Source organism: Candidatus Palauibacter scopulicola (assembly GCF_947581915.1).
Taxonomy (GTDB): Bacteria; Gemmatimonadota; Gemmatimonadetes; order Palauibacterales; family Palauibacteraceae; genus Palauibacter; species Palauibacter scopulicola.
Genome location: NZ_CANPWG010000030.1, coordinates 1 through 57,671 on the forward strand (window position 1 = coordinate 1; position 57,671 = coordinate 57,671).

Annotated in this window: 47 protein-coding genes and 3 tRNA genes (1 of these 50 running past the window's edge); 5 read left to right on the top strand and 45 right to left on the bottom strand. The window is 69.7% G+C overall.

The window, feature by feature from the left end; translation table 11 throughout:
- Positions 1 to 30: 30 nt before the first annotated feature.
- From RN743_RS05770 to RN743_RS05795, 6 genes are all read right to left on the bottom strand, one after another.
- Positions 31 to 1,329 (bottom strand): hypothetical protein, encoded by a 1,299-nt coding sequence (locus tag RN743_RS05770; protein WP_310777421.1) that lies wholly within the window; start codon positions 1,327 to 1,329, stop codon positions 31 to 33.
- A 107-nt stretch (positions 1,330 to 1,436) separates the two neighbouring features.
- The gene (locus tag RN743_RS05775) at positions 1,437 to 4,775 is read right to left on the bottom strand and encodes a hypothetical protein (protein ID WP_310777423.1); all 3,339 of its coding nucleotides are present in this window, start codon (positions 4,773 to 4,775) and stop codon (positions 1,437 to 1,439) included.
- A 157-nt stretch (positions 4,776 to 4,932) separates the two neighbouring features.
- Positions 4,933 to 5,964 carry a 3-hydroxyacyl-CoA dehydrogenase NAD-binding domain-containing protein gene (locus RN743_RS05780; protein ID WP_310777426.1) on the bottom strand — a complete coding sequence of 344 codons (1,032 nt, stop codon included), beginning with the start codon at positions 5,962 to 5,964 and terminating at the stop codon, positions 4,933 to 4,935.
- Positions 5,964 to 6,047: transfer RNA gene (locus tag RN743_RS05785), tRNA-Leu, on the bottom strand. Before RN743_RS05785 ends, RN743_RS05780 begins: the two co-directional genes overlap by 1 nt.
- A 44-nt stretch (positions 6,048 to 6,091) precedes the next feature.
- Entirely contained in the window at positions 6,092 to 7,366 is a 1,275-nt protein-coding gene (locus tag RN743_RS05790) for a serine hydrolase domain-containing protein (RefSeq protein WP_310777429.1), read from the bottom strand.
- Between the two features lie 36 nt (positions 7,367 to 7,402).
- The gene (locus tag RN743_RS05795) at positions 7,403 to 9,079 is read right to left on the bottom strand and encodes an amidase (RefSeq protein WP_310777431.1); all 1,677 of its coding nucleotides are present in this window, start codon (positions 9,077 to 9,079) and stop codon (positions 7,403 to 7,405) included.
- Between the two features lie 141 nt (positions 9,080 to 9,220).
- On the opposite strand from RN743_RS05795, the gene RN743_RS05800 reads away from it, so the two are divergent.
- Positions 9,221 to 9,409 carry a hypothetical protein gene (locus RN743_RS05800; RefSeq protein ID WP_310777434.1) on the top strand — a complete coding sequence of 63 codons (189 nt, stop codon included), beginning with the start codon at positions 9,221 to 9,223 and terminating at the stop codon, positions 9,407 to 9,409.
- 257 nt (positions 9,410 to 9,666) lie between these two features.
- On the opposite strand, the gene cax is transcribed toward RN743_RS05800, so the two are convergent.
- The gene (cax, locus tag RN743_RS05805) at positions 9,667 to 10,794 is read right to left on the bottom strand and encodes a calcium/proton exchanger (RefSeq protein ID WP_310777437.1); all 1,128 of its coding nucleotides are present in this window, start codon (positions 10,792 to 10,794) and stop codon (positions 9,667 to 9,669) included.
- A 51-nt stretch (positions 10,795 to 10,845) separates the two neighbouring features.
- Positions 10,846 to 10,916, bottom strand: a tRNA-Cys gene (locus RN743_RS05810).
- 86 nt (positions 10,917 to 11,002) lie between these two features.
- Here RN743_RS05810 and RN743_RS05815 point away from each other — a divergent pair.
- Complete coding sequence (locus RN743_RS05815) at positions 11,003 to 12,664, top strand: hypothetical protein (protein ID WP_310777439.1); 1,662 nt, start codon at positions 11,003 to 11,005, stop codon at positions 12,662 to 12,664.
- Positions 12,665 to 12,666: 2 nt separating this feature from the next.
- Here the strand turns inward: RN743_RS05815 and recN are convergent, their stop codons facing one another.
- The 19 genes from recN to groES form a co-directional block, all read right to left on the bottom strand.
- A complete protein-coding gene (gene recN / locus RN743_RS05820; RefSeq protein ID WP_310777441.1) occupies positions 12,667 to 14,331 on the bottom strand; it encodes a DNA repair protein RecN in 1,665 nt (554 codons plus the stop codon).
- A complete protein-coding gene (locus RN743_RS05825; RefSeq protein ID WP_310777444.1) occupies positions 14,325 to 15,233 on the bottom strand; it encodes an NAD(+)/NADH kinase in 909 nt (302 codons plus the stop codon). The genes recN and RN743_RS05825 overlap by 7 nt, the downstream gene beginning before the upstream one ends.
- A 7-nt stretch (positions 15,234 to 15,240) precedes the next feature.
- On the bottom strand, positions 15,241 to 16,146 hold the full coding sequence (locus RN743_RS05830; protein WP_310777447.1) for a polyprenyl synthetase family protein: 906 nt from the start codon (positions 16,144 to 16,146) through the stop codon (positions 15,241 to 15,243).
- Positions 16,143 to 16,424 (bottom strand): exodeoxyribonuclease VII small subunit, encoded by a 282-nt coding sequence (xseB, locus tag RN743_RS05835; protein WP_310777450.1) that lies wholly within the window; start codon positions 16,422 to 16,424, stop codon positions 16,143 to 16,145. The genes RN743_RS05830 and xseB overlap by 4 nt, the downstream gene beginning before the upstream one ends.
- Positions 16,421 to 17,725, bottom strand: coding sequence for an exodeoxyribonuclease VII large subunit (gene xseA / locus RN743_RS05840; RefSeq protein WP_310777593.1), 1,305 nt, complete (start codon positions 17,723 to 17,725; stop codon positions 16,421 to 16,423). The genes xseB and xseA overlap by 4 nt, the downstream gene beginning before the upstream one ends.
- Before the next feature lie 2 nt (positions 17,726 to 17,727).
- Positions 17,728 to 18,645 carry a tetrahydrofolate dehydrogenase/cyclohydrolase catalytic domain-containing protein gene (locus RN743_RS05845; protein WP_310777453.1) on the bottom strand — a complete coding sequence of 306 codons (918 nt, stop codon included), beginning with the start codon at positions 18,643 to 18,645 and terminating at the stop codon, positions 17,728 to 17,730.
- A 27-nt stretch (positions 18,646 to 18,672) separates the two neighbouring features.
- Positions 18,673 to 20,244 (bottom strand): ribonuclease Y, encoded by a 1,572-nt coding sequence (gene rny / locus RN743_RS05850; protein WP_310777456.1) that lies wholly within the window; start codon positions 20,242 to 20,244, stop codon positions 18,673 to 18,675.
- A gap of 274 nt (positions 20,245 to 20,518) precedes the next feature.
- Positions 20,519 to 20,824: a cell division protein ZapA gene (locus RN743_RS05855; protein WP_310777458.1), complete on the bottom strand. Its 306-nt coding sequence runs from the start codon at positions 20,822 to 20,824 to the stop codon at positions 20,519 to 20,521.
- Positions 20,821 to 21,081 (bottom strand): hypothetical protein, encoded by a 261-nt coding sequence (locus tag RN743_RS05860; protein WP_310777461.1) that lies wholly within the window; start codon positions 21,079 to 21,081, stop codon positions 20,821 to 20,823. Before RN743_RS05860 ends, RN743_RS05855 begins: the two co-directional genes overlap by 4 nt.
- The gene (gene pheT / locus RN743_RS05865; protein WP_310777463.1) at positions 21,059 to 23,536 is read right to left on the bottom strand and encodes a phenylalanine--tRNA ligase subunit beta; all 2,478 of its coding nucleotides are present in this window, start codon (positions 23,534 to 23,536) and stop codon (positions 21,059 to 21,061) included. Before pheT ends, RN743_RS05860 begins: the two co-directional genes overlap by 23 nt.
- Positions 23,533 to 24,567: a phenylalanine--tRNA ligase subunit alpha gene (gene pheS, locus RN743_RS05870; RefSeq protein ID WP_310777466.1), complete on the bottom strand. Its 1,035-nt coding sequence runs from the start codon at positions 24,565 to 24,567 to the stop codon at positions 23,533 to 23,535. Before pheS ends, pheT begins: the two co-directional genes overlap by 4 nt.
- Positions 24,564 to 24,920, bottom strand: coding sequence for a 50S ribosomal protein L20 (gene rplT / locus RN743_RS05875; RefSeq protein WP_310777469.1), 357 nt, complete (start codon positions 24,918 to 24,920; stop codon positions 24,564 to 24,566). Before rplT ends, pheS begins: the two co-directional genes overlap by 4 nt.
- Positions 24,921 to 24,992: 72 nt before the next feature.
- Positions 24,993 to 25,187: a 50S ribosomal protein L35 gene (rpmI, locus tag RN743_RS05880; protein ID WP_310777472.1), complete on the bottom strand. Its 195-nt coding sequence runs from the start codon at positions 25,185 to 25,187 to the stop codon at positions 24,993 to 24,995.
- Positions 25,188 to 25,268: 81 nt separating this feature from the next.
- Positions 25,269 to 25,781 (bottom strand): translation initiation factor IF-3, encoded by a 513-nt coding sequence (gene infC / locus RN743_RS05885; RefSeq protein ID WP_310777473.1) that lies wholly within the window; start codon positions 25,779 to 25,781, stop codon positions 25,269 to 25,271.
- Positions 25,782 to 25,994: 213 nt separating this feature from the next.
- Positions 25,995 to 27,938 carry a threonine--tRNA ligase gene (gene thrS, locus RN743_RS05890; RefSeq protein ID WP_310777476.1) on the bottom strand — a complete coding sequence of 648 codons (1,944 nt, stop codon included), beginning with the start codon at positions 27,936 to 27,938 and terminating at the stop codon, positions 25,995 to 25,997.
- A gap of 105 nt (positions 27,939 to 28,043) precedes the next feature.
- Positions 28,044 to 30,014 carry a hypothetical protein gene (locus RN743_RS05895; protein WP_310777479.1) on the bottom strand — a complete coding sequence of 657 codons (1,971 nt, stop codon included), beginning with the start codon at positions 30,012 to 30,014 and terminating at the stop codon, positions 28,044 to 28,046.
- Positions 30,015 to 30,160: 146 nt separating this feature from the next.
- Complete coding sequence (locus RN743_RS05900; RefSeq protein WP_310777482.1) at positions 30,161 to 32,065, bottom strand: hypothetical protein; 1,905 nt, start codon at positions 32,063 to 32,065, stop codon at positions 30,161 to 30,163.
- A 120-nt stretch (positions 32,066 to 32,185) separates the two neighbouring features.
- On the bottom strand, positions 32,186 to 33,826 hold the full coding sequence (gene groL / locus RN743_RS05905; protein WP_310777485.1) for a chaperonin GroEL: 1,641 nt from the start codon (positions 33,824 to 33,826) through the stop codon (positions 32,186 to 32,188).
- Positions 33,827 to 33,896: 70 nt separating this feature from the next.
- Positions 33,897 to 34,205, bottom strand: coding sequence for a co-chaperone GroES (groES, locus tag RN743_RS05910; protein WP_310777488.1), 309 nt, complete (start codon positions 34,203 to 34,205; stop codon positions 33,897 to 33,899).
- Positions 34,206 to 34,410: 205 nt separating this feature from the next.
- Between groES and RN743_RS05915 the strand changes: the two genes are divergently transcribed.
- The gene (locus RN743_RS05915; protein ID WP_310777491.1) at positions 34,411 to 34,629 is read left to right on the top strand and encodes a hypothetical protein; all 219 of its coding nucleotides are present in this window, start codon (positions 34,411 to 34,413) and stop codon (positions 34,627 to 34,629) included.
- 15 nt (positions 34,630 to 34,644) lie between these two features.
- Here RN743_RS05915 and RN743_RS05920 read toward each other — a convergent pair whose 3' ends face one another.
- From RN743_RS05920 to secD, 9 genes are read right to left on the bottom strand one after another with little or no spacing between them, the layout of a single operon-like run.
- A complete protein-coding gene (locus RN743_RS05920; RefSeq protein WP_310777494.1) occupies positions 34,645 to 35,424 on the bottom strand; it encodes a type III pantothenate kinase in 780 nt (259 codons plus the stop codon).
- A 4-nt stretch (positions 35,425 to 35,428) separates the two neighbouring features.
- Entirely contained in the window at positions 35,429 to 36,247 is an 819-nt protein-coding gene (locus RN743_RS05925; RefSeq protein WP_310777497.1) for a biotin--[acetyl-CoA-carboxylase] ligase, read from the bottom strand.
- Positions 36,248 to 36,254: 7 nt separating this feature from the next.
- Positions 36,255 to 37,055: an undecaprenyl-diphosphate phosphatase gene (locus RN743_RS05930; RefSeq protein WP_310777500.1), complete on the bottom strand. Its 801-nt coding sequence runs from the start codon at positions 37,053 to 37,055 to the stop codon at positions 36,255 to 36,257.
- Positions 37,052 to 38,209 (bottom strand): N-acetyl-alpha-D-glucosaminyl L-malate synthase BshA, encoded by a 1,158-nt coding sequence (bshA, locus tag RN743_RS05935; RefSeq protein ID WP_310777503.1) that lies wholly within the window; start codon positions 38,207 to 38,209, stop codon positions 37,052 to 37,054. The genes RN743_RS05930 and bshA overlap by 4 nt, the downstream gene beginning before the upstream one ends.
- A 7-nt stretch (positions 38,210 to 38,216) precedes the next feature.
- The gene (gene miaA / locus RN743_RS05940; RefSeq protein ID WP_310777506.1) at positions 38,217 to 39,146 is read right to left on the bottom strand and encodes a tRNA (adenosine(37)-N6)-dimethylallyltransferase MiaA; all 930 of its coding nucleotides are present in this window, start codon (positions 39,144 to 39,146) and stop codon (positions 38,217 to 38,219) included.
- A gap of 26 nt (positions 39,147 to 39,172) precedes the next feature.
- Positions 39,173 to 40,966: a DNA mismatch repair endonuclease MutL gene (gene mutL / locus RN743_RS05945; RefSeq protein ID WP_310777509.1), complete on the bottom strand. Its 1,794-nt coding sequence runs from the start codon at positions 40,964 to 40,966 to the stop codon at positions 39,173 to 39,175.
- Entirely contained in the window at positions 40,963 to 41,754 is a 792-nt protein-coding gene (locus tag RN743_RS05950) for a TatD family hydrolase (RefSeq protein ID WP_310777511.1), read from the bottom strand. Before RN743_RS05950 ends, mutL begins: the two co-directional genes overlap by 4 nt.
- A 24-nt stretch (positions 41,755 to 41,778) precedes the next feature.
- Positions 41,779 to 42,711: a protein translocase subunit SecF gene (secF, locus tag RN743_RS05955; RefSeq protein WP_310777513.1), complete on the bottom strand. Its 933-nt coding sequence runs from the start codon at positions 42,709 to 42,711 to the stop codon at positions 41,779 to 41,781.
- A 13-nt stretch (positions 42,712 to 42,724) separates the two neighbouring features.
- On the bottom strand, positions 42,725 to 44,386 hold the full coding sequence (gene secD, locus RN743_RS05960; protein ID WP_310777515.1) for a protein translocase subunit SecD: 1,662 nt from the start codon (positions 44,384 to 44,386) through the stop codon (positions 42,725 to 42,727).
- A 327-nt stretch (positions 44,387 to 44,713) separates the two neighbouring features.
- On the opposite strand from secD, the gene RN743_RS05965 reads away from it, so the two are divergent.
- Positions 44,714 to 46,264 carry an SLC13 family permease gene (locus RN743_RS05965; RefSeq protein WP_310777518.1) on the top strand — a complete coding sequence of 517 codons (1,551 nt, stop codon included), beginning with the start codon at positions 44,714 to 44,716 and terminating at the stop codon, positions 46,262 to 46,264.
- Positions 46,265 to 46,351: 87 nt separating this feature from the next.
- On the opposite strand, the gene RN743_RS05970 is transcribed toward RN743_RS05965, so the two are convergent.
- Entirely contained in the window at positions 46,352 to 47,269 is a 918-nt protein-coding gene (locus RN743_RS05970) for a nuclear transport factor 2 family protein (protein ID WP_310777521.1), read from the bottom strand.
- A gap of 274 nt (positions 47,270 to 47,543) precedes the next feature.
- On the opposite strand from RN743_RS05970, the gene RN743_RS05975 reads away from it, so the two are divergent.
- On the top strand, positions 47,544 to 50,069 hold the full coding sequence (locus tag RN743_RS05975) for a zinc-dependent metalloprotease (RefSeq protein ID WP_310777524.1): 2,526 nt from the start codon (positions 47,544 to 47,546) through the stop codon (positions 50,067 to 50,069).
- Positions 50,070 to 50,460: 391 nt separating this feature from the next.
- Here RN743_RS05975 and RN743_RS05980 read toward each other — a convergent pair whose 3' ends face one another.
- The 8 genes from RN743_RS05980 to RN743_RS06015 all read right to left on the bottom strand — a co-directional run.
- Positions 50,461 to 50,862 carry a putative toxin-antitoxin system toxin component, PIN family gene (locus tag RN743_RS05980; protein ID WP_310777525.1) on the bottom strand — a complete coding sequence of 134 codons (402 nt, stop codon included), beginning with the start codon at positions 50,860 to 50,862 and terminating at the stop codon, positions 50,461 to 50,463.
- Positions 50,859 to 51,119, bottom strand: a complete 261-nt coding sequence (locus tag RN743_RS05985; protein WP_310777527.1) for an AbrB/MazE/SpoVT family DNA-binding domain-containing protein — start codon at positions 51,117 to 51,119, stop codon at positions 50,859 to 50,861. Before RN743_RS05985 ends, RN743_RS05980 begins: the two co-directional genes overlap by 4 nt.
- A gap of 57 nt (positions 51,120 to 51,176) precedes the next feature.
- A complete protein-coding gene (locus RN743_RS05990; protein ID WP_310777530.1) occupies positions 51,177 to 54,257 on the bottom strand; it encodes a TonB-dependent receptor in 3,081 nt (1,026 codons plus the stop codon).
- 58 nt (positions 54,258 to 54,315) lie between these two features.
- Positions 54,316 to 54,389 (bottom strand) — tRNA-Ile (locus RN743_RS05995).
- Between the two features lie 86 nt (positions 54,390 to 54,475).
- A complete protein-coding gene (selD, locus tag RN743_RS06000; RefSeq protein WP_310777533.1) occupies positions 54,476 to 55,537 on the bottom strand; it encodes a selenide, water dikinase SelD in 1,062 nt (353 codons plus the stop codon).
- The gene (locus tag RN743_RS06005) at positions 55,534 to 56,214 is read right to left on the bottom strand and encodes a hypothetical protein (RefSeq protein WP_310777536.1); all 681 of its coding nucleotides are present in this window, start codon (positions 56,212 to 56,214) and stop codon (positions 55,534 to 55,536) included. The genes selD and RN743_RS06005 overlap by 4 nt, the downstream gene beginning before the upstream one ends.
- Positions 56,215 to 56,236: 22 nt before the next feature.
- Positions 56,237 to 57,226 carry a VWA domain-containing protein gene (locus RN743_RS06010; RefSeq protein WP_310777539.1) on the bottom strand — a complete coding sequence of 330 codons (990 nt, stop codon included), beginning with the start codon at positions 57,224 to 57,226 and terminating at the stop codon, positions 56,237 to 56,239.
- A gap of 2 nt (positions 57,227 to 57,228) precedes the next feature.
- Positions 57,229 to 57,671 carry the end of a VWA domain-containing protein gene (locus tag RN743_RS06015; protein ID WP_310777542.1) on the bottom strand. 550 nt of this gene lie beyond the right edge of the window, so 443 of the gene's 993 nt are visible here — the last part of the coding sequence; its start codon lies off the right edge, out of view — the gene reads right to left on this strand; the stop codon is at positions 57,229 to 57,231.

Consider the following 57,671-nt stretch of genomic DNA (forward strand, 5'->3'; position numbering starts at 1 on the left):
TAACGTCCAGCGCGCCGGCCCATCCCGCGTTCAGCGCGGAGGCGGGGGATCCCGGCGCGAGGGCGGCTCGTCCGGCGGCTCGCCGCGGGCGTCTCTTCGTTCCGTGACGAGGAGGCGAACGCCGGAAATCGCGCCCTCCATCAGCGAGTCGATCGCCGCCCCCAACTCCTCCCCGCCGAGGTTCGCCAACTGCTCCCGCACATCCTCGGGGAGCCGCCGGATGAGCTGTGCGCGGCCGCGCTCGCGCCATTCGCGGCGGCGGGGATCGGCCTCGGTGCGCTGGGCATCCGGCGACATCGCCTCTCCCTCGCCGAACGCGCCGACCGCCGTGAGGAAGGGGAGCGCGAACGCGCTGTCGAGGGTCGCGGCGCGTTCGTAGTGGGCCTCCGCCTCGTCGGCACGGCCTTCGCGGTGCAGCGCGTTGCCCCGGTGGAAGGCGGCGAGGGCCTCGAGATTCCGCGTGCCGAGGTGGCTGATTCGGACCGGCTCGCCCGGCGGCGTGCCGGAGAGGTTGGCGGCGAGCCGTACGGTCAGCGTGTCCACGAGTTCGAAGACGTCGGCCCCCCGGGCGAAGTCCGCCGACGCGATGGTACCGTTCTCGAGTTCGATCAACTGGGCGTCGATGCGCATGTCTTCCGGCGACCCCGTCACGCTGCCCCAGAGCAGCAGGCGGGCGCCGCTCCCGCGCGCCACCGTCAGCGCCAGAGCCTCCGGGATCTCCTCCTCCTCAGAGACGCCTCCCTCCATGAGGAGGTCGTAGAGGCTCTGCCGGCCGACGACGCGCAGACCCGGGAGTTGGGCCAGGTTCGTCGTGAGCAGGTCGGCGAGACCCGAACCGAGCCACTCGAGTTCCGGCTCGGGCACGTTGTTCCGGAAGGGCAGGACCGCGAGCGAGTTGGGCCCCAGGTCGGGCGTCGAACCCGCGAAACTCGCCGCCCCTTCGCCGCCGGCCGCGGCCGCGGCGGTGGCGGGCGCTGCGGCGTCGACACCGCCGGCCTGCGACGGGACCGCGGTCGCGATCCGGTAGGTGCCGATCGCGCCCAGGGAGGCCAGGGTGAGCAGAAGCCAAGCCTCGGCCCGGCGAATGCGCTGCGGGCCGCGTTCGCCGTGATACCAGCCGATGACGAGAAAGGCGGGGAACCCGAGGATGGCGAGGAAGACGACCGTGTCGAGGATCTTTCTCGAGAACGCGTAGGTCCCGACGATGAAGTCGGTGATCTCCACGCCGAGCCAAGCCGCGCCCACGTACACGAGCGCGATCTGCACCATGCGCCGCTTCCGGATCTTCTCCAGGATCGACGCGCCGTTCCCCTCGCTGTTCATCATCATCCGCCCGTCCCGGTCTCCGGAGCCGCGATGGTCCGCCGCTGAAGGCTATCGAGCCCTGCGACACCGCCGGAGCGGCGAACGGTTGCCGCTCCGGCGGGCCACCAAAGCTACGGGTCCTCGCGGTCGTCCTCTCCGTCGGGCTCGTCCCAGAACCCGAAGCCTTCCTTCCGTACGACCTCGAGCGGGACCGTGTGGGTCTCGTCGCCGATCGTGATTGCCACGGTGTAGCTCCCGGGATCGGCCAGACCGCCTCCGCCCCCGCCGCCGGCGAAGAAGCGGCGGAAGGTCGACATGCCGCCCCGGTCGCGGACGGCCTCGCCCACCTGCTGGAACACCTCGCGCATGGCGGCCGGGTCGGCGCCGCTCTCGGCGGCCGCGGCGGCAGCCATGGCCGCGGTGCGACCCCCTCCCCGGCCTCCACCCTGCCCCGCCCTGCCGGGTGGCGGATAGCGCTCGGCCGGCCGCTCCTGCCAGCCGCCGGTGCCGCCTCCTCCACCGCCCCCGCCGCCGGTGAACATGCGGATGATCGCGCCCTGGTTGCCGCCCTGCATCATTTCGAGCACCTGGTCCATCGTTTCCCGCGCGACGCCCTCATGCTCGACCAGCGAATCGCCCACCGCCTCGTAGAGCCGGGCGGTGCGCAGGCTGTCCAGCCGATCCGCCGGGGACGGCTCACGCGGCGCGCTCTGCCGGTTGAACGTCCACCGCACGCGCTGCACGCCGGCCGCGGCCGAACCGTTCAGCGTCTGCACGGTGTCGCCCGAAGCGTTCAGGATCGCGATCGAGGCCTGGGGACGGTTGCCGCCCCGCGCGGCCATCATGCCCGCCATGCCGCCGGGCATCGCAACGGCTGGGGCCTCCTCGGCCTCCTCCTCCTCGGCCTCTTCCTCGGCCTCCTCGGCTTCCTCGGCCGCCTCGGCGAGCGCCTCCGCCACATCCTCCGGGACGTAGTAGGAGATCTGCGCCCCGTAGTCGCCCGCGTCCGCCTGGAAGTTGCTCTGCGCGACGAACTCGCCGCCCACCGGCGGGTCCCCGAACTGGATCGCCGTCTTCGGCTGGAACACCGTCACGGTCTCCGGCAGGCGCCCGCCGTCGAGCTGCTGCAGGAGCGAGATGTCGGCGACGAAGATGGAGCGGCCGTGCGTGCCCGCGATGATCTCGCTCTCGCGCGGATGGATCTTCAGGTCGTGGACCGGCACCGTGGGCAGGCCGTTCATGAAGCGCGACCACGACCCGCCGCGGTCCGTGGACACGTAGGCGCCCACGTCCGTCCCCACGAAGAGGAGGTCCGGGTTCACCGGGTCTTCCCGCACCACGTGCACGAAGTCCGGCTTGCCGGTCGGGAGGTTGGACGAGATCGAGCGGAAGGTCTCCCCGGCGTCATCGGTCACGTAGACGTACGGCGCGTAGTCGTCGCGCCGGTGGTTGTCGAACGTCACGTAGAACCGGTTCGGATCGTGGCTCGAGGACTCGATCCGGCTCACGTACGTCCCCTCCGGCACGCCGTCAAAGCGGTCCGTGAGTTCGATCCACTCCGCCCCCTCGGGCGTCCGCCACACGCGGCCGTCGTCGGTCCCCGCGTAGAGTTCGCCCTCGTTGAGCTTCGATTCGGCGAGCGAGACGATCGTCGCGAAGTTCTCCGCCCCCGTGACGTCCGGCGTGATGCCGCCCGTCGTGTTGTAGGCGATCTCGATCTTCTCCGGGTCCGCGTAGGTGAGGTCGTCGGAGATCGGCGTCATCTCATCCGTGTCGTACGTCCACTTCAGGACGCGGTTCGCGCCGATGTACAGCGTCTGCGGGTCGTGGGGCGACAGCTCGAGCGGCGTGTTCCAGTTGAACCGCATGTCGTAGAGCGCGGAGTCCTGCGCGACGAGGGCCTGCAGTTCCTCGATCTGCGCCACGTTGCCGGCCGGCGGATTGTCGGGGTCGTCCCCCGTCAGGATCGCGATCGAGTCACGCAGCGTCTGCGTGCGGTCGCGCCAGTCGGGCTGCTGCAACTGGTGGCGCTCGCCGGTGCGCGTGTTGCGCCAGTAGATCCGCCCCTGCTGCGATTCCCCGAACACGATGTCCGGGTTCGTCGGGTCCTGCGGCGCGTAGAAGCCGTCGCCGCCCCCGATCGAATACCACATGTGATTGTCGATGGAGCCGCCGGCGCGGGCGCTCGGCCCGCACCACGTATAGTTGTCCTGCAGTCCGCCGCACACACGGTAGGGTGTGTCCATGTTGTAGCTGACCGCATAGAACTGTCCCATGGGAATACGGTTGGGGAACTCGAAGTTGCCGCCCCGGTCCCACGTGATCGCGATCCCGCCGTCATTCCCCAGTATGAAGTGGTCCGGATTGGTGGGGTCCCACCACAGTGCGTGATAGTCGACGTGTACGCCCTGGGCCGGGTTCCCGACCGTGCGGCCTCCGTCACGGGAGAAGAAGAGGGAGGACCAGTAGATGAAGTCCGGGTCGTCCGGCGACACCCAGACTCCGGAATAGTAGAAGGGCCGCGAGTTGTTCGAGTTCATGAACTCCCACGTCTCCCCGCCGTCGGCGGAGCGGTACAGGCCCGAGGCGTGTCGGTCGCCGTTCTCATCCGCCTCCTCCGGAGCTTCGGCCTCGACCATCGCGTACATGACCTGCGGGTAGCTCGGCGCGATCGCGATCTCGAGCCGTCCCAGCATGGTCTCGGGGAGGCCGTTGCCCTCCACCTTCTCCCAGGTGTCGCCGGCGTCGGTGGACTTCCAGATTGCGCTCCCGGGGCCGCCGCTGTTGAAGAAGTACGGGCCGCGCACGCGCTCCCAACTCGTCGCCCACAGGATGTCCGGATTCTGCGGATGCATGTCGACATCGACGAAGCCGGCTTTTTCGGACACGAAGTTGATGCGCTCCCACGTGTCGCCGCCGTCCTTCGTGCGGTAGAGCCCGCGCTCCTCGTTGTCCCCCCAGGGGTGGCCGAGCGCGGCGACGTACACCCAGTCCGCCTTCGTCGGGTGGACGATGACGCGGCCGATCGCCTGCGTGTCCTCGAGCCCCTTCAGCTCCCACGTGAGCCCGCCGTCAACGGACTTGTAGATGCCGCCTCCGGGCGAGATCGAGTTGCGCGAGTCCTCCTCGCCGGTCCCGGCCCACACGATGTCCGGGTTGCTCGGCGCGATCGCCATGTCGCCCATCGAGACGACCCGCTCGTTGTCGAAGACGGGGCGGTAGGTCGTCCCGTTGTTCGTCGTCTTCCAGATCCCGCTCGACGCGCCCGCGATGAAGAAGGTCCCGGTGCCCGGTATGCCCTCGATGTCCGTGACCCGCCCGGCCATGTTCGCCGGACCGATCGAACGCCATTCCATCTCGGCCATGAAGTCTTCGTCGGCCACGGCCTCCTGGGCGGCCGCCGGGGCCGGGAGGGCGGTGGTCGCGAAGAGGGTCGCGAAGAGGACGGGGAGAAACGCACGCTTCAGCATGATTCGCGGCTCCTGACTGTGGTGGTGCTCGTGGGCGTAACGGCGCCTTGTCGGCGCAAGTGAGTAGACACCCGCGCGCGCTCCGGCGTTTGAGGCCTCGGGGCATTGTCGCGGATGGTCCGCCTCCGTGGATTCGTCGTGAGGCGATGCCGCCGCTTCAACTCCGACTCCCCGGCGTCGAACTCCCGGGAGGGGGGTCTTCGTCCTTCAGGGCGCGGATGCGCCGGACCAGCCGGTCGCGCCAGGCGCAGAGGGCGGCTGTGGCGCCAGCGCCGTACATCGCCTCGGTCTCCTCGTGGATCCCCTCGATCGTGCGGCCCGAGAACTCGGGGTCCGCTTCCAGCTCCCGCCACAGCTCGCGGTACGCGTCGCCGTAGCGCCGGAAGTACTCGCCCGCGCCGCCGTCCGCGTTCGTGTGGCCGGTGCCGAACGGCCCGAGCAGCGCCCAGCGCAACCCCAGGCCTTCTCGCACCACGGTGTCGATCGCCTCGGCGGAGGCCGCGCCGGACTCGTACAGGAAGACAGCCTCCCGGATCAGAGCGGCCTGTAGGCGGTTGAGGAGGAAACCGGACACGTAGCGGTTCATCTGCACGGGAGATTGGCCCACGCTCTCGAGAAAGGCGAGCGACGCGGTGAGTACTTCGGGGCGCGTGCCCTCCCCGGGGAGGACCTCCACCATGGGGATGACGTGCGGTGGATTCACGGGGTGCGCGACGACGCAACGGCCGGCGCCCGCGAGACCGTCCGCGATCCGCGACATGTCGTGCGCGGACGTCGAACTGGCCAGAATCGTGCCGGGATCCGCCGCGCCGTCCAGTTGGGCGAAGATCCGCTGCTTGACGGCGAGCGTCTCGGGCCCGCTCTCCTGCACCCAGCCCGCGCCCGAAAGCGCCTCCTCCAGCGTGTCGCAGCGTCGAACCGCCTGCGCTTCTCGGAAGGCGGTCACGGCATCTACGAACCGGAGGGCCTCGTCCTCCTCCGCGGACGCCCGCGCCCACTCGAGCGCGCGCGCCAGTTGCTCCGGGTCGGGGTCGAACACGCGCGTCTCGCACCCGGCCCGGGCGAACACGTGGATCCAGCTTCGGCCGATGACGCCGGCCCCGACGACGGCGACGGTTCGAATCGTGGGCTGGGTCACGGGTCTGAGATCGTCGGGGGAATGCCGGAAGAAACGGGTGCGATGGGTCATGCCGGAGGAGGGACTCGAACCCTCAAGGGATTGCTCCCACCGGATTTTGAGTCCGGCGCGTCTGCCAGTTCCGCCACTCCGGCTCGCGAGCGCGGCCCTCAGATCTACAACGGCGGGCCGCGCGCGGCTATTGCATCTCGTCGAGCGCCTGGTAGACCAGCGTGCGCAGCTTCGCGTGATCGTCCACGCCGCCCGTCGGGATGAGCTGCGTGAAGTAGACGACGACGAGATCCTCGGCGGGGTCCACCCAGTACGTCGAGTGGTACGCGCCGCCCCACCCGTATTCGCCCACCGAGCCGGGGGTTCCGCGCGCGCCGAGATCGGCCAGCACGCTGAACCCGAGCCCGAAGCCGACCCCGCCGCCCCAGTTGAACCGGTCTCCCACGTGGTTGACGGTCATGAGGTCGACGCTCTTGCTCGACAGGATGCGGGCGCCGTCGAGTTCGCCGCCGTTCAGCATCATCTGCAGGAAGCGGGCGTAGTCGTGCGCCGTGGAGAGGAGCCCCGCGCCGCCGGAGAAGCTCGCCCGCGGGCCATCGACGTACGCGCCCTGACCGACCATGCCGCCCGGATCGGGCGCCGGCGCGAGTCCGTCCTCCGAGGCCGAGTACACGACGGTGAGCCGGTCGCGCTTCTCCTCCGGCAGGTAGAAGTGCGTGTCCACCATGCCCAGCGGCTCGAAGATCCGTGCCCGGAGGAAGGCGTCGAGCGGCTCGCCCGACACTTCCTCGACGAGGGCGCCGAGGATGTCCGTCGCGTAGCCGTACACGTAGCGCTCGCCCGGCTGCGCGTCCATGGGGAGGGCGGCCATGCGCCGCACGGTCTCCCGGACCGGCTCGTCGCGGTGCGCGAAGTACCAGCCCTGAATGCCCGCCTCCTCCCAGAGCTCCGCCGCCGGACCGCCCCCGTAGCCGATGCCGGCCGTGTGCGTGAGCAGATCCCGGATCGTGATCGGCCGGTTCGCGGGCACGATGTCGTACCCGCCCGCCCCGTCGGGGACGGCGACCGTCGTCTCCATGTACTCCGGCAGATAGCGACCCAGCGGATCGGAGATCAGGAGTCCGCCCTCCTCCTGCAGGATCATCACGCCGACGCTCACGATCGCCTTCGTCTGCGAGGCGATGCGGAAGATGTCGTCCGTCTCCATGGGGTCGCCCGCCGCGACGTCCCGGTGGCCGACCGCCTCGAGGTAGGAGACCTCGCCCCCGCGCGCGACGAGGGCGACGGCGCCCGCCAGCCCCCCCTCCTCCACGTAGGACTCCAGCGCGCCGCTGAGCCGCTCGAGGCGACCCGCGTCCGACTCGGCCGCCGTCGACCCCGGGACGCCTGACACAGCGAGCGCCGCACCGACCACGAGCAACGGGAGCACGCCCCACAGGAGGCGTCTGGGCATTCTGTTCATCCTTCGTCCTCCGTCTTCCGCCTGTCGCGGTCCCGCTCAGTCGAGCGCGGGATGCCGCGTATGCCAGTCCGTCGCCGCCTGGAAGGCGTGCGCCACACTGAGAATCTTGTCGTCCGCGAACAGGTCGCCGATAAGCGTCGTCGTCAGAGGCTGCTCCGCCTCCTCGCCCTCCGGCCCGAGCGGGCCGAAGCCGTACTGGACGACGGCCGCGGGGTGCCCCGTCTCGTTCGTGAGCCCTACCTCTCCCGAGCCGGTGGCGAACATGTCGAAGCCCTCCATCGCCTCGGCCATGCGCTTCATCACGATGAGGCGCCGCCGCTGCGCGTGCACGTAGTCCATCGCCAAGCCCTCGCGCCCGCGGCGGAACCGCGTGAAGTCGCGCTCCTGCACCTCGCTGAGCCCCTCCGGCACCGGTGGCAGTTCCCCGCCCGGGGCCACGTGGAAATCGAAGGCCGACGACGACTCGGCGCCCAGCGAACTCGCCGACTGGGCGGGCAGCTCGCGCATGAGCCGCGGCCGCGCACCCAGTTCCTCCAGCTTCTCGACGAAGGAGTGCGGTGCGTCCTCCGTGTATCCGATCGAGAGCGCGCCCAGGTCCGGATTCCGCTCGAAACGGAACGGGGTCGTCACGGAGGCGGGGTCCTTCTCGTCCGCGCCGTGGATCTCGTTGAACACGAGCGCGCAGTCCTCGATCGTGCGGCACATGGGACCCGTCTTGTCCATGCTCCACGAGAGCACCATGCCCCCGTAGCGGCTCACGCGGCCGAAGGTGGGCCGGAGGGCGCTCAGCCCGTTGCGGCGGCTCGGAGAGACGATCGACCCGCGCGTCTCGGTCCCGATCGAGAACGCGACGCAGCCCGCCGCCGTCGCCGACCCCGGCCCGGCGGAAGACCCGCTCGATCCCCAGGCCAGGTTCCACGGGTTCAGCGTCCGGCCGCGGTACCAGCGGTCGCCGCGCGCGAACTCTCCCGTCGCGAGCTTCGCGATGAGCACGGCGCCCGCCGCGTTCAGCCGGCGCACGACCTCCGCGTCCTCCTCGATCATCTGGGTCTGGAAGGCCGCCGAGCCCCAGGTCGTCCGCGCCCCGACGGTCGAAAAGAGGTCCTTCAGGCCGTAGGGGATCCCGTGCAGCGGGCCCCGCCACTCGCCCGCGCGGATCTCGGCTTCCGCCTGCTCCGCCTCCTCCCTGCCCCGGTCCTCGAGGATCGTCACCGCGCACAGCAGCACGGGGTCGTACCGCTTCATGCGCTCCATGTAGATGTCGAACAGTTCCGTCGGCGAGACGTGGCGCTCCCTCACGAGGGCCGACAGCCGGTGCACGGGGAGGAACGCGATCTCCTCCTCGCTGGACGGCACGGGCCCCTCCCAGGGTTCGACGTCGATCGGGGTCTTCTCGAACGGGTTCATCCCCGCGCGCCAGTACTTCTCCAGGAGCGCCCCCGTCCCGCCCGGATACGCCTGGAACTGCAGGGCCGGCGGCTCCCCGTTCCCGAGCGGGATGACCTCCTCCTGCGCGGCTTCACGCAGCCCGTCGAAGTCCGGAGCGCCGGGAGCGAGAGGAGTCGCCTCCGGAACGGCCACGAGCGAGCGCGGATCCAGCGCCCCCGCCGCCGTTGCGGCGGCGGCCGCCTTCAGAAACCCGCGCCGACGGATTCCTCCGTGTGACATCTCCATCCCCCCTTCGCCGATCTCTGCTTCCTGCTGTGCGGACACACGCAACTCCTGTGAACTGAGACGGGCCGACCCTGGTTCGGGCCGGGCTGCTCTACGAACTCAGACTGCCGAGAAACGCTCTGCCCGACAAGCCACTAGATTGAGTGACCGAACGATCGGACCAGGAGCGATGACACGGAAATGCGCGAGACCGAGAAACCCCTTCCTCGGGAGGAGCCGGAAGACGGCGACGGGATCGATATGGAGACGGACGCGGAACCCAGCCGACGGTTCACCGTCGACGACATCTTCACGCCGCACGACTTTGGGCCCTGGCCGGAGGGATTCCGATGCAGCCGCGAGGAGTTGTACAGCGACGATGGGCGATAGGTGAGGCCGGGGCGGGCGCGACCACTTCGGTACATCCGACTTCATCCCAACGTCGTCCCTGCCACAGGAGGGTGATCCGCCGCCCCGGCTTCAGTTCTCCCGTAAGACCCGACCCCGCGGAGCAAGCAAAGGTTCCGCGCGTCCGGGACACTGAGACGCACCGAGCCCGGGAAGCGTTGCTTCGCCCCCGGCCCGGCGTACGAGAGCCCGGCGCGCGATGAGCCGCTTCAGCCGGGCCGGGACGCCGTGCGGGGCCCCTACCCCGGCAGGTTGAAGAAGGCGAGGGCGAGGAGGACGTACACGGCGAGGAGGAGGACGCCCTCCATCCAGTGCGTCTTGCCGTCATCTGCGATCTGTCCCACGACGAGGACGGAGACCGCGACCGCCACGACTTCGAGCGGCGTGAAGACGAGGTCGATCGGCTGCGGCCCGATCGCGTAGGAGAGGAAGACGAGGAGCGGAGCGATGAAGAGTGCGATCTGCAGGGACGATCCCACCGCGATCTGAACCGACAGGTCCATCTTGTTCCGCAGGGCGACGAGCACGGCGGTCGAGTGTTCGGCCGCGTTGCCGACGAGGGCGACGACGATCACCCCCACGAAGACCTCGGTCATCCCCAGGGCGTGCGCCGCCTCCTCCGCCCCGCCGACGAGGATCTCGCTCATCCAGCCCACGAGCGCGGCCGCCCCGACGAGGACGGCGAACGACTTGCCCTTCGACCACGCGGGCGCCGCGTGCGCCTCGGCGCCTGCGTGCCCCGTCCCCTGGTAGAGCTCCGGGTGCGTCCGCAGCGCGAACACGAGCGAGAGGACGTAGCAGACAATGAGGACGACGGAGATCTCGAGACTCAACCACCCGGACCCGGACCCCGCCGCCGCAGCCGCCCCCGTCGCCGCGGCCGTCCCGGTCTCCGCCCCGTCCCGGAGATAGTACAGCAGCGACGGGATGACGAGCCCGACCGCACTCAGGAGGAGGAGCGTGGAGCCCAGCTTGGCGGCGGTGCGGTTGAAGGTCTGCGTCCGGAACTTCAGGCCCCCGAGCAGCGCGCTGAGTCCGAAGATGAGGAGGATGTTCCCGATGATCGAGCCGGTGAGCGATGCCTTGACCAGGTCGTGCAGGCCCGCTCGGAGGGCGAAGATCGCGATGATGAGTTCCGCAGCGTTCCCGAACGTCGCGTTCAGCAGCCCACCGAGGCCGGCGCCCACGTGCTCGGCCAGCATCTCGGTGGATTTCCCCATGATCCCGGCGAGGGGAACGATCGCGACCGCGGAGGTAAGAAAGAGCGTGGTCGCCGACGCGTGGACGATGTACTCGAGGACGAGGGTGATGGGAACGAAGACGAGAAGGAGCAGGAGAACCTGGTCCGCTTGCAGCCTGAGAGCCAACCCGTTCTCCTCCTGTGTTCGCGGGAAGTGCGAAGGAAGATCCGAAGCAAAAGGCGCCGTCCGGATTCGAACCGGAGTAGGGGGCTTTGCAGGCCCCTGCCTAACCACTCGGCCACGGCGCCGGAGTTCGCACAGCCTAATGGAGCGACCACACGGATGCCACCGCCGGAAGGTTCTCCATCGCGCCCCGGGCTGCTATACTCGCGCGATGCTCCCGTCGACCCGACGCGCCCTCCCGATCCTTCTCGCCCTCGTCTCCGCGGCCACGGCTCCCAGCCAGCTGGCCGGGCAGTTCAGCGACGCGCGACTGCCGAGGCAGGGGAAGCTGTGGCTCACGATCGCCCCGACGCTGCTGAACTGGTCCGAACAGTTCGCCTTCGACTCGAGCGCGGCGATCGTCGACGGGGAGCGCGAGCCGCTCGCCGCCCACTTCGACGGTCCGCTCGCCCGCCGCATGTTCCCTCCCCCCTTCGCGCTCATCCAGGAACTCAACGACGATGCCGAGGCGCTCGGCTTCGAACCCGTGACGGAGGACGACTTCTCGTTCGGCGGCCTCGACTTCTCGGCGATGCGGGCTCAGGTACGCCGGCTCGCGCTCGGTGTCGAGGTGGGGGTCCTCGACTGGGTCAGCGTGGGAGCCCGGGCCCCGTTCACGCTCACGGACATGACGGTCGGCTTCGCCTTCGATTCCACCGCTACCGTGACCGGAAACGTTGCGGCCTTCGAGTCGGGAGCGCCCTTTGTCCTGGATGCGCGGTCGGCGCTCGACGATCTCGGCGAGCTGATCGATGGCGGCTCCCTGACCGGAACGGCGCTCGATGAAGCGGTCGCGCTCCGGAGCGCGACGCTCGACTTCGTCAACGCACTCCGGCGGCGAGCCTCCGCCGGAGCCCTGATTCCCACCGCCTCTAGCGTGGCGGGGACCCAGATGGCGCAGCGTTTCGCGGATTTCGCGGCGGCGTTCGACGCGCTCGGCCTGACGCTGCCCGAGCTCTCCCTGCCCGAGTTCGCGACGGAGGAAGACTACGACACACTGTTCCTGAGTCAGGGCTTCGCCGACCGGCTGCCGCGGGACACCAGGAACGAGCTCGATCTGGGAGAGGTCGAGGTCTTCCTGCGCGTGAACCTCATCGACGGCATCACCCGCCGAAGGCCGATCCCGGGGCCGGCCGCGGATGCGGCGGCGGGGTCCGATCCCGGAACGGACCCGGAACGCGGCATTCGGCTGCGTACGAGCGTGGGCGCGCTCGCCCGCCTCCCGATCCGAAACCGCAACCTCACGATCTTCGGAGACCCGTCGAATTCGGCGGACATACCGATCGGGGACGGCCAGACCGACATCGAACTGGCGTTGTACCAGGACATCGCCTTCGGGAGCCTCTTCATGATCCGCGCGTCCGCCCGCTACGGGATGCAGCGCCCCGACGAAGCGGTGATCCGCTTCACCCCTCCGGATCGCCCCTACAACCAGGCGGACCTGGTCGCGCTGATGAGACGGGATCTGGGGGACTACCTCGCGGTGCTGGTCCGCCCTTCCCTGCGCTTCAACGCCGCCCTCAGCGTAGGGCTCGAGTACGACTACTTCCGGCTGCCTGCCCCCACCTACCAGTTCGTGGGGATGATCGAGGGGCTGGACCCGAACACGGTGGCGGCCGAGGGAGCGCAGACCCGCCACCGGCTGGGCGTCGGATTCCTCATCGATATCTCCGAGGCCGGGGGCGTCGAGGAACTGCATGAGGGGGCCAGGCCGGTGCGTGGCGCCTACCAATTTGGCATCTCGCTGCGGCGGGCCATCTCCGGCTCGGGGGGACGAACGCCGGCCTCCTTCCGCTACGCGGCCGAACTCCGCTTCCCGATCACGATCTTCTAGCGTTACAGCCGGCCGGCGAGCAGCTCCTCGGCGTGGGCGCGCGAGGCGTGGCTGGCGGGGTCGCCGCCGAGCATGCGAGCGACTTCGTGGACGCGTTCTCCGCCGGTGAGCACGCGGACCGATGTCCGCGCGCCTTCGGCTTCCGTGACCTTACCGACGGAGTAGTGGGCGTCGGCGCGCGCCGCGATCTGCGCGAGATGCGTGACGACGAGCACCTGGTGCGCGGCCGAGAGCCGCACGAGCCGGGCCGCCACGCGGTGCGCCACCTCTCCCCCGATCCCCGCATCGATCTCGTCGAACACGAGCACCGGCAGGTCGTCCACCTCGATGAGGGCGGTCTCGAGCGCGAGCATGAGGCGGCTCATCTCTCCTCCCGAGGCCACGCGCCGCAGCGGCGCCGGAGGGAAACCCGGATTCAGGGAGACGAGAAACTCCACCCGTTCGGCGCCGGTCGCCCGGATGTCGCCGTATGCGTCGAGCGCGATCTCGAGACGGCCTCCCCGGAGACCGAGTTCGGGGAGCGCGGCCGTCACCGCTTCGGCGAGCGCGCGGGCCGCCAGTCGGCGCCGGTCGGAGAGTTCGGACGCCAGCGCGGCCAGTTCGGCGGACGCCGCCTCCCGCGCCGCTTCGAGGCGCTCGATCTCTTCATCGGCCCCTCGCACGGTTTCCAACTCGCGCCGCGCCTCCACGCCCGCGCGGATCACATCCTCCAGCGTGCCGCCGTACTTGCGCTTGAGCCGGTAGAGGAGGTCCTGCCGGACGCGGATTTCGTCGAGCCGTCGAGGGTCGTGCTCGATCGCGTCGCGGTAGGGAGCCAGGCTCCGGCCAAGCTCCTCCACGTTGCGGAGCGCCGCCTCGAGCAGGTCGCGGAAGGGGCCGGCCTCGCGGTCGATCGCGACGAGGGCCTCGAGGCGCGCCGCGAACTCGCCCAACCGGTCGACGATCGACCCCTCGGCCTCGTATAGCCCGTGGTGCAGCGAGCCCGAGAGTTCGATCAGCTCTTCGGAGTGCGAGAGGCGGCGGGCCTCCGACTCGAGCGCCTCATCTTCGTCCGGTTCGAGCCCGGCTGCGGCGATCTCGTCCCGCTTGAAGCGCAGGTAGTCCGCCCGTTCACGCCCCTCGCGCGCCGCGCGCCGCGTGTCCTCCAGGCGCCCCTCGATGCCGTGCACCCGTCCGTAAGCGGCCGCCGTCCGGGCCGCCAGCGTCTCGTGCCGGCCGTGGGCGTCCAGGATCCGCCGCTGCCACGCGCGATCCAGGAGCCGCTGGTGATCGTGCTGACCGTGGAGGTCGAGGAGCCGGCCACCGAACTCGCGCAGCCTCCCGGCCGTGGACGGTGAGCCGTTGACCCATGACCGGTGCCGGCCCTCGCGGCGCAACTCGCGGCACAGGATGAGCCAGCCGTCCTCGTGATCGACGCCCGCGTCCTCGCACAGCGTCCGCAGTCCCTCGATGTCCTCGATCTCGAACCGGCCCTCGATGCGGGCGGACCCGGCGCCCGCCCGGATCATGTCCTGCGACGGCCGCCCTCCGACGAGGAGCGCGAGCGCTTCGACGAGGAGCGACTTCCCCGCTCCCGTCTCGCCGCTGAGCACGCTGAGGCCCGGTCCGAATTCAAGGGTGGCTTCCTCGACCACGGCGAAGTTCCGGACGCGAAGCTCCCTCAGCACTCTGGTTCTTCTCCGTCCCCCCCGGACAGGGGCGCGGGGTGCTCGCGGACGTCGCCCCACCGCAGCTTCCGCCTCAGGACGCTGAAGAACGAGTGGCGGGGCAGCCGGACCAGCCCCACGGCGTGTCTCGAGCGGGCGACCTCCACGCGATCCCCCACCGACAGGCGACAGCCCGGCTGTCCGTCGACGGTCAGTTGCAGGTCGTGGTCCCCCGAGAGGAGTTCGACGGAGATCCGCGTGTCCCCCGAAAACACGACCGGGCGCACGGCAAGGGTGTGCGGCGAAATGGGCGTCGCGACGATGCCCTCCATCGTCGGCGAAACGATGGGGCCGCCCGCGGAGAGGCTGTAGGCCGTCGAGCCCGTGGCCGTGGCGAGGATGATGCCGTCGGCGCTGTAGTGTCCCACTTCGTCGTCGTCGGCCCGCACGCGCAGCCCGATCAGGCGGGCGAAGCCGCTCTTGTGAATGACGGCGTCGTTGATCGCGTAGAAGCTCTGTCCGTCGGGCCCGCTGGACCCGTTCGGCACCACGCGGACGCGGAGGGCGAGCCGCTTCTCGAGCGCGTACTCCCCGCCCGCCACCATCGACATCGCCGCCTCGAGTTCAGCCTCCGACACCATCGTGAGAAACCCGAGCCGCCCCAGGTTGCAGCCCAGCACGGGGATCCCGCGGGGCGCCGCCAGACGAGCCGCCCGCAGCAGCGTTCCATCCCCTCCGAGTGCCAGGACGAGGGCGACATCCCCCTCGATCTCCTCCGGTGCGGCGGAGTCGCGGCTCGCCGTCCGCGCGAGCGACGGTTCGAAGATGAGCGAGACCCCGAGTTCGCCCGCCTTCCGCTCGACGCGCTGAAGGAGCGGCTCGAGTTCCGGGTGATCGGCGATGCCGATGATGAAGAACTTCACGGGCGGCTCAACGGTCGCGGTCGAGGACGAGGCGTCCGATTTCGCGCAGCCGGTTCGCGGCCGCGAGCGGCGAAATCTCGCCCAGCGCCTCGCGGCCGAACTCTTCCGCGCGCGCTCTCGCTCCCTCCAGACCGAGGACCGATGGTGTCGTCGCCTTTCCCAGAGCTTCGTCCCGTCCGCCGACCTTCCCCATGCGGGCCGAGGATCCTGTCACGTCGAGGATATCGTCGACCGTCTGGAATGCGAGTCCGATCGCGGTCCCGAAGCGGGTCAAGCGATTGACCGTCTCCTCGGACGCGCGCGCCGCGACGCCGCCCATGGTGCAGCAGGCCGCGATGAGGCGCGCGGTCTTGCCGAGGTGGATGCGCTCGAGCGTCTCGAAGCTGACGCGCCTCTTCTCGGCGAGGAGGTCGAGGAGCTGTCCTCCGACCATGCCATCGCTGCCGGCCGCCGCGGTGAGGACTCCGATGAGGCGGCCCGCGACGGGATCCGGCAGCTTCAGGCCCGCCGCTCCCTCGGCCACGGCGCGCATCGCGAGCGGAAGCAGCGCCGCGCCCGTCATGACCGCGGCGCGCTCCCCGTACCTGACATGCACCGTCGGCCGCCCTCGGCGAAGGTCATCGTCGTCCATGCACGGGAGATCATCGTGGATCAGGGAGTACGTGTGGACGAGTTCGGGCCCCAGCGCCACGCGATGGAGCGCGCGCGCGCCGTTTCCGGCGCCCGGCCCGGTGGCGCCGCCCGCGGCTTCCCAGGCCCCCACGAAGAGAAGAGGCCGGATCCTCTTCCCCTTCGCGAGCACGGCGTACCGGATGGGGTCCGCGATCGGGCCCGTTCCCCGCAGCGTCTCGGACAGCCAGCCCTCAAGTTCGTCATCGATGGCGGCACGCAGTTCGTGGAGCGCGAGGATCACGGTTCGCCGTCCGGCCGGTCGTCCGGCGTCCCGTCCGGCGCTTCCGCGCCTTCCAGCGGCTTCGCCTCCAGTCTCCCCGTAGACGAAGCGATGAGTTCCTCGACCCGGCCGCTCGCCGTCTCAAGCCAGCGCCGCGCTTCGCCGAGACGCTCGATCCCCTGCTCGAAGAGGGCGATCGCCTCGTCCAGGCCGATGCCCTCGCGGTCGAGGCGGGCGACGATCCCTTCCAGTTCCCGGATCGCCGTCTCGAATTCGAACTCCTTCAACGGCTCGCTCATGCGTCAGGCTCCCCGGCGGCCGGGTCCGCCGCGTCGCGTTCCACGGCATCCGTCGTCGCCGCGACCTGTCCCCCGGCGACCCGCAGGCGGAAGCGCTGGCTCGGCGTGAAGTCGTCGATCCGCGTGAGGCGGCGTCCATCGAGGTCCGTGGCGACGGCGTAGCCGCGGGCCACGGTCTTGAGCGGGCTCCGCGCGTCGATCGATGCGGCCAGTCCGGCGAGCCGTGTACGCGAGCGGGCGAGCACGCGCTCCATCCCTGCCGGGAGACGGGCCGCCATCGTGTCCAGGCGCAGCTTCGCAACGTCGCGCGCGTGTCCCGCGGAGGCCGGCAGGCGCTGCGCGAGCGCCTCCACGCGGTCGCTCCCGCGCACGATGAGCCGGCGCAGCCCGCGGGCCAGACCTCTTCCCGCCACATCGAGCGTGGCGCGGACGCTCCCGATGTCGGGCGCCGTGAGTTCCGCGGCCGCGGACGGCGTCGGCGCCCTGAGGTCCGCCACCAACTCGCACAGAGTCACGTCGACCTCGTGCCCGATCGCGCAGATCACCGGCACCGGACTCGCCGCGACGGCTCGAACCGCCGCCTCCTCGTTGAAGCACCACAGATCCTCCACAGACCCGCCGCCCCGGCTCAGGATGATCGCGTCGAGCGTCCGGTCCGGATCGCTCGCATCCCAGTCCGCGAGACGCCCAAGGGCGGCCCGCACCTCGGCGGCGGCGCCCTCGCCCTGCACGCGGCAGTGGCGCACGACGATGTCGACCCAGGGGGCCCGCCGTCGAAGCACCGTGATGATGTCGTGAAGCGCCGCGCCCCCGCGCGACGTGACGACGCCCACGCGGCGAGGGAATGCGGGCAATGCACGCTTCCGCTCCGGATCGAGCAGGCCCTCCGCCGCCAGCTGCCGGCGGAGCCGCTCGAAGGCGATCCGCCACAACCCCTCGCCCGCCGCCTCGAGGGCGCGCACGCGCAACTGGAACCGGCCCTGCCGAGCGTAGAGGGTCGGACGGCCGTGGACGAACACCTCCATGCCGTCCTCCGGGTCCGCCGGCAGGCGCCAGGCATCCCCCCGGAAGAAGACGCAGGCGACGCTGGCGTCCCGCTCCTGGTCCCGGAGGGAGAAGTAGCGGTGCCCGGCGGGGGAGCGGTTCCAGTTCGTCACTTCGCCGCGCACCCAGAGGTCGCCGAACCGCTTCTCCAGCGCGCCGCGCGCCGCCTCGTTCAGGTCGGACACGGTGATCGCGCCCTCCGGCGAGCGGCCGTCGCGGACTTCCGCCGCGCCGAACAGCGAGGCCTGACGCGTCACGTTCAACCTGACGCGGCCACCGTGCCCGCCGCGGCGAGGCTCGCCGTCCGCTCCGCCGACCTCACGGTGTTCCGGAGGAGCATGGCGATCGTCATCGGCCCCACACCGCCGGGGACCGGAGTGATCCAGCTCGCGCGCTCCGCCGCCTCGTCGAACGCCACGTCGCCGACGAGCCGATAGCCTCGTTCCGTCGTCGGATCCTCCACCCGGTTCACGCCCACATCGATCACGACGGCGCCCTCCCGCACCATGTCGCCGCGGACGATGCCGGGGACGCCGACGGCGACGATGAGGATCTCCCCCTGACGCGTCACGGCGCCGAGGTCGGCGGTCCGGCTGTGGGCCACGGTCACCGTGGCGTTCGCCCCGGGTTCCTTCTGCAGCATGATCTGGGACATCGGCATGCCGACGATGTTCGAGCGACCGACGATGACGACGTGGGCGCCGGACGTCTCCACGCCCGTTCTCCGGATGAGTTCCTGCACGCCGGCGGGGGTGGCGGGTCGGAAGGCGCTCGCGTCCCCCTGGGACATTCGCCCCTGGTTCACGGGATGGAACCCGTCGACATCCTTGCCGGGGTCGATCCTCTCCGTCACCTCGCGTTCATCGAGGTGTCGAGGCAGGGGGAGCTGCACGAGAATCCCGTGGATCGCCGGATCGGCGTTCAGGTCGTCTACGATGCCGAGGAGTTCCGAGCGGCCGATGTCGGCGGGCGGCTTGATGTCGCGGGCGTGGATTCCGGCCTCTTCGCAGGCCCGCGTCTTCATCCGCACGTAGACCTGCGAGGCGGGATCCTCGCCGACGAGGACGACACCGAGGCCGGGCCGGATCCCCCGCTCCGCAAGGGCCCGCGTGCGTTCCGCCACTTCCGCCCGGATCTCGGCCGCGATCCGCTTCCCGTCGATGAGCTGCGCCGTCATCCATTCTCTCCGCTGTTCGCGTGGTTGTTAGCGTGCGAAGTCCACGGTTCGCGACTCTCGCACGACGACGACCTTGATCTGCCCCGGATATTGCAACTCGTTCTCGATGCGGCGGGCCGTCCGCTCCGACAGCCTCGCCATCTCCTCGTCGGAGACCCTGTCCGGAGTCACCATGATCCGGATCTCCCGCCCCGCCTGGATCGCGTAGACCTTCTCGACCCCGTCCCAGGAACTCGCGATCTCCTCCAATTTCTCCAATCGCTTCACGTAGTGCTCAAACGACTCCCGCCGGGCGCCGGGGCGGGCGCCCGAGATCGCGTCCGCCGCCGTGACGAGGAAGGTCTCCGGATAGCGGGCGGGCTCCTCGCCGTGGTGCGCGCGGATCGCGTTCAGCACCCCGTCCTTCTCGCCGCACTGCTTGCACAGATCGTAGCCGATCTCGACGTGGCTCCCCTCCTTCTCGTGCGTGAGCCCCTTGCCGATGTCGTGCAGCAGGCCCATTCGCTTCACCAGTTGCGCATCGAGCGACAGCTCCGCCGCCATCGTCGCGCCGATGAGCGCGACCTCGTGCGCGTGCTGCAACTGGTTCTGGCCGTAGCTGGTCCGGAAGCGGAGGACGCCGAGGACTTCGCGGAGCTTCGGATGCAGGTCGTGGATGCCGAGTTCGTACAGGACCTCGTCGGCCGCCTGCCGCATCGTCGTCTGGACATCTTCCCGCGCCTTCTCCACGACCTCCTCGATGCGGCCGGGGTGGATCCGGCCGTCGCCGACGAGGCGGTCCATCGCCAGCCGCGCGACCTCGCGGCGGACGGGATCGAAGCAGGAGAGGATGACGGCCTCGGGCGTATCGTCCACCACGACGTCGACGCCGGTGGCCGCCTCGAAGGAGCGGATGTTCCGGCCCTCGCGCCCGATGATCCGGCCCTTCATGTCGTCGCTGGGGAGCGTAACGACCGAGACGGCCGCTTCGGAGGAGTGATCGACGGAGAGCTTTTCGATCGCCTGGGAGATGATCTTGCGGGCTTCCCGTTCGGCCTCGGTCCGGGCCCGCTCGGTGACCTCCCGCACGTGTTGCGCGGCGTCCGCGCGCGCCTGGTCGCGAATCTGGCCCACCAGCTCGCGGCGCGCGGCTTCCCGGCTGATGCCCGCGATCTCCTCGATGCGCCTTCCGAGTTCCCGTTCGCGGTCGACGAGTTCCTTCGCCCGCGTGTCGAGCTCGCCGCGCTCCGCCTCGATCTGCTCGCGGCGGCGATCCACCCGCTCCTGCCGCTGGTCGATCTTCTCGAGCTTCCGCTCGAGCGTCTCGCTCCGCTCCAGCGTCCGCTGCTCCAGCCGCTCCAACTCGGCGCGCCGGCGCTCCGCTTCCCGGGCCGATTCCTCCCGGAGCCGCTGCGCCTCCTCGCGCCCCGCCAGTTCCGCCGCCTTGCGGAGACTGCCCGCCTCCAGCTTCGCGGACTCGATGATGTTCCGGCCGTCGCTCTCGAGGCGGCCGCGCGCCCGGCGCAGTCCCCGCCGCTCGATCAGGATCCCCGCGACGCCCCCCGCCACGAGACCCGCGATGGCCAGCAGCATCATCGGCACGGTGATGGATTCCAGCATCGCCAGACTCCACTCCTCGAACCATCTATGAACAAAAAAACCGGCGGACTCATCCACCGGTGCATGCCGCTCAGATCGGACGGAACGATGCGCTCCGGCCGATCATCTATCTGAAGCTGGGGCCACGCTCTTGCGAAGCCGCCTTACGGACAGCACAACACCGATTCCCGCTAACTCAGGTCAGGAAACGTTGCTCCGGAATCTGCACGCCGCAAGCGGAGGGTCGTCACCCATCGAACGGCCGGACTCCGGTTCGGCCGAAGCGACGAAGGACCTACGGCGCGGTATTGCCTGCGATGGATTCAAGCCGGTCGGTCACCTCCGTGACTCGCGCCGCGACGGCGGCCGTGAGCTGCTCGACCTCGCTGCGGGCCTGGAGGAGTTCATCGGTAATCTCGAGGGCGGCAAGGATCGCGGCGCGGTGGGGTTCGGCCACACCCGTCATGTGCGCGCGTTGAATCGCGTCATCCACGTACTTCGCGCACGCCCGTGTGTGCGCCTCGCCCCGGTCCGTCCGAATCCGGTATCGACCGCCGAAGATCGTCACGCCGATCGGGGGTGAATCATCCGCTGAAGTCATACTTCATCCTCCACATGAGCGAGGCGATTGCGCAGTCGCACGGCCTTTTCCCTGGCCTTGGCCAGCAACTCGCGCAGGCGGCGGTTCTCCGCCGTCACCGCCTTGAATCGCTCTTCGATGTCGGGGGTCGCCGGTCCACTCGTGCGGACGACCCGGGCTTCCTCCCAATGGGTCTCGACCCTGCCCGCCGCCCGAGAGAGGCGGTCGAGCAGACGTTCGACTTCCCGTTGCCGGTCAGGACCTCCGGATTCTGGCACCGAACCGTTTCTCCAGGGCTTTGGAAAGGGCGGACATCTCCGATTCGACGTCCCGATCCGTGAGCGTACGGTCGGGAGCCCGGAAGCGAAACGTCCATGCCAGACCGAGGCGGCCACCCTCGATCTCTTCGCCCGAGTAGACGTCGAAGAGGCGGACGTCACGCAGGAGATGGGACGTCGCTTCTCTCGCCGCGCGCTCGATGTCCGCGGCGGGCACGCCGCGCGGCACCGTCATCGAGAGGTCCCGGCGCACGGCCGGAAACGGCGACGTTTTCCGATAGGCGGGCACCGTCCGACCCTCGACGGCGGCGAGATCGAACTCGAGGGCGAAGGCGGGTGCGGCCCACGGAGGCGCGTCGAGGGACGCGCCTTCCACGGCCCCCGCGACGCCGATCACGCGGCCGTCCTTCACTGCGCGGAACCCTCCGGGGGAAAGCCACGGCCCCATGAGAGACGTCCCGTCTTCCGGCGCGTCCGCGACACCCTCGAGCGGCTCCAGCGTCGCCCCGCACAGACGATCCGCGAACGACCCGGCGATCTCCTTGAGATCCCACAGGTCGAAGTCGAGCCCCGGCCCCGACCAGTGATCGGGACGCCGGGCTCCGGCGACGACGGCCCCCACTCGGCCGGACTCCTCGAAACGGCCGGTCCCGGCCTCCTCCTCTTCCGGTCCGGCCCCGTATCCGAAAACGGTGCCGAGTTCGAACAGGCGCACGTTGCGGTTGCCGCGCGCATAGTTGTGTTCCAGCCGCCGCAGCAGCACGGGGACCATGGCCGAGCGAAGGCAACTCTCCTCGGCCGAGAGCGGGTTCGGCACCGAGACGACGGCGCGATTCCCCCGGAAATCCTCCGGCATGAAGCTCAGGCTGCGCGCTTCGAGGAGTCCGCGTCCGGTGAGTGACTCCCGCACTCGGGCCGCTTTTTCGACCCGTGGATCCGCCGGTACCGCGCTGGGCCGGAACCTGCGGTCCTGGCCCGGCGCGGCGTCATAGCCGACGCGGCGGGCGACTTCCTCCACGAGATCGATCTCCCGGGCGACGTCGGTGCGCCACCCGGGCACGGCGACGCGCAGCAGGTCGGCGGGGCCGTTCGCGCCATCGCCGCCGTCCGCGCCGGGGAGGGCCTCGAAGCCGATCGGCGCGAGCGCCGCGCGGACCGCCGCCCCGTCGAGGCCGAAGCCGAGGACCTGGTTCACGCGGCTCACGCGAACGTCGATCGGCGGGGCCGGCGCCGGGGCCGGGCCCGCACGGATGCCGATGACGTCCGCCTCGCCGCCAGCCGTCGCGAGAATGAGTTCCACGCAGCGCGCGAGCGCCCGCTCCTGGGCGTGGACATCGATCCCCCGCTCGAAGCGGTAGGACGCGTCGGTGGAGAGCCCGGCACCGGTGCGGGTCCGCCGCACGCCGGCCGGATCGAATGACGCGCACTCGATGAGCAAGTCGACCGTGTCCCCCGTCACCTCCGTGTCGAGTCCGCCCATCACACCCGCGAAGGCGATGGCGCGATCGCGATCCGCGATCACGGTCTGGCCGGGCGTCAGCTTGTGCTCCTGGCCATCGAGCGTCGTCAGCGGCTCTCCCGCCACGGCCGCACGCACGCGGATCTCCGATCCGCCCAGCCGCGCGAGATCGAAGGCGTGCAGAGGCTGGTTCAGTTCGTGGAGGACGTAGTTCGTCGCGTCGACCACGTTGCTGATCGGACGCGCTCCCACCGCGAGGAGCCGGCCCGCTAGCCACGGCGGCGACGGCCCGACCCGGACCCCCCGGATAACGGCGGCCATGTAGCGGGGACACCGGTCGAGATCCTCGATGCGGACCGTGACGCCGGCGCCGCTCGCCTCGGACTCGCCGTCCCGCCACTCGGGCGACCACACCGGTCCCCCGAAGTCGCGCGGCGCCGGAGGCCCTCCCACCTCCCGCGCGACACCCATGTGGCAAGCGAGGTCGACCCGGTTCGGATTGAGGTCCAGCGTGAGACGCGTGTCGGGCAGGCCCAGCGCCGCCGCGAGCGGCGTTCCCGGCTCGAGCCCGTCCGCGAGACGCATGATGCCCCCCTTGTCGCGGCCCAGCTCGAGTTCGGCCTCCGAGCACAGCATGCCGTGACTCAACTCGCCGCGAATCGTCCGGCTCTCGATGCGGAAGCCGGCGGGGAGTTCGCCGCCGGGCGCCACATGCGGATAGAAGCCTCCGGTGGCGATGACGGGTGCCCCGCACACCACGTCGAGCACCTCGCCGGCGCCCCGGTCCACCCTGCACAGCGTGAGGCGGTCCGCGTTCGGGTGCGGACGGGTCTCGAGGACGCGGGACACGACGATCCCGTCCAACCCCCCGCCCACGGTTTCGATCTTCTCCACCGCGGCGGCGGTCATCGTCAGGCGCTCGGCCAGGACCCGCGGGTCGCGCAACTCCCCGCGCAGTCCGGCCAGTTCGTCGATCCAGTTGAACGAGATGTTCATGCGAACTGCTGTAAGAAGCTCATCTCCCCCTCATAGAGGAGCCGCATGTCGGGGATCCCGTGCCGCACCATCGCGATGCGGGCCGGTCCCATCCCGAATGCATAGCCCGTGTAGCGCTCCGGGTCGTAGCCCACGGCCTCGAACACCGAGGGATCCACCATCCCACTTCCCATGATCGTGATCCAGCCCGTGCGCTTGCAGGTCGAGCAGCTGCTGCCGGCGCACACCGTGCACGACACGTCCACCTCCGCCGAAGGCTCGGTGAAGGGATAGAAGGACGGCCGAAACCGGCTCTTCGTTCCCGGGCCGAAGAAGTGGTGCACGAAGTGCTCGATCGCGGCGCGGAACTCCACGAAATCCACGCCTTCGTCGACCGCGAGTCCCTCGATCTGCTCGAAGGCGGGAGCGTGCGAGGGGTCGAAGGAGTCGCGCCGGTACGCGAGCCCCGGCACGACGACGCGGACGGGCGGCCGGAAGGCCTCCATCACGCGCGCCTGGACGGGCGAAGTGTGCGTCCGCAGCACGACATCCCTGTCCAGGTAGAAGGTGTCCATCATGTCCGCGGCAGGGTGATCGAGCGGGATGTTGAGCGCGGTGAAGTTGTACCACGTGGACTCGATCTCGGGGCCGAGCACGCTCGTGAAGCCGAGTTCGGCGAAGATCTCGCAGATCTCGTCGATGACCCGGGTCACCGGGTGCAGGCCGCCAACCCAGCGCCCGCGGGCGGGAAGGGTCAGGTCGATGCGGGCGCTCGGCCCGGCGGTGGCGCTCTCCAGCGCCTTCGCCCGCTCCTCGAGGGCGCCGCGCAGCACCGTCTTCACGGCGTTCGCGCGCTGACCGACGTCACGGCGGGCCGGGGGTTCGACGGTGCCGATGAGGGACATGACGTCAGCCAGCTGACCGTTACGGCCCAGGTATTCGACGCGGGCGGACTCGAGCGCGGCGGAGTCCGCGGCCTCCCCGATCGCGGTGAGCCCCTTCCCCTCGATAGCCGCGAGCCGATCGAGGAGAGACGCTCCGCCCGCGGTCATGGGCCGTGCGCTTTGGCCACCTCGACGAGCTTTGTAAAGGCGGCCGGATCCCGGATGGCGAGGTCCGCGAGCACCTTGCGGTTGAGGTCGACGCCGGCGCTCTTCAGCCCGCTGACGAACCGGGAATACGAGATACCGTTCTGCCGGGCCGCGGCGTTGATGCGGGCGATCCACAGGCGGCGAAAGTCGCGCTTCTTCCTGCGCCGGTCGACGTAGGCATAGGCCCAGCCGCGCTCGACGGAGTTCTTCGCCGTGCGATAGAGCTTGGACCGCGCCCCGAACTGGCCGCGGGCTTCCTTGAGGATCTTCTTCTTTCGACGGTTGCGTGCAACGCTGCTCGTCGCGCGTGGCATGACCGCACCTCCTGATTCCTGATGCTGAGACTGTCGGGTACTGTCCCGGGAATGGGCGAACGGGCGCCCGAATCAGGTTCCCAGGAGCCGTTTCACCCGCTTCTCGTCCGCTTTCGCCACAAGGGTCCCCTGCCGGAGCCGACGCTTACGCTTGGGGCTCTTCTTCGTCAGGATGTGGCTGTGGTAGGCACGCCGGCGCCGGAACTTCCCGCTGCCGGTCTTTCGAAACCGCTTCGCGGCCGACCGGTTCGTTTTCATTTTCGGCATCTTGCGTATGCTCCGGTTCAGCTCCGTCTCTTGCCGTCCGTGACGGAGTCGTCGTCTTGGAGTGTCAGCAGCCCGTGGCTGCTACGTGCGGTGCGGTCCCATCAGCATGGTCATCGTGCGACCTTCGTGGGAGATGTCCGACTCCACCACCGCGATGTCCTCCAACTCGTCCTTCACCATCTCGAGGATCCGCCGCCCGCGTTCCGGGTGCGTGACCTCGCGGCCCCGGAACATGAGCGTGAATTTCACCTTGTCGCCATCGCCGAGGAACCTGCGCGCGTGCCGCATCTTGAAGTCGATGTCGTGCGCCTCGATCTTCGGCCGCAGCTTCACTTCCTTGACGTGGATGATGTGCTGTTTCTTCTTCGCTTCCCGCGCCTTCCTCGCCTGCGCGTACTTGTACTTTCCGAAGTCCATGAGCCGGCAGACGGGCGGTCGCGCGGCAGGCGCAACCTCCACGAGGTCGAGCCCGCGTTCGGCCGCGAGGGCGCGAGCTTCGTCCGTCGCGACGATGCCGAGCTGATTGCCCTCTTCGTCGATGAGCCGGATCGGGCTGATCCGGATCTTGTCGTTGACTCTGGGATCTCCGTTCACTGCACCTCATAAGAAAAGCCCGGTTCGGCGACGGCCGACCGGGCACGAAGGCACGCCCCTCGGGAGGAGTGCACCATCGACCCGGCAGCAGCACGATTCCGTGCGCCGATAGGGTGGGGGCATCGCGGCCCCGCTTGTCAGTTTTTCAACGCCCGGAAAGTGCCCCCGAGCGCCCTCCCTGTCAACGACCGCCCGCGGGAGCACTGGTAGACGTCACGCCTTGAGCGACCGGGTCTCCACGCGCTGACGGATACGCGATACGAAGTCGGCCAGGGGGACGACTTCCTGTTTGCGGTCGGCGCCGCGGGCGCGGACGGCGACGGTGCCGGCCTCGATTTCGCGGTCGCCGACGACGAGGAGGTAGGGGACCTTCTGCAGTTCGCCGTCGCGGATGCGGTAGCCGAGCGTGTCGGAGCGGGCGTCGAGTTCGACCCGCAGGCCCTCCGCGGCGAGCCGGTCCCGGATGTCCCCGGCGGCCGCCGCGTGTGCGTCGGTGATCGGGAGCACGCGGACCTGGACGGGCGCGAGCCACGGGGGAAACGCCCCGGCGAAGTGCTCGATGAGCACGCCCGTGAAGCGCTCGAGGGTGCCGAAGATGGCGCGGTGGATCATCACGGGGCGGTGCGGCTTGTTGTCCGTCCCCATGTATTCGAGTTCGAACCGCTCCGGCAGGTTGAAGTCGAGCTGGATCGTGGCGCCCTGCCACTCGCGCCCGATCGCGTCCTTGTACTTGATGTCGATCTTGGGGCCGTAGAACGCGCCGCCGCCCTCGTCGAGCTTGTATTCGAGCCCGCCGCGCTCCAGCGCATCGCGCAGGGCGCCCTCGGCCACGTCCCACACCTCGTCGCCCCCGATCCGCTTGTCCCCGTCCGGGCGCGTGGAGAGATCGAACCGGTAGTCGAGGCCCAGCGTCGTCATCACGGTGTCCACGAGTTCGAGACAGATGAAGATCTCGTCCTCGATCTGCTCCGGAGTGCAGAAGACGTGTCCGTCGTCCATGGTGAGCATGCGCACGCGCAGCAGCCCGTGCAGCGTCCCCGACCGCTCGTTACGGTACACGTTCGCGACCTCGGCCAGGCGCACCGGCAGATCGCGGTAGCTGCGGGGGTTCGCCGCGTAGATCGTGATGTGGCCGGGACAGTTCATCGGCTTCACGCGGAACGCTTCGCCGTCCTCATCCTCCATGCGGGGGTACATGTTCTCCGCGTAGTTCGGGAGGTGCCCGGAGCGCCGGAAGAGCGCCTCGCTGGAGATATGCGGCGTGTAGACGAACTGGTAGCCGTGCGCCTCCTGCAGGTCTTCGATCCAGCGCCTCAGTTCGAGCTGCACGCGCGCGCCCCTGGGGTGCCAGCACACCAGCCCGGGCCCGATCTCGTCCTGGATCGAGAACAGGTCGAGTTCCCTGCCCAGCTTCCGGTGATCGCGCTTGCGGGCCTCCTCGACGCGCGCGATGTACGCCTCGAGCGCCTCCCGCGAGTAGAAGGCCGTGCCATAGATGCGCTGGAGCATCTGCCGGCGCTCGTCGCCCCGCCAGTAGGCCCCCGCGGCGCTGAGAAGGCGGAAATGGCGGATCTCGCCCGTGCGGGGGGCGTGCGGTCCCCGGCACAGGTCGAGGAACGGGCCGTTCCGATAGACGGAAATCGCCTCGTCCTCGGGGATCTCGTCCAGCCGCTCGAGCTTCAGCGGGTCGTCCGCGAACAGTGCGCGGGCTTCGTCGCGCGTCACCTCGCGGCGTTCGAACGGGTCGTCCGCCCCCGCGACCTCGGCCATCGTGCGCTCGATCTCTTCCAGGTCCTCCGGCGTGAAGGGGGCCGGGACCTCGAAGTCGTAGTAGAAGCCGTCGTCGATCGGAGGGCCGAAGCCGATCCCCGCCCCCGGATATCGCTCGCGCACGGCGGTGGCGAGCGCGTGCGCCGCGGAGTGGCGAAGGACGTAGAGGGCGTCGGGGTCCTCGTCGCTGCGCGTCACGATCGCGACTTGCGCCCCGTCGGGAAGGGCGGCCGACAGATCCGTGAGCACGCCGTCAACGCGCGCGGCCACGGCGGCCCGGGCCAGTCCGGGACCGATCGCCGCAGCGAGGTCTGCGGCGCTCGAGCCGCGCGGCAGCCGCTTCGGAGAACCGTCGGGGAGCGTGATGGCAATCGGGGATTCGTTCATCGGCCTACCCGTCGATGTACGATGTTGGGTTCGACTCTCGGTGGCAGCGGAAGCTAGGGTCGGGTGCGCGGATCGCCAAGCACCGGTTTGTCCGGGGCGGAGCGCTCAGCGCGTCCTCAGGACGGTGACCTGCGCCTGCGTCCGTCCGGGCAGGTTCGCCCCGGCGGGGTCCATGACTTCCACCACCAGGTCGGGCGTCGCGCCGGAGGTCACGAGCGAAAGGTAGCGCCCCGTGGAGGAGTTCACGGTGAACTCGGTCGAGCTGTTCGTCGATACGTGCACGTTTACCCGCGATGGCGTGAGCGGGAAGTCGCGGGTGAACGGACACCGGTTGCCGAGATTGGATTCGCTGAGTTGTCGGTACAGCGCCGCGAGATTCCAGGTCGTCCACTGCGTCCGGGGATCCGCGTCGGCCGGCGCGCGGTCATCCGCGATGAGAGAGGTGAGGTACAGCGAGAGGAGTTCCTCCCATTCGATGTTCACTCCGGCGACCGCCTGGAGCGTGCGCTCCACGTTGGTGACGCCCTTGAAATGCGCGGGCCCGCCCGAAGTCAGATACCGGAACAGCTCCTCCTCCCGACTCCCGGGCAGCGCTCCCCCGCTCCCGGACGCCCCGAACTGGTCGCCGAGCCAGCGTACGAACCCGTACGCGAAACCACGGAACGAGAGGGATTCCACTCCGCCGGGATCTTCGCCGGACGCGTCGCCGAGTGCCGGGGCCGCCGCCGGACCGTTGGGATCCGGTGGACATCCGCCCCGCAGGAAACGCCCCAGGCGAATCTGGTTCACGACGTGGAAGTGGTTGTAGGCGGTGAGCTGTTCCTCGCTCGTCGTGATCATGTCCAGATCGAGGTTGGATCGTGTCCCGAGCCCCGCGGCCCGCAGGCCGGCGATCTCCTCCGCAAGGTGGGCCATGCCCTCATCGAGCCATGCGACCTCTCGATCGCCGAAGATGTTCCCGCTCCCGAGCGTGACGCGCTGCTGGGTGTTGAGCAGGTGGGCGAACTCGTGCGCGACCGTCGACCGCGCAAGCGCGTTCGCGAAGCTGATGCTGATGTCCGAGCCGTAGTCCTCGTCCGGATCCGGGCCCACGAGATAGAAGATCTCCCCTTCGTTCGAGGCTTCGCAGCTGGATCTGGTCGTGAGATCGCGCGCCAGGAAGAAGCCGGCGACGACGCTCTCCTCTCCCGCGGGCGTGAGCTTGTTCACCTCGGCCGTGATGAGGGCGAACACGGTCCCGTTGTTGTCGATGTCCGCCGGTTCGCCGAAGTAGGCCACATCCACCGGATACACGACTTCGTCAAGTTGTCGGCCGATCGCCTCGAACTCGGCCTCCGAGAACCGGTCGCTGTCCGGCTGACTGTGGAACTGGAGATCCTCCACGATGGTGAAGTGCTCTCCCGCGTACCTGACTTCGCCCGTGACCATCGTCGGGTTCCGGCAGTTCACGACGAGATTCGCGCCCACGCCGACCCTGAAGGAGAGGGTGTCCCCGAGGTCCGGCGGCCGCAGGGCATCGGTCAGGCTCAGGGGATCGAGCCCCGGCGTTCGGGAGCGTATGGGCTGTGCGCCGACCGCGGCGAGTTCCCGCAGCTCCCGCTCCCGAAGCACGCGTTCGCGGGCGAACCAGGACTCCCGGCGGCGAAGGTCGCGGCTCAACTCTCCCCCTCCGCCGGAGAGACGCGGAGGTTGGGACGGGGTCACGTTTCCGGAGGCCCGCTCGGCCCGCACCCGTATACAGCCGCTAACGCTCTGGCCGGGCGCCTGGGAGGCGCTCTGTACGATGACCTCGTAGTCGCGGGATACGTCCGAGCCCGCCAGCCTGAAGGCGCGCACATCCGCCGAGTTGTCGAGCGTGACGTGCTGGCCGGGGGCCAGGTCGAGCGTGACGGATACGGACGCTGTGGCATCTCCGCCGCACCCGGTGGCGAGTGGAGGCGGAGGAGGAGGCGGTGGCGGGTCCGTCGTACCGCCGCCGCAGGCCGCGAGCGCGAGACCGGAGAGCACGGCTGCCAGCGGACGCGGGAGGCCGTCAGGGCCCGACGAGCGTGGCCTTCCGCCGCACAGTCTCAGCATGCTCGGCCTGCGTGTCTCACCGTTCGATCTCTCTGGCACGGTCCGTGACGGCCGCCGGCTCCCTGGCAGATCCTCCCGCCGGCCGGCGCCCTCCGGCGGGCAAGATACCCGTCCTGCGCGATCCGTGCCCGCGAGGGTCGGCACGGTCAACGCGTCCGGAGCACGAGGATGCGGACGCCCTCGGAAGAAGGGACGGGAAGCCCGGCCTGGGTCGTGAGCCTCAGACGGACGTCCGGGTGCGGCCCCTCGCTCACAAGCTGAAAATAGTAGCCCGTCGAGGCGGCGAGTTCGAAGTCGATCCGGGCATCCGTCCCGTCGGCGAGTGGAATGTCCATCGCCTCCAGCGGGAAGGCGCGCGCGAAGGGAACCCTTCCCTCCAGTTCCCGGTGCAGGGCGGCAAACACATCGCGAAGGTGCAGGGTCTTCACCTGCGTCGATGAAGGCGCGCCGGGCAGGTCATCCGCAATGGGGGCAAGCGCCCACGCCGCGAGCAGGTCGTCCCATGTGCCCGGCGCGCCGTACGCCGAGGCGACCCGCTCGACGTTCTCCACGCCGCGCGCGCGAGCGACCCCGCCTCCCGCCAGGTCGTGAAAGATGGCCTCCTCCGCGGCTCCGCCGAGCCGTCCGCCGCCCTGCGTCGCGTACTGGTCCGCGAACCAGCGCAGGAAGAGCCATCCGAAGCCCCGCATCGCAAGCGACGAGATTCCGTCCGGGTCCCGCGCATGGGCGTCGCCCAGCGCGGGGGTCCGGTGCGGCCCGAGCAGGTAGAACGCGGAACGGCGGAGGTTCGGGAAGAGATAGGTTCCGAAGTTTTCGGAGTCGGCAAGGAGTTCCGCGAAGTCGTAGTTGCCGCCGGGACTCAGGCCCACCCTCGACATCCCGACGAACGTCTCCGCCGAATGCGCCAGCGCCTCGCTCAGCCAGGTTTCCTCGAGGGAGGCGAACGACCCCCGGGCGAGCACGGTTCGGCGCTCGGCCGAAATGAGGTGCGCCAGTTCGTGCGCGGCCACGCCGACGGCCCCGGTCGTCGCGAATTGCGCGAGTACGGGTTTGGAGAACCGCCCGTCGGGATCGGCGGCGAGGAGGTAGAGGATCTCCCCCCCGTTGGAAGCCGGGCAGTCTTCGGGGTCGGCCAGGTCGGCCGGATTGAAGAACCCCAGGATCCTGGTTTCGCTGTCGCGGGGCGTGGTCCGGTTCACGACGGGCGTGAACAGGACCCATACGACGCCGTTTCCGTCGATGTCCGCCGGCTCGCCGAAATACGCCGTGAGCACGGGGAGAACCGACCACTCGAGCGATCCGAGGACGGCTTCGTAGCCGTCGCCGGGCACGACGCCGGCCGCGTCGAGATCCTCCACGATCGCGAAGTTGGGGCCCACGGCGCGGACGACGGCGGCGACGTCGTGGATTCCGTCGCAGTCCACGTCGAGATTCGGATGCACCGCGTTGCTGAAGGTCACGGTGTCGCCGACGGCGGGGGGCGTCGGGCCGGCGTGGGCCTGGTTGGCGCGCACCATGCCCGGGGCCGGCGGGGCGGCGGACGCCGGGCGGAGCGGACGCGCACCCCGCACGGCGCGGCGGGCATTGGTCCGCAAGGTGAGGTCGGCCCGCGATGCTTCCTCGAGGCGGCGTCTGTCGTTCTCGAGGTCGAGTGCGTCGGCCGGCAGCGCGCGTGCGGGAGCGGCGAGCGGAGGAACCCGCGCCGCCGCCCCCCCCCTCGCCCGGGCATCGAGTCTGAGACGCGTCGTCGCCCCCGGCCTGCGCAGAGCGCTCTGCACGACGAGCAGATACTCCGCCGCGGCGTTGCCGGCCCCGATTTCCACAACCTGGACACCCGCCGCCGGCAGCACGCACATCTCCCCGGCCACGAGGGACATCGTGACGCGATTCGCGCCGCGCCCCGCCGCGACGGGACAGAGTTCGTCAGCGGGGCCCGTTGCGTCGGCGCAGGCCAGCGGCGTCAGGGCCGCGAGCCACAGCGTCGACCGCGCGGCGCGCGCGCGAGCCGCCGGAGGTCCGGGGTGGGCGAGGCTGGATCCGAGGTATCGCATCGCAGGACATTAACCGCGGGGGGCGGATGCGCGAAGGCCCGGCCGAAGCCGGGCCTCTCGCACTTCCCGAACAGCTGGCGGCGGGAGACGGCTCTCCGCCCCCGCCATGCAAGGCGGCTGCTAGTACATCCCGCCCATGCCACCGCCCGGCATGCCGCCGGCGGCCGCCGCGGGATCCTCCGCCTCGGGCCGCTCCACGACGACGGCTTCGGTCGTGAGCAGCAGACCCGCGATCGAGGCCGCGTTCTGGAGCGCCGTACGCGTGACCTTGGTCGGGTCGATGACGCCCGCCTTCACCATGTCCTCGTACTCGCCCGTAGCCGCGTTGTAGCCGGTGTTCCGGCCCTGGGCCTCGCGCACCTTCTCGACGATGATCGAGCCCTCGGCTCCGGCGTTCGAGGCGATCGTGCGAACCGGCTCCTCGACCGCGCGGCGCACGATCCGGATTCCGATCGTCTCGTCGGCGTCCGAACCCTCGACGCCCTCCAGCGCCCCCTGGCTCCGCAGCAGGGCCACGCCGCCGCCGGGCACGATGCCCTCTTCGACGGCCGCGCGCGTCGCGTGCAGCGCGTCCTCGACCCGAGCCTTCTTCTCCTTCATCTCGGTCTCGGTCGCCGCGCCGACGTTGATGACCGCCACGCCGCCGGCCAGCTTCGCCAGCCGCTCCTGCAGCTTCTCGCGGTCGTAGTCCGACGTGGACTTGTCGATCGCGACCTTGATCTCGCTGATGCGGCCCTGGATACGGTCCGCGTCACCGGCGCCGTCGACGACCGTCGTGTTGTCCTTGTCGATGACGATCCGCTTCGCCTGGCCGAGGTCGCCGACCACCGTGTTCTCGAGCTTGAAGCCGAGTTCCTCGGAGATCACCTGGCCGCCCGTGAGGATCGCGATGTCCTGCAGCATCTGCTTCCGGCGATCGCCGAAGCCCGGAGCCTTGACGGCCGCGACCTTGAGCGTTCCGCGCAGCTTGTTGACGACGAGCGTGGCGAGCGCCTCGCCCTCGACGTCCTCCGCCACGATCAGGAGAGGCTTGCCCATCTGGGCGACCTTCTCGAGGACCGGCAGCAGGTCCTTCATGGCCGAGATCTTCTTGTCGTGGATCAGGATGATCGGCTCGTCGAGGACGACCTCCATCTTGTCCGGATCCGTGACGAAGTACGGCGAGAGATAGCCGCGGTCGAACTGCATCCCGTCCACGGTCTCCAGCTCGGTCTCGAGGCCGCGGGCCTCCTCGACCGTGATGACGCCGTCCTTGCCGACCTTCTCCATCGCGTCGGCGATCAGCTCGCCGATCTCCTGGTCGCTGTTCGCCGAGATGGCGGCGACCTGGGCGATTTCCGTCTTGCCCGAGGTCTCGACCGAGATCGAGTGGAGGTTCGCGACGATCGCTTCGACGGACTTGTCGATGCCGCGCTTGAGCGCCATCGGGTTCGCACCCGCCGTCACGCTCTTGAGGCCCTCGGTGAAGATCGACTGCGCGAGCACCGTCGCCGTCGTCGTGCCGTCGCCCGCCGCGTCGGACGTCTTCGTCGCGACTTCCTTCACCATCTTCGCGCCGAGATCCTCGACCGGGTCGTCCAGCTCGACTTCCTTCGCGACCGTCACGCCGTCCTTCGTGATCGTCGGGCTGCCGAACTTCTTCTCAAGGACCACGTTCCTCCCCTTGGGGCCGAGCGTGACCTTGACCGCGCGCGCGAGCTTGTCCACGCCCGCCTTCAGGCGCTGCCGTGCCGCGGTATCGAATTCAAGATCCTTCGCCATTTCGTCTCCTTCGCCCGGTCATCCGGGCGCGTCAGTCAACGGTTTGACCCGCCGTCTCCCGCTCCAGCGGCTAGAGGACGGCCAGAACGTCGCTTTCCTTCACGATCAGATAGTCATCGCCATCCAGGGAAACCTCGGTCCCGGCGTACTTGCCGTAGAGGACCCGGTCTCCGGTGTTGACTTCCATCGGGATGCGCTCACCGTCGTCGTTCATGCGGCCGGGGCCCACGGCAACGACGGTGCCCTGCTGCGGCTTCTCCTTCGCGGTGTCCGGAATGTACAGACCCCCGCGCATCTCCTCGGTCTCTTCGAGCGGCGCGACGACGATGCGGTCGGCCATGGGGGAGATGTTCAGTTTCGTGTTCGAGGCGGTTGCCATCTTGCCTGTCCCTCCTTGGACCTTCGGTGTTGGGTGATCCTTCCGATGAAAGCCGCGAGGGACCCCGCGGCTGTTAGCACTCTGGTGCGCCGAGTGCCAAGGCGAGCCGAAGATATGCGGGTGCACGGTTCCGATCAAGGGGCGCGGGGTTATGAAACCCGGCCCGTACACGTATCGTAGGGGCGGGCCAGAAAGGGAGGTCGACATGTTTCGTGCAGCCGTAGTGCTGGTGGCCGCGGGCGCGGTGGGTCTGTGGGTGACGGGAATCCTCTTCTCCGTCGTCCTGCCCCTGGTGTGGATGGTCGTGAAGGTCGCGATCTTCGTCGCGGTCTTCTACCTGATCGTGCGGATGATCAATCCGGAGTTCGCGAACAAGATGAAGGAGAAGTGCTGCGGAAGCGCCGCTTTCTTCCGCGGGTCCTGAACTGACGTCGGCCCGCTAGCCGTCCGAGCCGGCGGGCGACTCGAACAGATACCGGTCCGCGATCGCCAGACCGGTGATCGTCAGGGCCGGCTCGATGCGGTCGACGGTGCGGCAGTGCGGTCCCACGACCCGCGCGAGTCCGCCCGTCGCCACGATGAGCGGCTCGCGCTCCCATTCCTCGATGATCCGCCGCACGATGCCGTCGATCCCCTCCACCACCGAGTAGAACCCGCCGCTCCGCAGACAGTCTTTCGTATTGCGGCCGATGACCCGGGCTGGCTCTTCGACATGGATCTGCGGGAGTTGCGCCGTCGCGCGCGCGAGCTGGTCCGTGCCGGCCGTGGGCCCGGGCGCGATGACGCCGCCCACGAAGACGCCATCGGCGGTAATGCAGTCGAAGGTCGTCGCCGTCCCGAGATCCACGACGACGGTGTCGCGACGGTAGAGTTCCGCGGCGGCGAGCGTGTTCGCGATGCGGTCGGCGCCGACTTCGAGGGGGTGGTCGACGTCCAGCCGCACGGGGATGGGAGAGCCGCCGTTGAGGAAGCGCAGCGGGGCGTCGAGGGTTCCCCCCACCGCGAGCCAGACCCGGTGCAGCACGGGGACGACGGAAGCGACGACGATACGCTCCGGAGCGGGCAGGTCCCGGGCCCCGAGCAGCCCGCGGATCTGGAGTCCGATCTCGTCCGCCGTTCGGCGGCGATCCGTCGCGATCCGCCACGTGTGTACGGGGGTGAGATCCTCGAACCAGCCGAGGACGGATTCGGTGTTCCCGATGTCTACGGTGAGGAGCATGGGATCAGCTTCCGCCAAGAGCGATGGAACCCGCGACGACGCGGCGCAGGGCGCCCCCGCGCGGCCGCAGGAGGAGGGCGCCGTCCGGAGCGATCCCGGCCGCGAGGCCCACGGCGGGTTCGCGGTCCGAGAGCCGGTGCTCGACCCAACGGTTCTTCAACCAGTCGAGACGGTCGAGTTCATCGAGCGAAGGCGCGTCGAGTGAAGTCGGTGCACGGGGAAGTCGGCGCTCGAGTCCCGCCACCACCGCGTCCGCGACGTCGACGAGGCGCGCCGAACCCACGCAGTCGGCGAGGGCCACCGCTCCGACCACGTCATCCGGCAGCCGATCGGACTCGACGTTGATGCCGACGCCGACGACGAGGAACATCTCCTTGCCGTCTGCCCGGGCCGTTTCCGCGAGGATGCCGCCGAGCTTCCGATCCCGCGCCATGAGGTCGTTGGGCCACTTCACGGCCGAGCCGAGGCCCGGGAAGCGCCGGTTCAGTTCGCGAGCCAGATCGACGCCGGCCACGACGGTGACGAGCGGCGGGACGGTGGCTTCACGCGGGCGGAACGCCATGCTCAGATAGACGCCCGCCCCCGCCGGGGACGCCCAGCTCCGCCCCCCCCTTCCCCGCCCGGCCGTCTGCTCGCGGCAGAGCACGATCGTGCCGGACGGCGCCCCGGCCTCCGCCAGCTCGCGGGCGAGGTCGTTCGTCGAAGGGATGCGGTCGAAGGTGAAGACCGACTCCCGGTCCCAGTGCTCGCGCAGCGCGGCGACGGACTCCCCGCCCCAGTCTTCTGCCTCTTCTGCGAGCATGGTCGCTCCGACGTCAGTCATTCAACCGTCATCCGCGCAGCGCCGGCCAGATCGCGGCCGCGGCCAGGTACCCTCCGCCGATGAGCCAGCAGTACCAGGCGAAGCGGTGGAATACCCGCCGTTCAAGCGTCCGCAGGAAGATACGAATGGCGAACACCCCTGACAGGGCCGAAGCCGCGAAGGCGACCGCGAGGGGCAGCACCCCGGCCGCGAGTCCGGCCTCGCCGAGATCCGACGCCTGCAGCACCGCCGCCCCTCCGATCGCGGGGATGGAGAGGAGAAAAGAGAACTCGGCGGCGCGGCGGGGCTCGACGCCGGCGGCGGTCGCCATGGCCACGGTGCTCCCGGAACGGGAAATGCCCGGCAGGATGGCGAGGGCCTGCGCCAGCCCGACGGCCAGCGCCCCGGCGACCGTCGGCCGTGCGCGCGTACCCCGGCGAGACAGGCGCCGGATCGACCAGACGACGCCGCCCGTGACGAGCAGCAGCGCCGCCGCGAGCACGGGCCGCTCGAATGTGGGCTCCAGCACGCCCCGCAGACCGACCCCGACGGCGGCGGCGGGGAGCGTGGCCGCGGCCAGGAGGCCGACGTCCCGGAGGCTCCCGCGATCCGCCGAGCACACGCCGCGGAGCAGCGCCGCGAGGCGCCGGCGATAGACCCAGCACACGGCGCACAGCGTCGCGACGTGCACGGTGACCTCGAACACGACACCGGGGAGTTCGATCCCGAACAGCGCCTGCCCGAGCACGAGATGCCCGGAACTCGACACGGGCAGGAACTCGGTGAGGCCCTGGACGACGCCGAGGACGAAGGCTTCGAACGCGTTCACTCGGTCGCAACCCGGGAGCCGTCCCCGTCGGCGAGGACGTCGCGGTAGAGCGACTCGTAGCAGGGAACGATGCGGTCGATCGTGAAGCGTGCCAGGGCACGGTCCCGCGCGGCGCTCGAGAACGCGTCCCAGCGCGCCTCATCGCTCAGCAGCGAGATCGCCGATGTCGCCATGGCGTCGACCGCTCCGACGGGATGCAGGTAGCCGGTCACACCGTGCTCCACGACCTCGTCGAGGCCCGTCCCGGAGGACCCGACCACGGGAACGGCGGAAGCCTGCGCTTCCAGCGCCACCAGACCGAAGGATTCCTGCTCGCTCGGGAGGAGGAAGAGATCCGCGCCGGCGAGGAGTTCGGCGACGGAGTCGATCTTGCCGAGGAAGACGACGCGCTCCGCCATGCCCAGCTCCGCGGCGATCTCCGCCGCGCGCTGCCGCTCCGGACCGTCTCCCACGAGAATGAGGCGAGCCGGCAGGGCGCGCTGAATCCGCGCGAACATCTCCATGAGGTCCGGGATCCGTTTGACCGCCCGGAAGTTCGAGATGTGCATCACAACCTTCTCTCCGGCCCGCGCGAGCCGGTGCCGGCCCCGGTGGCGCTCCCGGTCGTAGATCTTCGGATCGACGAAGTTCGGGATGACCTCGATCGCGCAGCGGCTGCAGTCGAAGTCGCGATGCGTCCGCTCCCGCAACCACTCGGAGACGGCGGTGAGCCGATCGGATTTCTCGATCGAGAAGCGGGTGATCGACCAGTACGATGGATCCTGGCCCACGAGCGTAATGTCCGTGCCGTGCAGCGTCGTCACCAGCTTCACGTCGCGCCCTCCGTCGCGGAGCATGTCGCGTGCGATCCATCCCGCCGTCGCGTGCGGGATCGCGTAGTGCACGTGGAGGAGGTCGAGTTCCTCGCGCCGCGCCACTTCGTGCATCGTGACGGCGAGCGCGAGCGAGTAGGGAGGATACTCGAACAGCGGGTAGCGATTGACCTCGACTTCGTGGAAGTAGACGCCATCGATGAAGTGGGTGAGGCGGAACGGCTGGGCATAGGAGATGAAGTGTACCTCGTGCCCCCTGCGGGCGAGGCCGAGCCCCAGCTCGGTAGCGATCGCCCCGGAGCCCCCGTACGTCGGATAGCACGTGATCCCGATCTTCATCATCCCTTCCTCACCCTGATTCGCGCCAGTCGGCCACGATGCGGCGCGCAAGTTGCTCCGGTGTCGTCGACCCGTCCAGCACCGGAAGCACGACGGCGTTCTCCGGGACCTGATGGCGGAACCATGTCCGCTGCCGGCGGGCGTAGCGCCAGGTGGCCCTCGACACGCGCTCGATCGTCTCGTCCACTCCCGCTTCGCCGCGGACGAGCGCCGCGACATCCGCGTAGCCCAGCGCGTCGAAGGCGCGCGATCCGTCCAGGCCGCGCGCCAGCAGGTCGCGAACCTCCTCCGGCCAGGCGCCACCGCGGATCAACACCGCGGCGCGGCGTTCGATCCGCTCGCGGAGGAGCGGCGCGGGCCACTCCAACACATAGGTCGCGGTCCGCAGCGGCGGGCGGTCGGCCGGAGCGCGCGTCATCCAGCGGGTCAGCGGCTCACCCGTCAGGAGCGCGAGTTCTACCGTGCGCGCCGCCCGCTGCCGGTCGAGCGGACGCCGCCGCGCGGCCAGCACCGGGTCGAGGCGGGTCGCCCAGCGCGCGAGTTCCTCGCGTTCGAGCGGGTCCAGCCACGCGTGCAGCGCCGCGCGGCGTGCCGCGTCGAGCGGGGGCTCCTCGAACATCGGGTGCGTGAGGGCCCGCAGGAACAATCCCGTCCCGCCGGCGAGGATGGGGACACGGCCGCGGGCCCGGATCTCGCCGAGCCAGCGGACCGCCAGGCGTGCGAAGCGACCCGCGCCGTAGCGCTCGCGCGGGTCGAGAAAGCCGACACCGTGGTGCGGCGCGGAGGCGAGTTCGCCGGCGGACGGCGCCGCGGTCCCGATGGCGAAACCTCGGTACGCCTGTCGGCTGTCCATGGAGATGATTTCACCGTTCAGCCGGCGCGCGACATCGATGGCGACGGCTGTCTTGCCCGAGGCGGTAGGCCCCGCGATGACCGGCACGGGCAAAGTCCCCACGGGTGCGGCGGCTACCCTCGGCCGAACCGCCGGTCGAGCTCCTCGACGCTCAGGCGCACGATCGTCGGGCGGCCGTGGACGTCGTGTCCGGGCAGCGGGGTCGCGAACAACCGGTCGAAAAGTTCCCTCGCCTCTTCCGGGGAGATCTGCTCGCCCGCCTTGATCGCTCCCTTGCACGCCATGCTCATCGCGACGCGCTCGTGCTGGCTGCGCGCCGCGTTCACGAGCGGGGAGCCTTCCGCCAGTTCCCGCACCATCTCCCGCAGGCAGCCCTCGGCGTCGAACCGGGCGTGGGGCTGCGGGGCCGCCGTCAGGATCCACGTCCGCTCACCGAACGGCTCCAGCTCGAACCCCTGCCGGGCGAGCAATCCGGCGAGATCCTCGAGCGCCTCGGCCTCCGGGGGCGAGAACTGCAGGGTGACCGGAAAGAGGAGCGCCTGGGAGGTGCCCCCTCCGGCTTCGAAGCGCGCCATGATCTCCTCATAAAGCACTCGCTCGTGTGCCGAGTGCTGGTCGACGATGAGGAGCCCCTCGCGGGTCGCGGCCAGGATGTAGCGGTCGTGGAGTTGCCACAGCTCCGGGCCGGCGAACGGCGCCTCCGTCTCGGCCCCCTGCCCGCTCGCGCCGGCGTCGGCCCCGGGCTCGCCCGGCCCCCCCGCGTCGTCCCGCCCGGAGACGAAGAGCGCGAACTGCGGCATCTCCGCGGGCGGCTCGCCGCGGGGTTTCGCGACGCCACCGCCGGAGGGCGTTCGAAGGCCCCGCCCAGCGTCCGGCGCATCGCCCGGGATGCCCAGCGGCTTCGTCGAATCGAGCCGCGCCAGCGCGGCGCGCACGGCTGCGCGAACGGCCGCCTCGACGCTCTCGCGGTCGCGGAAACGCACCTCCGCCTTGGCCGGATGGACGTTGACATCCACCGCTGCGGGCGGCGTTTCGATGCGCAGGAAGAGGCTCGGCCGGACGCCCTCCATGACCGTGGTCCGAAACGCATCGTCCACCAGCCGCAGGAGAGCGGCATCCCGGAAGGGACGGCCGTTCACGAAGGTGTAGCGGCGCCCTCCCCTCGCGCGCGCCGCATCGGGCCGCTGGATGAAGCCCCGGACCCGCACCGGGCCGCCCGCATCCTCCACGGGAATGAGCGTGGGCGCGAGGTCGCCCCACAGCTGTCCGACCCGTCCGAGCCAGTCCCGCGCGGGGGCGAGATCCATGGAGACGCGGCGATTCGACTCGAGCCGAAAACCGACGGCCGGGTTCGCGAGCGCGAGGAGCACGAGGGCCTCGCCCGCGGCCCGCGTCTCGGCGGCCGCGCTCCGAAGGAACTTTGCGCGTGCCGGGAGGTCGTGGAACAGCGCCCGGACCGTCACCGTCGTGCCGCGCCGGCGCGGCACGTCGTCCACGCTGCGGATGCGCCCGAAGTCGACCCGCGCCCGCACGCCCTCTTCCGGACTCAGCGCCGTGTGCAGTTCGAAACGGCTGACCGCCGCGATGGAGGGCAGCGCCTCGCCGCGGAAGCCGAAGGAGCGGACGCTTCGCAGGTCATCCACGCTCCGGATCTTGCTCGTCGCGTGCCGGTCCAGGGCGAGCACGGCGTCCTCGCGGTTCATCCCGCTCCCGTCGTCCGAGACCCGGATCTCGGTCTTCCCACCGTTGCGGAGCGCGACTTCGACGCGACGCGCCCCGGCATCGACCGCGTTCTCGGCCAGTTCCTTGACGACGGAGGCGGGACGCTCGACCACCTCGCCCGCCGCAATCTGGTTCGCGACGTGGTCGGGCAGGATCTGCACGCCGCCCGCCCCCCGGCGGTTCACGCCGCGCCCTCCACGCCGTAGAAGCGGCGCGCGTTCGCCGCCGTGAGCGCCGCGGCCTCCTCGAAGGATGTGCCGCGCACCTCCGCCAGCCGCTCGCATGTGTGTGTAAGGTAGGCGGGCTCGTTTCGGCGTCCGCGGCGGGGGGCGGGCGCGAGGTAGGGGGCGTCCGTCTCGATCAGGAGCCGGTCGGCCGGAACCGCGCGGGCCCACTCGGCCAACTCGGGGACGAAGGTGATGAGGCCCGAAAAGGAGACGTACCAGTCCGCATCCAGGGCGGCACGGAGGAGTGCTTCGCCTCCCGTGAAGCAGTGCAGCACGCCGGAGGCGCCGTCGCCGTACTCTCTCACCCGTTCCGCCGTCTCGGCCTCCGCTGAGCGCGAATGTACGACGACCGGCAGACCGAGCCGGGCCGCCATCCCGAGGTGGGCCTCGAAGTTCTCCAGCTGCGGCCGTCGGGCCGCATTGTCGTAGTGGAAGTCGAGCCCCGTCTCACCGATCGCGACGACTTCAGGGGCTTCGGCGATGCGCTCGATCTCGCTCAGGAGGGAGGCCGAGGTCCGGTCCGCCGCGTGCGGATGGAGCCCCGCCGTCGCCCACAGGCCCGGCGTCCGGGCGGCCAGCGCCGCGGCCTGCTCCGCGTCCTCGGGGTCCGAGGCGACCGTGACCATCCGGCGTACGCCCCGCGCGCGGGCCCGGTCCACCACCGCGCCGAGATCGGGGGCGAAGCGGTCCGCCGTCAGATGAAGGTGCGAATCGAAGAGCGTCGTCCCGGCCCCCGTACCGGTCACCGTTGGCCCGGTCACCCAGGAAGGCTAGGTGCGGGCGGCGATCGCGGAGCGCCGGCGCGCCCGGTCGTGAATCTCGAGGAGAACGGGAGACGCGACGAAGATCGACGAATACGTCCCGATGAGCACGCCGATGATGAGCACGCTCGCGAAGGGCCGAATCACGGCGCCCCCGATGACGACCAGCGAGAACAGCGCGATCAGCGTCGTGCCGCTGGTGAGGACCGTGCGGGGCAGCGTCTCGTTCAGGCTGCGGTTGAGCGTCGCGTCGTACGCTTCCTTCCGCTTCTTTCTGAGATTCTCCCGCACGCGGTCGAAGACGACGATCGTGTCGTTGAGCGAATAGCCGATGATCGTGAGAATTGCGGCGACGGTCGCGAGGTTGATCTCGATGTCGAACAGCGAGATGAACCCGAATGTGATGAGCATGTCGTGCACGGTCGCGATGACGGCGGCGACGCCGAACCGCCACTCGAAACGGAAGGCGAGGTAGATCAGGGTCAGGAGGAACGACAGCAGTACGGCGATGACCGCCGTGCGCTGGAACTCGTCGCCCACCTTGGCGCTCAACGTATCGCCGCGCGCGATCTCGAAGCTCCCGGCGGAGTACTGCGTCTCGAGGCTTGCCCTGATCTGGTCCCGGATCGCGTTCTGGTCCTCTTCCTCCCCGACGGGCACGCGCAGCAGAAAGTCGTACGTCTCCGCTCCGACCGTCCGCAGCTGCTGAATCTGGACCCCCGTCGTGCCCCCGGCCGTCAATGCGTCGCGGATCTGGCCCACATCGGTCGTCTCGGTGAACTGCACCTCGAGCAGGACGCCGCCCGTGAACTCCACGCCCGTCCGCAGCCCGCCGCGAAAGATGATCGACAGGAGACCGATCGTGATGATCGCGGCCGACGCGAAGTACGCCGGCCGGCGCATGGAAAGGAACTTGTAGTGCGCGTTCTGGAAGACCCTCATGGTGACTTCGTTCCTATATGCTTACGGACTCCCGGGAGCCGCGTCGGTTCAGGTACATGATGAAGAGCGTCCGCGTCACGTAGATCGCGGAGAAGAACGACGCGAGGATCCCGATGCAGAGCGTGACCGCGAAGCCCTGCACCGCGCCGGTCCCGAACTGGAAGAGGATGATCCCGGTGATGAGCGTGGTGAGGTTCGCGTCCACGATCGCCGACAGGGCGTTGCCGAATCCCGCGTCCACCGCCGTGCGCGGCGTCTTCCCGGCCGCGAGCTCCTCGCGCACCCGTTCGAAGATGAGGACGTTCGCATCCACCGCCATTCCGATGGAGAGGATGAGACCCGCAATGCCCGGCAGCGTGAGCGTCGCTTCGAGGCCGGCCAGACCGCCCAGCATGAAGATGACGTACGTGAGCAGCGCTCCGACGGCGAGGATTCCCGCCGCCCGGTAGTAGATCATCATGACGATGATCACGCCGACGATCCCGATGATGAAGGCCGTGCGGCCCTGCCGGATGGAGTCTTCGCCGAGCGAGGCGCTCACGTTGCGCTCCTCGACGACCTCGATCGGCATGGGCAGCGCGCCGGCCCGAAGGACGAGCGCGAGTTCCTGGGCCTCCTGGAAGGACGCTCCGGGGGTGAGTTCGATCTGGGCGCGCCGGCTCAGAACGCTGCGGATGACGGCGTAGCTCTGGACCCGGTCGTCGAGGACGATGGCCATGTTCTGGCCGATGTTGCGCGCCGTGCCGCGCTCGAAGACCCGCGAGCCGCGCCGCGTCGTCTCGAACGGAACGATCGGCTGGTTGAAGGTCGGGTCGCGGTTCGCCGGCCCGGCATCCTGGAGCATGTCGCCGGTGATGAGCGGTTCCGCCTCGAGCACGTAGAGCGGCACGTAGGATCCCGCGCCCGCCCCGACCTGCTCCACTCCCCAATGGAGCGTGACGCCGCGGGGGAGCGCTTCCCGGACGCCCTCGAGTTCCAGCCACGCCGCCGCAGTAGGCTGATCCTCCTGCGGCACGAGATACTCGCCGAGGATCCGTCCCTGTCCGAGCAGCGCCGAGAGCGGCCGCGCGGTGGCTTCATCCACGGCGTCGACAGCCTCCTCCCCGGTCGCGAGCGAATCGCCGGCCGGATCATCTCCGTCGGCCCCGTCGGCCGAATCCTCGGCTTCGGCCGCGCCTTCCTCGTTGGCCGCATCCTCCGCCACGGCGGAATCGGCGGCGCCGCCGAGGATGTCGCTGAGGTCGACTTCCGGCTCGGCCTCCAGCGTGGTGACCTGGAGGTTCTCGATCCCCACCGCGTTCACGATCGCGCGGTCGATCCGCTCCAGGGCGTCCATGAACTCCTGACCGTCCGTGACGATCTTGAACTCCATGAACGCGGTCTCCGTGGCGATCCGCTTCGCCTGCTCCGGGTTGTCGACCCCCGCGAGCTCGATGATGATGCGGTTGCCGGAGCGCTGGATCGTCGGCTCGCGGACGCCGAACTCGTCGATCCGGTTCCGAATCGTCGTGAGCGTGCGGTCGACCGCATCGTCAAGATCCTCACCGCTGAGGGCGCCCTCGGGGTCGTAGATCTCGACCGTGAGTTGCATGCCGCCCTGCAGATCCAGTCCGAGCTTGAGCGGCCAGACCCGCTCGGACTCGCCCGTCACTTCGTCGACGATGGTCTCGGGCACCAGGGCGAAACCGCAAACGGTTATCAGAACGGCGATCCAGACCAACCGCCATCGTACCGAACCGAACATCTAGCTTGTCACCGTTCTTCGTGGGTTTCGTGATCGCGGCCCGCGGCGGGGGCACGAGCGACCCCGGTCGAGCCGGGCACTGTCGCTGCGACGTGGCAAAGGGACGCAAAGTTAGCCCAGCGGCCCGTGAGAGGAAACTACGCGGCGCCCCGCGCCGGATGGTACGTTCCTCCGCCGCGGCGCGCCATCTCGGGCGCCGCACGCCGGACCTCGCGCGGGCGGGGTCGACACCCGGGGCCCGGAGCGGTGAGGACGCTCATGGCAGACAACCGTTCGGAGGACAGGTCCGGGAAGCGCTCGCGCGGCCAGCGCATCGGGCTGTGGCTCGGACCGCTCCTCTTCCTGCTGATGCTCCTGCTCGACCTCGAGCCGGGACGGCCCGAGGTCACCCGCATGGCGGCGGTGGCCGTCCTCATGGCCACATGGTGGATCACCGACGCGATTCCCCTTTTCGCCACCGCGCTGCTTCCGCTCTTCCTGTTCCCGGTCCTCGGAATCGAACGGACCGGGGAGACGGCGCCCATCTACTTCAACAGCACCATCGTCCTCTTCCTCGGCGGCTTCATGATCGCGCTCACGATGGAGAAGTGGGACGTGCACCGGCGTATCGCCCTCTGGGTCATCCGCGCGGTGGGCGGCGGCCCCGCGCGCATCGTGCTCGGCTTCATGCTGGCGGCGGCCTTCCTCTCCATGTGGATCTCGAACACGGCCACCGCGATCATGATGGTCCCGGTCGGACTGGCCGTCATCCTCCGCATGGAGGAGCAGTTCGGTCGTGGCCGGACGCGCGCCTTCTCCGTGTCGATCATGCTCGGGATCGCGTACGCCTGCTCCGCCGGCGGGATCGCCACGCTGGTCGGCACGCCGCCGAACCTCTCCCTCCAGCGCATCTTCGCGATCACCTTCCCGGACGCCCCGCACATCTCCTTCGGTGTGTGGTTCGTCATGGCGCTCCCGATCGCGGCGCTCATGCTCGTCTTCGCGTGGATCCTCATCACGCGGGTCTTCTTCCGCGTGCCCGACGACGTCTCGGTCGACCGTGAAGTCGTGGAGTCGGAGATGCGGAAGCTCGGCCCGGTGGCCTTCGAGGAACGGGCGATCCTCGCCGTCTTCGCGACGACGGCCCTGCTGTGGGTGTTCCGCGCGCCGATCGAGATCGGCCGGCTCACGATCCCGGGGTGGTCGTCGCTCCTGCCCTACGGCCACCTGATCGACGACGGCACCGTCGCGATCACGATGGCCTGCGTTCTCTTCCTCGTGCCGACGCGGTCGCCCGGCGCAAAGACCGCCACGGTCATGGGGCCCGGCGTGGTGCGACGGCTCCCGTGGAACATCGTGCTGCTGTTCGGAGGAGGCTTCGCGCTCGCGCACGGCTTCCAGACCACGGGGCTGGCGCGGTTCGTCGGGGAGGGGTTCAGCGGGTTGTCGACCGTGCCGCCGCTCGTGCTGATCTTCGTCATCTGCCTCGCGATGACGTTCCTCACCGAACTCACGTCGAATACGGCCACGACGGAGATGGTGCTCCCGATCTTCGCGGCCGTGGCCGTCGCCACCGGCGTTCACCCGCTCCTGCTGATGGTGCCGGCGACGCTCTCCGCCTCGTGCGCCTTCATGATGCCGGTGGCAACGCCGCCCAACGCCGTGGTGTTCGGGAGCAACCGGGTGAGGATCGCGGAGATGGCGCGGGTGGGGCTGTTCCTCAACCTCATCGGCGCGATCGTCATCACGCTGATCTTCCGCGCCCTGGGGCCGCTCCTGTTCGGGATCGAACCCGGCGTCCTGCCCGACTGGGCGCACCTGGGCTCGTAGCAGGGAGAAGCTCGGGGGGCGGGGATTCGGCCGGACCGCGGGGAACGGCCCGGCCGCCACAGCCCCCTGAGACTGCCGGACCGGCGGTTACATGCCGGAGGCGTGCGCTCCCATCACGAGCCAGTGCAGCATGAGACCCCCGTCCTCGCCTCGCGAGTAGAGCCCCGCGAAGTGGCCGCCGCCGGCCCCGTCCGGACCCTCGGTGCCGTACGTGCCGATGCCGACCACGTGGCCCTCGTCCAGTTCGTGCGCGGACCAGCCGCTGATCCCGCTGAACGTCACGCCCGCGTCGAACATGGCCTGCAGCCCTTCCTCCACGGCCGCGCGACCCTCGCGGGCCCGCTCGCCCGGCATCATCGCAACCGCGTTCTCCGTGAAGGTGTTCGCGACCATCGAGGCGTGCCCCATGTTGTAGTGGGTGGCGAAGTAGTCGCCGCTCGCCTGGATGAGGTCGCCGCCCATCCCCTCGGGCATCTCCATCGCCGGGCCGGCGGACATCGACTGGTCGGGCGTGTCGTAGTTGCTCACGACCCCCTTGAGCGACCATGCGCCGTCCACGTTCTCGGCCACCGCCATGTAGTACCCGGAGTTGCGGACCTCCGCCCCGTCCACCGTTCCGGTGAGGACGTAGTGGCCGCGCGAAACGATCTGGTCGCCGAAGCCCATCGTCTCTCCCGGATGGATCGCGAGCTGCGACCCTTCCGCGTCGATCCGCGCCTGGAGGGCAGCGCCGACCGCCGCGCTCCCGTGGACCATGGCGCCGGAGGCGCTCCATAGGAGTCCGTCCTCCGAGTAGCGATCACCGACCATGCTGCCGTGACCCATGTTGAAATGAGTCTCGTAGTAATCGGTGATTTCCGTCATCGCCGCTTCGGCGTCGGACATGGCCGGGGCGTCGTCCATCGCCTCCGTCGTCTCCTCCGCCATCGCGGCTTCTTCCGTCTCCGCCCCGCCGCAGGCGACGGTCAGAGCCAGGGCAAAGGGGGCCAGGGTGCGGATGCGCATCGGGGTACCTCCTTCGAAATAAGACGCCGCGCCCTCCGCACGCGTGCCTTTCACTGCGGCGAACGTCGACGAAACAGGGCGTAACTGCCGGAACGTTAGGCGTTTCAAGGCGGATCCGTCAATGCAACGGGCGACCGGATCGACCGCCCCGGCCGGACCGCCGAGATTGGCCCGCCATTCCGCCCCCGCTTACGTTGAGCGCCCGGGTCGAAAGCCAGCGCTGGGACACCACGCTCGGCCCGTCCACTCCATCCCTGAACCGGAAGCCGACAGCATGTTCCAGATCGCGCGCAGCACACGCCCTCTCGCCCTCGTCCTTTCGCTCTCGCTCCTCATCGTGGCCACGGGCTGCATCCGGCCGTTTGCCCGGCCCGCGCCCGGCCCGTCCGCCGCGAGCGGAGGGGGACCCGGCCCCCGCAGCGGCGGCGGTGGTGACGAAGACGGGCCCGAACCCTATGCCGAAGTCGTCACGGAGGAGGCGGTCACGGACTCGGGGATGGTCCACGTCCACCGGGTGGACGACAAATGGCTGTTCGAGATTCCGGAAGCGATTCTGGGACGCGAGATCCTGCTCGTGAGCCGCCTGGCATCGGTCCCCGAAGGGATGGGCTACGGCGGCCAGAAGGCGAATACGCAGGTTCTTCGCTGGGAGAGGAACGGGCCGGACAACGAGCGGATATTCCTCCGCGTCGTGCGACACACGAACGTGGCGGACGAGGCCCTTCCGGTGTCACGGGCCGTGCGGGGCGCGAACTTCGAGCCCATCCTGCGAGCCTTCGACATCGAGGCGCTGAACGACGACTCGACAAGCGTCGTCATCGACGCCACGCCGCTGTTCGAGTCCGACACCCCGATGTTCGGGCTGAGCCAGTTCCGACGCGACGCGTACCGGGTGCGCTCGCTGGACTCGAACCGCACCTACGTCGACTGGATCAAGAGCTTCCCCCGCAACGTCGAGGTACGGCACGTCCTCACCTACAACGCGCAGACGCCTCCGTCGAACGCGAGCACGAACTCGATTTCGATGGAGATGAACCAGTCGATGGTCCTGCTCCCGGACGAACCGATGCAGCCGCGGCTGCACGATGAGCGTGTCGGGTACTTCAACGTGAACCAGGTGGACTACGGCCTAAGCGATCAGAAGGTCGTCACGCGCACCTACATCACGCGCTGGCGGCTCGAGCCGAGCGACACCGCGGCTTTCCGGCGCGGCGAACTCGTCGACCCGGTCAAACCCATCATCTACTACCTCGACCCGGCGACGCCGGAGAAGTGGCGGCCCTACCTGATTCAGGGCATCGAGGACTGGCAGGAGGCGTTCGAGGCGGCGGGGTTCAGCAACGCGATCCAGGGGCGCATGCCCCCCTCCTTCGAGGAGGACCCGGAGTTCAGCCCGGAGGACGTGCGCTACTCCGTGATCCGCTGGCTCCCGTCACAGGTTCAGAACGCCTCCGGGCCGCACGTCCACGACCCGCGCACGGGTGAGATCCTCGAGAGCGACATCCAGTGGTATCACAACGTCGCCAACCTGCTACGGAACTGGTATCTGATTCAGACCGGGGCCGTGAATCCGGCGGCGCGCCGCGCCCTCTTCGAAGACGAGGTCATGGGCCAACTGATTCGCTTCGTCGCCGCGCACGAGGTCGGCCACACGATCGGGCTCCCGCACAACATGAAGTCGAGTTCCGGCTTTTCGGTGGACTCGCTGCGGGCGCCGGGATTCGTGTGCCGCAACGGGGTCGCTCCGTCGATCATGGACTATGCGCGCTTCAACTACGTCGCGCAGCCCGAGGATGAGGGCGCGTGCACGGATCCGCGGGTCGGTCCGTACGACCTCTTTTCGGTCAACTGGGGCTACCGGCCGATCCTGGACGAGGACGCGGACGGGGAGCGCGCCACGCTCGACGCCTGGATTCGCGAGGTGGAGGACGATCCGGTCTACCATTTCGGCGACGGTACCCCGATCGATCCGACGTCCCAGACGGAGGCGATCGGCTCCGACGCGATGGAGGCGAGCGACCTCGGCATCGAGAACCTGAAGCGGATCCTGCCCAACCTGATCGAGTGGAGCAGCGACGGCCGCGAGGGCGAGAACTACGAAGAGCTGGCGGAACTCTACAACAACCTCATCGGCCAGTGGAGCCGCTACATGGGCCACGTCGCGACCGTGGTCGGCGGGGTGACGCGCACGCGGAAGCGCATCGGGCAGGAGGGCCCGGTGTACGAGTTCGTGGACGAAGCCACGCAGCGGCGGGCCATGGACTTCTTCGAGCGACAGGCCTTCGACCCGCCCACGTGGATGGTCGACGAGGACATCCTTTCGAAGATCGAGAACCCGTCCACCGTGGACCGCTTGCGGGGCATCCAGGTTCGGGTCGTTAACCTGATCCTCGACCCCGGCCGCATGCAGCGGCTGATCGAGGCGGAAGCGCGTAACGGGGACGATCACTACAGCCTGGGCGAGATGTTCGAGGACCTGCGCGCCTCGATCTGGGGAGAGCTGGACACCGGCGCCCGGATCGGGGTCTATCGGCGGAACCTCCAACGCGGGCACCTGGAGCGGCTCGAGTACCTGATGACGCAGGAACTCTCGCTCCCCGCCTTCTTCTTCGGCGGCCTATCGGACTTCTTCACCTCGGTGGACGTGTCGCAGTCGGACATCCGGGCCTTCGTGCGGGGCGAACTCCACGGGCTACAGGATGCGATCGAGCGCACGCTGCGGCGCCGGCTCGACCGCACGACGGAACTGCACCTGCGCGATGCCCTCGCCAGGATCGACGACATCCTCGACCCCGCCTGAGCCACGGGAGGCGCGCGACCGGGCCGGGAGTCGAGGGAAACGCGTCGGCGATAACGGGTCGAAAAAAACACAGAGTGCCGGGGAAGCACCCCGGCACTCTGTGCGTGGTTCGCGCCCTCGCGCTGCGCGGACGCGGCTACTTCATGCCGCCGACCGCCACACGGTGCGGCTTCGCCTCCGGCGACTTCGGCAGCTCGACCGTGAGCACACCCGCGTCGAGGTGCGCCGCGACGTCCTCGCCGCGGATCGAGGCGGGAAGCGCAATCGGCGTGCCCGGACGACGCGCCGCCGGGGTCGGGATTCTCTGCCTTCGGTGCAGGGCGCGGGAGGGAGAACTGCCGTTTCGACGAGCGGAACTCCGTCCGGGCCCGCCAAATCGGCAGACCTCCGCCTATGCGAGGAAGTCTATCAACGCTCGGGGTGGAACAACCACGACGGTCCGGTACGGAGAGACATCCAACAGGTCTCGATCGCCACTCACGACGTACTTGGCTGCCGCGGGCATGGCGCATGCGATGAACTTGTCGCCATCCGCATCGCGACAGATCGGTTCAGCCAGGGGCGGCGCCTCCACGAGCGTCGCAGAAGTACCGAGCAGGTCGAGTGCGGGCGTCAGGTCGACACCCGGAAATCGGGAAGACAGCCGCTGGCCGACGCGTACGTACTCCTCGATGATCTCCCGGGAAACGACGACGTCGACGCGACCGTCTCGCCACGCTTCGAGGATGCTGCCGGGATGGCCGCCGAAGAACACGCCGGACACGAATACGTTCGTGTCCAGAACGATCCTCACGCCGAACGCACGGCCTCGATCGCCGCGACGATGTCCGAGCCCCGGAGCCCCACGCGGCGCGCGTCTTCCCGAGCCCGCGCAACGATGCCATCGAACTCACGCATTGAAGGTGGGTCCACCACCTTGAGTACTACGGTGCCATCTTCCCCGAGGACGACGAACTCGGTCCCCGTCTCCAGTCCGAGACGTCGTCGGATCGGCTCCGGAATGACGACCTGCCCCTTCGAGGACAGTTTCGTGGTAGCTATGCGGTCCATGCCGCAATCCTACCAGTAAGACGACATCCCGTCAACGCGCCGGCGATGCCGGCGAGGCTAGAAGCGGACGCGGACGCCGAGCTGGGCGCGGCGGGTGTCTCCCAGGCCGCTGCGGATCGTGCCGTCGAAGTTGAACAGGAGCCCCGTCTGCGCGGTGTCGAGGAAGTTGTCGGCGCCCGTCAGGTTGAAGACCTCCAGGATCGGCTCGACGGTGCGCCCGTCCCCGATGTCGAAGGCCTTCGAGAGTCGCAGATCCCAGGTGAAGAAGTCGTTCTCCCGCCGAAGCGTGTTGCGCCTGAGGACGGAACCATCGGCGCACACGCGGTCCGCCGGCGCGCCCGCGCGCTCGCCCGCCGGCGCGGCGAGAGGATTCGCCTCGGTCGGGCCGCAGCTCGCCGACACCGGCGACGCGGACAGATACCGGAAGACGTGGTTGAGGACGACGCCGCGCCCGAGGTCGAAGAGCATGAAGCCGGTCAGCTGGTGCCGCCGGTCTCGGATCGACCAGTTGTACTCGGGCTCGAAATCGGTTGCGGTCGCATAAAAGAAGTTGAACGGATCACGTTCGTTATCGTCGTCCGACCGGTCGAAGCCCAGCGTGTAGTTCGCCTCGAAATTCAGCCTCCCGCGGAGCGCGCCGTCCCCGCGTAGTCCGAGCGAGACGGCGTTGTAGCGGGAGCGCGCGCTGCTCTCGGTCACGGTGACCGTCCCCAGCCCGCTGGCCCCCTCCGCGAAGGGCGCCCCGAGTTCCGCCGCGTTGCGGTCCACGAAGCGGAACAGGTTGTCCGTGCGGGCGTGCTGCAGCGAAAGCTCCACCGCGGTGCTGCCGCTCAGCGCGTGCTCCACGGCGACGTTGAACGACCACGTCCGGGGCAGTTCGAGGTTGCGGTCCGCGATGTTCACGCCGGGCTGGAAGGGCGGCGTGCCCGGCGGCGGCGGCGTCAGAAACTCTCCGATCTGCGGCGGCGGCGGCAGGAACGTCGCGTCGCTGGCGGCGAACTGCGTGCCCTGGAACGCGCCGTTCGTCGTGCGGTGCTGCGCGAACACCAGCATCGGGATGCGCGAGAAGTAGGACCCCGCGTTCAGGCGGACCAGCGTGCGCCCGTCGTCCCGGGGATCCCAGGCGAGCCCGAAGCGCGGCTGGAAGTTGTCGAGGTCATCCGGAATCGTCCCGTCCGACGGGAAGCCGGCGGTCCCGATCCACGGTCCGTAAAAGGTGTCCCCGGGCTCGATGAACATCCCCGGGTGCCACGACCCTTCCCAGCGCACGCCGAGGTTCAGGGTCAGGTTGTCGCGCGGGCGCCAGGTGTCCTGGATGTAGAGGCCGAGTTCGTGCATCGAGAAGTCCTGCAGTCCGAGCTGCCCGGCCGGAGTGTCCCCCAGCGTGAGGGCCTGCAGGTAGAGAAGTACGGGGCCGGTGATCGCGGTCCCCGGCGGGCAGACGCCCTCCGCACTGTCGGAACCGTCGGAGCAGGTGACGTACCGGTTCCCCTGCGTTACGAAGTTCATGAATCCGTCGACGGAGGAGAACTTGTAGAGGCCGTTCGCGAAGCCGATGAACTGCTGGCCGACGCCCGTCCGGTTGTACTCCGCGCCCACCTTGAACAGGTGGTCTCCCGCCAGGAAGGAGAGGTTGTCGACGAGCTGGATCCGGGTGTCGTAGCCGGGGTCGATGGGGAGGAAAAAGGGCATCCCGATGCGGAACCCGTCCGCGAAGTCCATCGCGATGTCCGGGAACGGACGGCCGCCGATCGCCGCGAAGGCCGGCTGCGGCGGGGGGGCGGAGCCCGGAATCAGCGGGCCGTCGTATCCCCGCGGCCGATCCTCGCGTGCGTACTGGACGCGGAACTCGTTGGACACGGTGTTGGAGAGCTGCGACCGGAGGCTCGCGTTGATCGCGTGGGAGAAGTCCTCCTCGAGGCCGTTGGCGCTGAGCCCCCAGGAGTCCACGTCGAACGTCCCGTTCACCTGCTGGGACCAGGTGTAGTTGTACTTGAAGGACGCCTGGTGACGGTCGCTGAGGTTGAAGTCGAGCTTCGCCACGAGCGCCCGGTTGTCGTCGGTGCGGCGGATCGGACCGAACTCGTCGTCGAACCGGCCGGGCCATTGCGCCTGAAGGAAGTTCTCCAGCTTATCGAGTTCGGAGGCGTTCACGACGTTGCGCGTGAACTGCTTCGTCTCGCTCGCCTCCTGCTGGTCGTAGGCGACGAAGAAAAACGCCCGGTCGCGCACGATCGGGCCGCCGAAGGTGAAGCCGAACTGGCCGCGCCCGAACTCGGGCTTCCCGCCTCCGCGCTCGCTCGAGTATGCGGTGGAGATGGCATCCCACTGGCCGAAGTAGTGCGCCGAGCCCGCGAACTCGTTCGTGCCCGACTTCGTGATGACGTTCACGAAGCCGCCCGCGGAGCGCCCGAACTCCGCCGACGCCCCCTGGCTCACGACGACGATTTCCTCGATGGCGTCCTGGTTGAAGGTGAAGGCCGGGCGCTGCCCGCCGCGCTGTTCGCCGAAGAAGGGGTTGTTGAAGTCGGCTCCGTCCACGGAAACGTTGTTGAAGATCCCCCGCTGTCCCCCGATGTTGAGGACTTCGCCGTCCGGACCCTGCGACACGGACACGCCCGGAGTGAGGAGCGTGTAGTCGAGGAAGTTGCGGCCGTTGTTGGGCAGGTTGTCGACGACCTCTTCGGCAAGCCGATGGGAACTCGACGGGTCCCCGGTGTCGACGAGGGGCGTCCGGTCCGCCGTCACCGTGATCTCGGACACCGCGACGGGCTGGAATTCGAGCACGAGATCGAGGACCTCTCCTACGCGGAGGACGAGCCCTTCGGTGCGCTCGTCGCCGAACTGCCCCAGCGCCCGGGCGGTGACGTCGTAGACGCCCAGCGGAAGGAGCGTGCGCACGAACGCCCCGTTCGAGCCCGTCACGACCGTCGTCGCGAAGCCGGTGGCGCGATGCTCGATGATCACGGCGGCGCCGGCCACGGGCGCTCCCACCGGGTCGCGGACGACCCCCCGGATGACGCCGGTCGTCGCCTGGGCCTGCGCGGCCGCGCCCGACGTGGCGGCGCAGCACAGCGCGAGCACGGCGAACAGGAGGGTGGACCCGCGTCGGGAGACCGGAACCCGGCATGGCCGCATGGACGACTCCTTACTCTCGATGGTGGATCCAGGCATGGAGACTCGGGGGTTCTGAGGATGGGCCCGGCAGGATTCGAACCTGCGACCTTGGGATTATGAGTCCCCTGCTCTAACCGGCTGAGCTACGGGCCCGGACGGAGCGTGAAACGTACACGCCGCGGCGGTCCGCTCCAACGCCGCGAAGGCGGCTGCGGGACCACCACGCTGCCGCGGCGCGGTCACGGCGCGACCTCGACTCCGACCGCCGGACCGTCCCGCGCGGTGACTTCTCCGATCACCGCGGCCGCATAGCCCGCCGCGGCGAGCGCCGACGACGCGGACGACGCCTCGTTCGCGGGGACGGCCGCCAGCAGTCCGCCGGAGGTCTGAGGGTCGAGCAGAACGGTCCGCAGGTCGTCGGGGACGGCGTCATCCCACCGCACCTGCGATGCGTAGGCGTCCCGGTTCCGGGTCGTACCGCCCGGCACGCACCCCTCTCCGGCGAGACGCAGCGCTCCGGGAAGGAGCTTCGGCGCCGAAGCCCGGATCCGGGCGCTCGCGTCCGAGGCACCGCACATCTCGAGCAGGTGGCCGAGAAGCCCGAAGCCGGTGACGTCGGTTGCCGCATGAACGTCGAAGCCGGAAAGGACGGCCGCCGCCTCGCGGTTGAGTTGCCGCATGGAATCGACGGCGACGAGCAGGTCGGCCGGATCCGTCACGCCACGCTTGAGCCCGGTCGTGACGACGCCCGTTCCGAGCGCCTTGCCGAGCACGAGCGCATCTCCCGGCCGCGCTCCGCCCTTTCTCCACAGGCGGTCCGGATCGCCGAGTCCGATCGCCACCAGGCCGAACTTCGGCTCCGCGTCGTCGATCGAGTGTCCCCCAGCCACCGCGATGCCGGCCTCGCGGCACACTTCGCCCGCGCCGCGGAGGATCGCGCCGACGGTCTCATCGGAGAGGGTCCCGGCGGGAACCGCCAGGATGTTGAGCGCGAAGATGGGGCGGGCCCGCATCGCGTACAGATCTCCGAGCGCGTTCGCGGCCGCGATGGCCCCGAAGTCCGCCGCATCGTCGACGAGCGGGGTGAAGAAGTCCAGGCTCGCGACGATGGCTTCCCCATCGTCGAGCAGATACACGGCGGCGTCGTCCGGGCCCTCGAGTCCGACGAGGAGCCGGTCGTCCGGAACGTGCGGAACGTGCTGCAGGATACGGCCCAGATCCTCCGGACCGAGCTTGCACGCTCAGCCGGCTCCATGCGAATATTGGGTCAGGCGGGCCGCTTCGGCCGACGGCGAGTTCACCAGTTCCGCTCCACGACGGGATCCTGGAATCGGTTGCGGCCCATCACGCGGTCGCGGATCGCGGCCTCCGCGTCGCCCGCCTGTTCGAGGAGCGCCGCCGCCTGCTCGGGCGACAGCATCTCCAGCTCGCCGGAGCCCGCGGCCGCCGCGGCCCCGGCGCCGGCCCCCTGCGGAGACTGCCCCTGCCCGCCCTGCTGCTCGTCGCCGCCGCTCTCCCCTTCCTCTTCGAGCCAGCGTTCGACGAGTTCGAGGTTCCAGCGCGCGTCCTCATCGTCCGCGCGGCGGCGGAGAACCTCGCGAAAGGCCTCGCGCGCCGCCTGCAGGGCGGCCCGCCGCGCGGACGGGTCACTCTGGGCGAACCGGCCGTCGAGGGCCGTGCTGAGTCCGAGGTTGTAGAAGGCGCTCTCGCGTACTTCTTGCCGCTCGCTGCCGATCGAGAGTTCCAGGGGGGCCTGTGCCTCGCCCACCTGCCCGTCCTGGAGGAGAGCCGTCCCGTAGTTGTAGTGATCGACCGGCCGGTCGGAGGAGGCGGCTCGTTCCCTGTAGCGCGCGACGGCCTCGGATTCGGACGCCTGGGGGTCGGCGGACCCGGCCTGACCCGCCGCCCCCGCCGACGCATCCTGTGGCTCCCCCCCGGCAAACGCCGCGAGCGAGGCGGCCGCGGCCGCCAGCCCCAAGATCGCGCACCTCCGCGTCGACTCAACCACGTGGCAACAGGAACCCTTCTCCCCAGAGGCTGACGAAGGCGAGCAGAAGCAACGCCGCTACGGCCACGTCGTCGGTCGATGTCAGGGGTTCCCGGTCACCCTCCGCCAGTTCCCGCTCGATCGCGTCGGTACCGTCCGAACCGTCAACGTAGCGCCCGCCCGTGCCGAGAGACATCTGCCGCAGCGACGCGGCGTTCAACCGCGTGATGACGGGACTGCCGTCCGGTCCCTGAAGCACCGAAGCCCCGCCCCGCCGCCGCGCGGCCATCGTCGGGTCCAGCGATGCCTCCCGCGTCAGGGGAATCTGTCCTCCGAGTTCGGTTCCGATCCCCACCGAGTGAATGACGATCCCCTGATCCCGGGCCCTCCCGATCGCCTCCCCCAAGGGGGCACCGGCGGTTTCCTCGCCATCGGACAAGACGACGATCGACTTGCGCGCGCTCTCCTCGCCGCCGGCGAGGAGGTCGATCGCCTGGGTGAGGCCGGAAGCGAGCGAGGATCCGCCCAGCCCCACCGCGGCGGGCCGCACCCCCTCCGCCAGCATCTCGATCGCGCTCATGTCCGTCGTCAGCGGCGAGAGCACATACGCGCGGCCCGCGAAGTAGACGACGCCCATCCGACCCTGCGTGCGCGTCGCGAGGCGGGCGGCCAACTGCCGCTGCACCTCCAGCCGGCTCGGCTCGACGTCGCCCGCCAGCATCGAGTTCGACGCGTCAAGCACGAGGATCGTTTCCGCCCCCCCTTCATCGAGACGCCGGGCCTCCGTCCCACCGGAACCGGAGGCGAGCGCGATGGCGGCGACGCCCGCGCCGAGCAGCGCCAGGCGAACGGGCGGGAGGGCGTGCGCCGGCAGCCGCACGTAGCGCTCGAGCAGCGAGGTCTCGGCAAGTTTCTCGCGATCCGCCCCCGACCGGCGCGACGCAAGCAGCCTGAGCCCTACGGCCACGGCTCCGAGCAGGAGGGCGATCGGGAGCGGGGCCACGGTCAGACCCAGACCCGGCGGGAACGCGTCGCCGCCACGAGGAGTTCGAGAAGGACGAGCGCGAGCGCCGCGATGAGAAGTTCCCGCCGCATCCCGACCCTCTCCTCCGTCCGCACTTCCTTGATCGGAGTGGTCTCGAGTTCGTTGATCCGCTCGTAGATCCGCGTGAGTCCCTCCGGGTCGGTGGCGCGAAAATAGAGCCCCCCCGTGCGGGTCGCCATGCGGTCGAGGAGTTCGTCGTTCACGTGGACGCGGATATTGGCGTACTGATACCCGAAGGCGGTCCGGGCCACAGGCACGGGGGCGACCCCGTCGCGGCCGACGCCGATGGTGTAGACGCGGATGCCGAGGGAGGCGGCCGCGGCCGTCGCCTCCTCCGGCGAGATGCCGCCGCTGTTGTTGTCTCCGTCGGTGAGCAGGACGACGATACGGGATTCCGGTTCCA

Excerpts from the sequence above, each read along its gene's own strand:
- RN743_RS05915 (WP_310777491.1), top strand. The coding sequence starts at position 34,411 with ATGTTTCGTGCAGCCGTAGTGCTGGTGGCCGCGGGCGCGGTGGGTCTG.
- RN743_RS05985 (WP_310777527.1), bottom strand. The coding sequence starts at position 51,119 with ATGGACCGCATAGCTACCACGAAACTGTCCTCGAAGGGGCAGGTCGTC.
- rpmI (WP_310777472.1), bottom strand. The coding sequence starts at position 25,187 with ATGCCGAAAATGAAAACGAACCGGTCGGCCGCGAAGCGGTTTCGAAAG.
- thrS (WP_310777476.1), bottom strand. The coding sequence starts at position 27,938 with ATGAACGAATCCCCGATTGCCATCACGCTCCCCGACGGTTCTCCGAAG.
- RN743_RS05855 (WP_310777458.1), bottom strand. The coding sequence starts at position 20,824 with ATGACTTCAGCGGATGATTCACCCCCGATCGGCGTGACGATCTTCGGC.
- RN743_RS05970 (WP_310777521.1), bottom strand. The coding sequence starts at position 47,269 with ATGCGCATCCGCACCCTGGCCCCCTTTGCCCTGGCTCTGACCGTCGCC.
- RN743_RS05790 (WP_310777429.1), bottom strand. The coding sequence starts at position 7,366 with ATGAACAGAATGCCCAGACGCCTCCTGTGGGGCGTGCTCCCGTTGCTC.
- RN743_RS05845 (WP_310777453.1), bottom strand. The coding sequence starts at position 18,645 with ATGACGGCGCAGCTCATCGACGGGAAGCGGATCGCGGCCGAGATCCGG.
- groES (WP_310777488.1), bottom strand. The coding sequence starts at position 34,205 with ATGGCAACCGCCTCGAACACGAAACTGAACATCTCCCCCATGGCCGAC.
- RN743_RS05895 (WP_310777479.1), bottom strand. The coding sequence starts at position 30,014 with ATGCTGAGACTGTGCGGCGGAAGGCCACGCTCGTCGGGCCCTGACGGC.
- RN743_RS05800 (WP_310777434.1), top strand. The coding sequence starts at position 9,221 with ATGCGCGAGACCGAGAAACCCCTTCCTCGGGAGGAGCCGGAAGACGGC.
- RN743_RS05900 (WP_310777482.1), bottom strand. The coding sequence starts at position 32,065 with ATGCGATACCTCGGATCCAGCCTCGCCCACCCCGGACCTCCGGCGGCT.
- RN743_RS05815 (WP_310777439.1), top strand. The coding sequence starts at position 11,003 with ATGCTCCCGTCGACCCGACGCGCCCTCCCGATCCTTCTCGCCCTCGTC.
- pheS (WP_310777466.1), bottom strand. The coding sequence starts at position 24,567 with ATGACCGCGGGCGGAGCGTCTCTCCTCGATCGGCTCGCGGCTATCGAG.
- rny (WP_310777456.1), bottom strand. The coding sequence starts at position 20,244 with ATGCTGGAATCCATCACCGTGCCGATGATGCTGCTGGCCATCGCGGGT.
- secF (WP_310777513.1), bottom strand. The coding sequence starts at position 42,711 with ATGAGGGTCTTCCAGAACGCGCACTACAAGTTCCTTTCCATGCGCCGG.
- rplT (WP_310777469.1), bottom strand. The coding sequence starts at position 24,920 with ATGCCACGCGCGACGAGCAGCGTTGCACGCAACCGTCGAAAGAAGAAG.
- RN743_RS05780 (WP_310777426.1), bottom strand. The coding sequence starts at position 5,964 with ATGACCCATCGCACCCGTTTCTTCCGGCATTCCCCCGACGATCTCAGA.
- pheT (WP_310777463.1), bottom strand. The coding sequence starts at position 23,536 with ATGAACATCTCGTTCAACTGGATCGACGAACTGGCCGGACTGCGCGGG.
- RN743_RS05920 (WP_310777494.1), bottom strand. The coding sequence starts at position 35,424 with ATGCTCCTCACCGTAGACATCGGGAACACCGAATCCGTCCTCGGCTGG.
- RN743_RS05965 (WP_310777518.1), top strand. The coding sequence starts at position 44,714 with ATGGCAGACAACCGTTCGGAGGACAGGTCCGGGAAGCGCTCGCGCGGC.
- bshA (WP_310777503.1), bottom strand. The coding sequence starts at position 38,209 with ATGATGAAGATCGGGATCACGTGCTATCCGACGTACGGGGGCTCCGGG.
- RN743_RS05925 (WP_310777497.1), bottom strand. The coding sequence starts at position 36,247 with ATGACTGACGTCGGAGCGACCATGCTCGCAGAAGAGGCAGAAGACTGG.
- RN743_RS05775 (WP_310777423.1), bottom strand. The coding sequence starts at position 4,775 with ATGCTGAAGCGTGCGTTTCTCCCCGTCCTCTTCGCGACCCTCTTCGCG.
- RN743_RS05975 (WP_310777524.1), top strand. The coding sequence starts at position 47,544 with ATGTTCCAGATCGCGCGCAGCACACGCCCTCTCGCCCTCGTCCTTTCG.
- groL (WP_310777485.1), bottom strand. The coding sequence starts at position 33,826 with ATGGCGAAGGATCTTGAATTCGATACCGCGGCACGGCAGCGCCTGAAG.
- RN743_RS05990 (WP_310777530.1), bottom strand. The coding sequence starts at position 54,257 with ATGCGGCCATGCCGGGTTCCGGTCTCCCGACGCGGGTCCACCCTCCTG.
- RN743_RS05770 (WP_310777421.1), bottom strand. The coding sequence starts at position 1,329 with ATGATGATGAACAGCGAGGGGAACGGCGCGTCGATCCTGGAGAAGATC.
- xseB (WP_310777450.1), bottom strand. The coding sequence starts at position 16,424 with ATGAGCGAGCCGTTGAAGGAGTTCGAATTCGAGACGGCGATCCGGGAA.